General features: G+C 66.5%; 49 protein-coding genes and 2 tRNA genes. 25 read left to right on the top strand and 26 right to left on the bottom strand.

Features of this window, described 5'->3' with window-relative positions:
• Positions 1-238 precede the first annotated feature (238 nt).
• Positions 239-508: a DksA/TraR family C4-type zinc finger protein gene (locus tag OB2597_RS07945; protein ID WP_009805025.1), complete on the top strand. Its 270-nt coding sequence runs from the start codon at positions 239-241 to the stop codon at positions 506-508.
• 69 nt (positions 509-577) lie between these two features.
• Here the strand turns inward: OB2597_RS07945 and OB2597_RS07940 are convergent, their stop codons facing one another.
• Together OB2597_RS07940 and OB2597_RS07935 are read right to left on the bottom strand one after the other, a co-directional pair.
• Entirely contained in the window at positions 578-1,162 is a 585-nt protein-coding gene (locus tag OB2597_RS07940; protein ID WP_009805024.1) for a nucleotidyltransferase family protein, read from the bottom strand.
• A gap of 9 nt (positions 1,163-1,171) precedes the next feature.
• A complete protein-coding gene (locus OB2597_RS07935; protein ID WP_009805023.1) occupies positions 1,172-3,580 on the bottom strand; it encodes a GcvT family protein in 2,409 nt (802 codons plus the stop codon).
• Positions 3,581-3,741: 161 nt separating this feature from the next.
• Here OB2597_RS07935 and OB2597_RS07930 point away from each other — a divergent pair, with 161 nt between their 5' ends.
• On the top strand, positions 3,742-4,935 hold the full coding sequence (locus OB2597_RS07930) for a DUF2254 domain-containing protein (RefSeq protein ID WP_161601034.1): 1,194 nt from the start codon (positions 3,742-3,744) through the stop codon (positions 4,933-4,935).
• On the opposite strand, the gene OB2597_RS07925 is transcribed toward OB2597_RS07930, so the two are convergent.
• Entirely contained in the window at positions 4,932-6,149 is a 1,218-nt protein-coding gene (locus OB2597_RS07925; RefSeq protein ID WP_009805021.1) for a bifunctional alpha/beta hydrolase/OsmC family protein, read from the bottom strand. The genes OB2597_RS07930 and OB2597_RS07925 overlap by 4 nt on opposite strands.
• Before the next feature lie 134 nt (positions 6,150-6,283).
• Here OB2597_RS07925 and OB2597_RS07920 point away from each other — a divergent pair, with 134 nt between their 5' ends.
• On the top strand, positions 6,284-7,036 hold the full coding sequence (locus OB2597_RS07920; RefSeq protein ID WP_009805020.1) for a heme-dependent oxidative N-demethylase family protein: 753 nt from the start codon (positions 6,284-6,286) through the stop codon (positions 7,034-7,036).
• On the opposite strand, the gene OB2597_RS07915 is transcribed toward OB2597_RS07920, so the two are convergent.
• From OB2597_RS07915 to OB2597_RS07905, 3 genes are all read right to left on the bottom strand, one after another.
• On the bottom strand, positions 7,018-7,767 hold the full coding sequence (locus tag OB2597_RS07915) for a hypothetical protein (RefSeq protein ID WP_148234695.1): 750 nt from the start codon (positions 7,765-7,767) through the stop codon (positions 7,018-7,020). The genes OB2597_RS07920 and OB2597_RS07915 overlap by 19 nt on opposite strands.
• 284 nt (positions 7,768-8,051) lie before the next feature.
• Positions 8,052-9,455, bottom strand: a complete 1,404-nt coding sequence (glnA, locus tag OB2597_RS07910) for a type I glutamate--ammonia ligase (RefSeq protein ID WP_009805018.1) — start codon at positions 9,453-9,455, stop codon at positions 8,052-8,054.
• 28 nt (positions 9,456-9,483) lie between these two features.
• Positions 9,484-9,822 (bottom strand): P-II family nitrogen regulator, encoded by a 339-nt coding sequence (locus OB2597_RS07905; RefSeq protein WP_009805017.1) that lies wholly within the window; start codon positions 9,820-9,822, stop codon positions 9,484-9,486.
• A gap of 160 nt (positions 9,823-9,982) precedes the next feature.
• Between OB2597_RS07905 and OB2597_RS07900 the strand changes: the two genes are divergently transcribed.
• Positions 9,983-11,680: a bifunctional ADP-dependent NAD(P)H-hydrate dehydratase/NAD(P)H-hydrate epimerase gene (locus OB2597_RS07900; protein ID WP_009805016.1), complete on the top strand. Its 1,698-nt coding sequence runs from the start codon at positions 9,983-9,985 to the stop codon at positions 11,678-11,680.
• A gap of 58 nt (positions 11,681-11,738) precedes the next feature.
• Here OB2597_RS07900 and OB2597_RS07895 read toward each other — a convergent pair whose 3' ends face one another.
• Positions 11,739-12,227: a Hint domain-containing protein gene (locus OB2597_RS07895; RefSeq protein ID WP_009805015.1), complete on the bottom strand. Its 489-nt coding sequence runs from the start codon at positions 12,225-12,227 to the stop codon at positions 11,739-11,741.
• A 248-nt stretch (positions 12,228-12,475) separates the two neighbouring features.
• On the opposite strand from OB2597_RS07895, the gene OB2597_RS07890 reads away from it, so the two are divergent.
• The 3 genes from OB2597_RS07890 (at position 12,476) to OB2597_RS07880 (ending at position 14,575) form a co-directional block, all read left to right on the top strand.
• A tRNA-Leu gene (locus OB2597_RS07890) sits at positions 12,476-12,559 on the top strand.
• A gap of 204 nt (positions 12,560-12,763) precedes the next feature.
• Entirely contained in the window at positions 12,764-14,092 is a 1,329-nt protein-coding gene (gene tig / locus OB2597_RS07885) for a trigger factor (RefSeq protein ID WP_009805014.1), read from the top strand.
• A gap of 132 nt (positions 14,093-14,224) precedes the next feature.
• Positions 14,225-14,575 (top strand): hypothetical protein, encoded by a 351-nt coding sequence (locus OB2597_RS07880; protein ID WP_009805013.1) that lies wholly within the window; start codon positions 14,225-14,227, stop codon positions 14,573-14,575.
• 3 nt (positions 14,576-14,578) lie between these two features.
• On the opposite strand, the gene OB2597_RS07875 is transcribed toward OB2597_RS07880, so the two are convergent.
• A complete protein-coding gene (locus OB2597_RS07875) occupies positions 14,579-15,259 on the bottom strand; it encodes a tyrosine-protein phosphatase (protein ID WP_040609200.1) in 681 nt (226 codons plus the stop codon).
• A 114-nt stretch (positions 15,260-15,373) separates the two neighbouring features.
• Between OB2597_RS07875 and OB2597_RS07870 the strand changes: the two genes are divergently transcribed.
• Together OB2597_RS07870 and OB2597_RS07865 are read left to right on the top strand one after the other, a co-directional pair.
• Positions 15,374-15,790 (top strand): DUF1330 domain-containing protein, encoded by a 417-nt coding sequence (locus OB2597_RS07870; RefSeq protein ID WP_040609609.1) that lies wholly within the window; start codon positions 15,374-15,376, stop codon positions 15,788-15,790.
• 99 nt (positions 15,791-15,889) lie between these two features.
• Positions 15,890-16,702, top strand: a complete 813-nt coding sequence (locus tag OB2597_RS07865; RefSeq protein ID WP_009805010.1) for a glycosyltransferase — start codon at positions 15,890-15,892, stop codon at positions 16,700-16,702.
• A gap of 59 nt (positions 16,703-16,761) precedes the next feature.
• Here the strand turns inward: OB2597_RS07865 and rplI are convergent, their stop codons facing one another.
• From rplI to rpsF, 3 genes are read right to left on the bottom strand one after another with little or no spacing between them, the layout of a single operon-like run.
• A complete protein-coding gene (gene rplI, locus OB2597_RS07860; RefSeq protein ID WP_009805009.1) occupies positions 16,762-17,388 on the bottom strand; it encodes a 50S ribosomal protein L9 in 627 nt (208 codons plus the stop codon).
• 12 nt (positions 17,389-17,400) lie between these two features.
• Positions 17,401-17,628, bottom strand: a complete 228-nt coding sequence (gene rpsR / locus OB2597_RS07855; protein WP_009805008.1) for a 30S ribosomal protein S18 — start codon at positions 17,626-17,628, stop codon at positions 17,401-17,403.
• A gap of 29 nt (positions 17,629-17,657) precedes the next feature.
• Positions 17,658-18,014 carry a 30S ribosomal protein S6 gene (rpsF, locus tag OB2597_RS07850; protein WP_009805007.1) on the bottom strand — a complete coding sequence of 119 codons (357 nt, stop codon included), beginning with the start codon at positions 18,012-18,014 and terminating at the stop codon, positions 17,658-17,660.
• A gap of 738 nt (positions 18,015-18,752) precedes the next feature.
• Between rpsF and fabD the strand changes: the two genes are divergently transcribed.
• The 3 genes from fabD to OB2597_RS07830 all read left to right on the top strand — a co-directional run bounded on the left by fabD (position 18,753) and on the right by OB2597_RS07830 (position 21,383).
• Positions 18,753-19,694, top strand: a complete 942-nt coding sequence (gene fabD, locus OB2597_RS07840) for an ACP S-malonyltransferase (protein WP_009805005.1) — start codon at positions 18,753-18,755, stop codon at positions 19,692-19,694.
• An 88-nt stretch (positions 19,695-19,782) separates the two neighbouring features.
• On the top strand, positions 19,783-20,520 hold the full coding sequence (gene fabG, locus OB2597_RS07835; RefSeq protein ID WP_009805004.1) for a 3-oxoacyl-[acyl-carrier-protein] reductase: 738 nt from the start codon (positions 19,783-19,785) through the stop codon (positions 20,518-20,520).
• A complete protein-coding gene (locus tag OB2597_RS07830; protein ID WP_009805003.1) occupies positions 20,520-21,383 on the top strand; it encodes a DMT family transporter in 864 nt (287 codons plus the stop codon). The genes fabG and OB2597_RS07830 overlap by 1 nt, the downstream gene beginning before the upstream one ends.
• A 60-nt stretch (positions 21,384-21,443) precedes the next feature.
• On the opposite strand, the gene OB2597_RS07825 is transcribed toward OB2597_RS07830, so the two are convergent.
• Both OB2597_RS07825 and OB2597_RS07820 read right to left on the bottom strand, forming a co-directional pair.
• Entirely contained in the window at positions 21,444-25,019 is a 3,576-nt protein-coding gene (locus OB2597_RS07825) for an efflux RND transporter permease subunit (protein WP_009805002.1), read from the bottom strand.
• Complete coding sequence (locus tag OB2597_RS07820) at positions 25,016-26,338, bottom strand: efflux RND transporter periplasmic adaptor subunit (RefSeq protein ID WP_009805001.1); 1,323 nt, start codon at positions 26,336-26,338, stop codon at positions 25,016-25,018. Before OB2597_RS07820 ends, OB2597_RS07825 begins: the two co-directional genes overlap by 4 nt.
• 229 nt (positions 26,339-26,567) lie before the next feature.
• On the opposite strand from OB2597_RS07820, the gene OB2597_RS07815 reads away from it, so the two are divergent.
• From OB2597_RS07815 to der, 3 genes are read left to right on the top strand one after another with little or no spacing between them, the layout of a single operon-like run.
• The gene (locus OB2597_RS07815) at positions 26,568-27,242 is read left to right on the top strand and encodes a hypothetical protein (protein WP_040609196.1); all 675 of its coding nucleotides are present in this window, start codon (positions 26,568-26,570) and stop codon (positions 27,240-27,242) included.
• Positions 27,243-27,282: 40 nt separating this feature from the next.
• Complete coding sequence (locus tag OB2597_RS07810) at positions 27,283-28,647, top strand: PQQ-like beta-propeller repeat protein (RefSeq protein ID WP_009804999.1); 1,365 nt, start codon at positions 27,283-27,285, stop codon at positions 28,645-28,647.
• Between the two features lie 54 nt (positions 28,648-28,701).
• Positions 28,702-30,186 (top strand): ribosome biogenesis GTPase Der, encoded by a 1,485-nt coding sequence (der, locus tag OB2597_RS07805; RefSeq protein ID WP_009804998.1) that lies wholly within the window; start codon positions 28,702-28,704, stop codon positions 30,184-30,186.
• Between the two features lie 57 nt (positions 30,187-30,243).
• Here der and OB2597_RS07800 read toward each other — a convergent pair whose 3' ends face one another.
• Positions 30,244-30,960, bottom strand: coding sequence for a tryptophan-rich sensory protein (locus tag OB2597_RS07800; protein WP_009804997.1), 717 nt, complete (start codon positions 30,958-30,960; stop codon positions 30,244-30,246).
• A gap of 366 nt (positions 30,961-31,326) precedes the next feature.
• Here OB2597_RS07800 and OB2597_RS07795 point away from each other — a divergent pair, with 366 nt between their 5' ends.
• Positions 31,327-31,566 (top strand): EF-hand domain-containing protein, encoded by a 240-nt coding sequence (locus OB2597_RS07795; protein WP_009804996.1) that lies wholly within the window; start codon positions 31,327-31,329, stop codon positions 31,564-31,566.
• A 91-nt stretch (positions 31,567-31,657) separates the two neighbouring features.
• Here OB2597_RS07795 and serS read toward each other — a convergent pair whose 3' ends face one another.
• From serS to OB2597_RS20895, 4 genes are all read right to left on the bottom strand, one after another.
• On the bottom strand, positions 31,658-32,947 hold the full coding sequence (gene serS, locus OB2597_RS07790) for a serine--tRNA ligase (RefSeq protein WP_009804995.1): 1,290 nt from the start codon (positions 32,945-32,947) through the stop codon (positions 31,658-31,660).
• A gap of 69 nt (positions 32,948-33,016) precedes the next feature.
• A complete protein-coding gene (locus OB2597_RS07785) occupies positions 33,017-33,853 on the bottom strand; it encodes a metallophosphoesterase family protein (RefSeq protein ID WP_009804994.1) in 837 nt (278 codons plus the stop codon).
• The gene (locus OB2597_RS07780) at positions 33,850-34,833 is read right to left on the bottom strand and encodes a diacylglycerol/lipid kinase family protein (protein ID WP_009804993.1); all 984 of its coding nucleotides are present in this window, start codon (positions 34,831-34,833) and stop codon (positions 33,850-33,852) included. The genes OB2597_RS07785 and OB2597_RS07780 overlap by 4 nt, the downstream gene beginning before the upstream one ends.
• Before the next feature lie 115 nt (positions 34,834-34,948).
• A complete protein-coding gene (locus OB2597_RS20895; protein WP_009804992.1) occupies positions 34,949-36,298 on the bottom strand; it encodes a PRC-barrel domain-containing protein in 1,350 nt (449 codons plus the stop codon).
• Between the two features lie 157 nt (positions 36,299-36,455).
• On the opposite strand from OB2597_RS20895, the gene pdxA reads away from it, so the two are divergent.
• Positions 36,456-37,460 (top strand): 4-hydroxythreonine-4-phosphate dehydrogenase PdxA, encoded by a 1,005-nt coding sequence (pdxA, locus tag OB2597_RS07765; protein WP_040609194.1) that lies wholly within the window; start codon positions 36,456-36,458, stop codon positions 37,458-37,460.
• Between the two features lie 145 nt (positions 37,461-37,605).
• On the opposite strand, the gene OB2597_RS07760 is transcribed toward pdxA, so the two are convergent.
• The 4 genes from OB2597_RS07760 to OB2597_RS07745 are packed head-to-tail and all read right to left on the bottom strand — an operon-like array spanning position 37,606 to position 41,852.
• Positions 37,606-38,814, bottom strand: coding sequence for a beta-ketoacyl-[acyl-carrier-protein] synthase family protein (locus OB2597_RS07760; RefSeq protein WP_009804990.1), 1,209 nt, complete (start codon positions 38,812-38,814; stop codon positions 37,606-37,608).
• Positions 38,811-39,071, bottom strand: coding sequence for an acyl carrier protein (locus tag OB2597_RS07755; protein WP_009804989.1), 261 nt, complete (start codon positions 39,069-39,071; stop codon positions 38,811-38,813). The genes OB2597_RS07760 and OB2597_RS07755 overlap by 4 nt, the downstream gene beginning before the upstream one ends.
• A 35-nt stretch (positions 39,072-39,106) precedes the next feature.
• A complete protein-coding gene (gene lpxD / locus OB2597_RS07750; RefSeq protein WP_009804988.1) occupies positions 39,107-40,198 on the bottom strand; it encodes a UDP-3-O-(3-hydroxymyristoyl)glucosamine N-acyltransferase in 1,092 nt (363 codons plus the stop codon).
• 34 nt (positions 40,199-40,232) lie between these two features.
• The gene (locus OB2597_RS07745) at positions 40,233-41,852 is read right to left on the bottom strand and encodes a L,D-transpeptidase family protein (protein ID WP_009804987.1); all 1,620 of its coding nucleotides are present in this window, start codon (positions 41,850-41,852) and stop codon (positions 40,233-40,235) included.
• Positions 41,853-42,163: 311 nt separating this feature from the next.
• On the opposite strand from OB2597_RS07745, the gene OB2597_RS07740 reads away from it, so the two are divergent.
• Complete coding sequence (locus tag OB2597_RS07740; protein ID WP_040609193.1) at positions 42,164-42,733, top strand: YcbK family protein; 570 nt, start codon at positions 42,164-42,166, stop codon at positions 42,731-42,733.
• A gap of 75 nt (positions 42,734-42,808) precedes the next feature.
• Here the strand turns inward: OB2597_RS07740 and OB2597_RS07735 are convergent, their stop codons facing one another.
• Positions 42,809-43,477, bottom strand: coding sequence for an invasion associated locus B family protein (locus OB2597_RS07735; protein WP_009804985.1), 669 nt, complete (start codon positions 43,475-43,477; stop codon positions 42,809-42,811).
• A 456-nt stretch (positions 43,478-43,933) separates the two neighbouring features.
• Between OB2597_RS07735 and OB2597_RS07730 the strand changes: the two genes are divergently transcribed.
• On the top strand, positions 43,934-45,475 hold the full coding sequence (locus tag OB2597_RS07730) for a helicase HerA-like domain-containing protein (RefSeq protein WP_009804984.1): 1,542 nt from the start codon (positions 43,934-43,936) through the stop codon (positions 45,473-45,475).
• Between the two features lie 9 nt (positions 45,476-45,484).
• On the opposite strand, the gene gpt is transcribed toward OB2597_RS07730, so the two are convergent.
• Positions 45,485-45,988, bottom strand: coding sequence for a xanthine phosphoribosyltransferase (gene gpt, locus OB2597_RS07725; protein ID WP_009804983.1), 504 nt, complete (start codon positions 45,986-45,988; stop codon positions 45,485-45,487).
• A 10-nt stretch (positions 45,989-45,998) separates the two neighbouring features.
• Positions 45,999-46,817: an enoyl-ACP reductase FabI gene (gene fabI, locus OB2597_RS07720; RefSeq protein ID WP_009804982.1), complete on the bottom strand. Its 819-nt coding sequence runs from the start codon at positions 46,815-46,817 to the stop codon at positions 45,999-46,001.
• Between the two features lie 103 nt (positions 46,818-46,920).
• On the opposite strand from fabI, the gene pdxH reads away from it, so the two are divergent.
• From pdxH to OB2597_RS07690, 6 genes are all read left to right on the top strand, one after another.
• Positions 46,921-47,526, top strand: a complete 606-nt coding sequence (pdxH, locus tag OB2597_RS07715; protein WP_009804981.1) for a pyridoxamine 5'-phosphate oxidase — start codon at positions 46,921-46,923, stop codon at positions 47,524-47,526.
• Positions 47,527-47,632: 106 nt separating this feature from the next.
• Positions 47,633-48,187, top strand: a complete 555-nt coding sequence (locus OB2597_RS07710; RefSeq protein WP_050759221.1) for a cold-shock protein — start codon at positions 47,633-47,635, stop codon at positions 48,185-48,187.
• Positions 48,151-48,645 carry a DUF192 domain-containing protein gene (locus tag OB2597_RS07705; RefSeq protein WP_009804979.1) on the top strand — a complete coding sequence of 165 codons (495 nt, stop codon included), beginning with the start codon at positions 48,151-48,153 and terminating at the stop codon, positions 48,643-48,645. Before OB2597_RS07710 ends, OB2597_RS07705 begins: the two co-directional genes overlap by 37 nt.
• 60 nt (positions 48,646-48,705) lie before the next feature.
• Positions 48,706-48,782: transfer RNA gene (locus OB2597_RS07700), tRNA-Pro, on the top strand.
• Between the two features lie 558 nt (positions 48,783-49,340).
• Positions 49,341-52,991, top strand: coding sequence for a vitamin B12-dependent ribonucleotide reductase (locus OB2597_RS07695; RefSeq protein WP_009804978.1), 3,651 nt, complete (start codon positions 49,341-49,343; stop codon positions 52,989-52,991).
• Positions 52,992-53,011: 20 nt separating this feature from the next.
• Positions 53,012-53,251, top strand: a complete 240-nt coding sequence (locus OB2597_RS07690; RefSeq protein WP_009804977.1) for a hypothetical protein — start codon at positions 53,012-53,014, stop codon at positions 53,249-53,251.
• A gap of 178 nt (positions 53,252-53,429) precedes the next feature.
• Here the strand turns inward: OB2597_RS07690 and OB2597_RS07685 are convergent, their stop codons facing one another.
• The gene (locus OB2597_RS07685; protein ID WP_238529707.1) at positions 53,430-54,686 is read right to left on the bottom strand and encodes an acetolactate synthase large subunit; all 1,257 of its coding nucleotides are present in this window, start codon (positions 54,684-54,686) and stop codon (positions 53,430-53,432) included.
• Positions 54,687-54,855: the final 169 nt, after the last annotated feature.

The raw sequence follows: 54,855 nt of genomic DNA, 5'->3' as shown, positions 1-54,855 counted from the left end.
AGGTCACTGCACCCCGCACGGCATCCCATGCCCCGAAATTGTTTCAGGCGGGCGTTCATTTTGCCCGGCAACATTTGAACCTGGGGGTTCGTGATGAACTTGTTTCTCGGCGTCTTCCGCTGGAGCATCCTGACATCCGCCGCGCTTGCCTGCGTGGCCGCGAGCGGGATCGGCATGGCCGGGTTTTGACGAGGCCGCCGCCCCGGGCTATCTTGAACCCCTCTGAAGGGGGTGGCCGATGGCCGGTGGCTGGGCGCGCGACGGCGCGGTAAGCGAACAGATCGAAGCCTCGATCAAGGACGAGCTGGACCGCATGCGGAGCCGATCCGTCCCGACAGGCGCGAGCCTGACCCATTGTGCCGAGTGCGAAGAGGAAATCCCCGAGGCGCGTCGGGCGGCCATCCCGGGGGTCAAGCTCTGCATCGACTGCCAGCAGGAGCGCGACGGCCGCGGCGTGACGCGGGGCGGGATCAACCGGCGCGGGTCCAAGGACAGCCAGCTGAAGTGACCCGTTGCGCGGGGGTGCGCCGCTGGCGCGGCGCTGCCTCCGGCGGGGATATTTTCCGGACCAAAGAAGTCAGGGGCGGGCGCGCCAGGCGGCCCAGTCCTCGGGCGTGTCGAGATCGGTGGTGGCGTTCCGGGCAGGCAGGCGCACCGGGACCACCGTCTCGGGACGCAGGAGGGTGCGGGGGCCGGTGTCGCCGGTGAGCCCTTTCAGCGCGGGCAGCAGGCGGGCTGGCAGGACCACCGGGTGGCCGGGGGTGCCGTCGGCGGCGGTGGCGCGGTGGATGCGGTCGGGGGCGCTGCGCCAGCGGGCGGCGACGGTGGCGAGGTCGTCGGCGGTGAGGTCGGGCATGTCGGCGGGCAGGATGAGAAGGCCGGGGATCTCGGCGGGCAGGGCCGCTGCGGCGGCGCGGAACGAGGCGCTCATGCCTGTGGCGGCGTCGGGAACGGAGAGAAGGCGCAGCGGCTGCCCCTCGAGCGCGCGGGCGCGCGGATGGGCGAGGTCGGGCAGGGTGACGACCACATGGGGCGTGACTGCCCGCGCCCGGCGGGCCATCGTCGCGACAAGGGGCGCGCCCTCGACCGGTTCCATGAGCTTGTCGCGGCCGCGCATCCGCGCGGAGGCGCCGGCGGCCAGCAGAAGAATGGCGAGTTCCATGGCCGGAGCCTAGCCGCGCATGCGGGCCCCGTCAGCATCGAAGAGCGGTGCATCGATCCGGTGCGCCCGGCGGCGCACGCCCAGCACCTCGATCTCGGCTTCGAGGCCGGGGGCGATCAGGGGCGTGGGCACGAAGGCATGGGCCATGGACCTGCCGAGATGGTGGGAATAGCCGCCCGAGGTGCAGAATCCCGCGACCTCGCCGTTGATCCAGAGCGGTTCGTCGCCCATCACATCGGCATCCTCGGCCTCGATGTCGAACATGCAGAGCCGGCGGGCCGGGCCTTGGGCGCGGGCCTTCTCCGCCGCGGCGCGGCCTATGAACTCGGTGGGTTTCTTCCAGGCGATGAAACGCTCCAGGCCCGTTTCGGCGGGTGTATAGTCGGGCGAATACTCCCGCAGCCAGGCGCCGAAATGCCGGTCGAGGCGCAGCGACATCATCGCCCGCATGCCGAAGGGTCTCATGCCGAAGGACTGGCCGGCGGACCAGAGCAGGTCCCAGAGGGTGCGCTGTTCCATCGGGTCGCAGTAGATCTCATACCCGAGATCGCCGGTGTAGCTGACGCGCTGGACGAGGCCGTCGATCATGCCGAGCGTCAGGGGGCGGACATCGAGGAACCTCATCTCCGAGACATCCGCTCGGGTGCAGGCCTGCAGGACCTCTCTCGCCCGCGGACCGGCGATCTGGAACCCGGTTAGTCTGTCCGAGATATTAGTCACTTGCACGCCGGGCTTCATGTTGTTCATGAACCATCTGAAATGGTAGGCCTGGGCGCCGTAGGAGGCGGTGAGGCGGAAGTTCTCCTCGCCGAGGCAGGCTATGGTGAAATCGCCGATGATGCGGCCCGAGGGCGAGAGCATCGGGCTCAGGCCGATCCGGCCGGGCGGCGGCACGCGGCCGGCCATGACGTGGTCGAGCCAGTCCCGGGCGCCGGGGCCGGTAACGCTGTATTTGCCGAAGTTGTGGATCTCGTTGATGCCGACCGCCTCGCGCACGGCGCGGCATTCCCGGCCCGTCGCCCCGAAGGCGTTGGAGCGGCGGAAGGAGGGGGTTTCGTGGCGCGGCTCGTCGCCTTCGGCGAAGTAGTTGACGACCTCGAGACCGTATTGATGGCCCCAGACCGCCCCCATGCCGTCGAAGACATCCCACATCGGGGTGCGGCGCAGGGGACGCGCGGCCGGTTTCTCTTCGTTCGGGTAGGCGACGGAAAAGCGGGTCATGTAGTTCTCGACCACCTTGGGCCGGGTGTAGCCCTTGCCGATCCAGTTGCCGTAGCGGGCGACGTCGAAGGCCGCGCTGTCGCGCTCGCATTCGCCGGTGGTCATCCATTGCGCCAGCATCAGCCCGACGCCGCCGCCCTGGCTGAAACCCGCCATCACGCCGCAGGCGGACCAGTAGTTGCGCAGGCCGGGCACGGGCCCGACCAGGGGATTGCCGTCGGGGGCGAAGGTGAAGGGGCCGTGGATCACGCGCTTGACCCCGGCGGTGGCGAGGACGGGGAAGCGACGATAGGAGAATTCGATGGAGTCGCCGATCTTGTCCAGATCGTCGGGCAGGAGTTCGGCTCCGAAGTCCCAGGGCGTGCCGTCGATGGCCCAGGCGCGCGGCTTCTTCTCGTAGTAGCCGATGCAGAGACCACGCCCCTCCTGCCGGAGATAGGATTCGCCGGCCGGATCCATGACATGGGGGTGCTCGGTATCGCGCTCGTAGATCTCGGGGATGTCGTCGGTGACGAGGTAGTGATGCTCCATCGGGTGGAGCGGCACGTAATGGCCCGCCATGGCCGCGACCTCGCGCGCCCAGAGGCCGCCGGCATTGACGACATGTTCGGCATGGATGGTGCCCTTGTCGGTCACCACGTCCCAGGTGCCGTCGGGGCGCGGGTTGGTCTCGCGCACCATGCAATGCGTCTCGATGGTGGCGCCGCCGATGCGGGCGGCGCGGGCATAGGCATGGGTGGTCCCCGAGGGGTCGAGATGTCCGTCGAGCGGGTCGTAGAGAGCGCCGATGATGCCTTCGGTGTTGGTGATGGGCGCGATCTGCCGGATCTCCTCGGGCGTGACGATATGCGTGTCGAGCCCCATGTGCCGGTGCTTCGCCCGTTCCGCCAGCAGCTGGTCGAACCGGTCGCGGCTGTCGGCCAGGGTGATGCCGCCGGAATGGTGGAGGCCGCAGGACAGGCCGGTGATCTCCTCCAGCTCCTTGTAGAGCCGGATCGTGTAGCCCTGCAGCGCCGCCATGTTCGTGTCGCCGTTGATCGTGTGGAAGCCGCCCGCCGCGTGCCAGGTGGAACCGGCCGTCAGTTCGGCCCGTTCCAGAAGCATCACATCGGACCAGCCGAGCTTCGTCAGGTGGTAGAGGACGGAACAGCCGACGACGCCGCCTCCGATCACGACGACACGGGTTGTGGTTTTCATGGCGACCTCCGTCTGTCTGGGCCGATCCTCGGGGCGCCGCCGCCACGCGGCAAGTATGTTCACGACACGACATGTCGTTTCCAGACCGGGCGGGCGGTCTCGGCTCTTGCGGAAATCGGGGGGCGGCCTACCGTTGCCGCGTCATATCGGGGACGTTTCCAATGCTGCCAGCCCTCTTGCGCCGTATGCACGAATTCTCGCGCCGCCTGATCGTGCGGATCCTGCTGATCGCGCTGTTTTCGGTGATCGCCATCGTCGCGGCAAAGCTGCTGGGGGGTCTCATTCCCTTCGGTCTGGGGGACAGGATCGGCGCGGATGCGGTCGATCATATCCTGTCGATCATCGCGAACTCGATGCTGACGGTGACCACGTTCTCGCTGACGGTGATGGTGGCCTCGCATCGCTCGGTCTCGTCGCTGTGGACGCCGCGGGCCCATCAGATCCTGCTCGAGGATACCACCACGCATACCGTCCTCGCGACGTTTGTGGGGGCCTACCTGTATGCGGTCATTACAATCATCCTGCGCGAAACCGAGGTCTTCAAGGGCGAGGAACTGGTGGTGCTGTTCTTCGTGACCCTGCTGATCGTGGCGCTGATCGTGCTGGCCATCATCCGCTGGATTTCACACCTCGAACTGCTGGGCAGCCTGATCGAGACGGCCAGCCGGACCGAGGAGAGGGCGCGCAACGCCTATGCGCTGCGCTGCGACTACCCCTCGCTGGGGGGGAAACCCTTCAATTCCGCGGCCATAGAGGACCTGACGCCGGTGATTGCCGACCGCACCGGCTATGTCCAGCAGATCTACCAGGATCTTCTGCAGGACGCGGCCGAGAAGGCCGATGGCGAAATCCATCTCGCCGTTCAGGTCGGGGGGTTCGTGCATCGGGGCGAGGTGCTGGGTTGGGTGCGAGGAGACTGTGCCGAGGGGCTGACGCGGAACGTCTCGATCGGGTCCTTGCGCAACTATGTGCAGGATCCGGGGTTCTCGATCCTGAACCTGACCGAGATCGCGCAGCGGGCCCTGTCGCCCGGCATCAACGATCCCGGCACCGCGGTGGACATGACACGGCGGATCGCCCGGGTCCTGCTGGGACACGAAGTCGCCAAGGGCCCGAGGGAAATTCTGCACGACCGGCTCTACGTTCCCGACCTGAACAGGGTGGACCTGATGCGCGAAAGCCTGGGGGCCATCGCGCGGGCGGGCACCGGGCATCCCGAGGTCGTGGTGGCGCTGAACGGATCGCTGGACGTCCTGTCGAAGCACCCGGATCGCCAGATCGTCGAAGGCGCGCGGATCCTGCGCGACGCCCTGGGCCGGGCCGAGACGCGGGATCCGCTTGATCTTTCGGGCTAATCCCCGACCAGCGTCGTGACGATCTGCGACGAGCGTTCCAGCGTGCGGTGCACCGGGCAGCGGTCCGCGATCTCGAGCAGGCGGGCGCGCTGATCCGCTTTCAGCGGCCCCTCGAGCCGAATGGCGCGGGTGAACCGGTCGGCCCGTTCGTCGCTGCCGGGCGCGGCGTCCTGCGCATGCACCTTGTCATGGCTCACATCGACCGAGACGTGTTCGAGAGGCCAGCCCTTGCGCCGCGCGTACATCCGGATGGTCATCGAGGTGCAGGCGCCGAGCCCCGCCGCCAGAAGCCCGTAGGGCGAGGGGCCGCGATTGGTGCCGCCATAGGCCTCGGGTTCGTCCGCGACGAGCTGGTGGCGTTCACCGACGGCGATGTCCTGCAGGAACCCGCCGGGATCGGCCTCGGAGACGCGGGTGATGCCCTCGGGGGCGCCGGGGGGCGGCGGTGCGGGCTTGAGATCGAGGTACCGGGCGGCCCAGGACGAGATGACGTCGGCGGCATATTCCGCGTCATCGGCCCGGCTGAGCAGGTGGTCGGCATCGTCGAGGGTGACAAAGCTCTTGGGGTGCAGGGCCGCCTCGAAGATGCGCGCGGCATTGTCGATGCCGACCACCTCGTCGCGCGGGGCATGCAGGATCAGCAGAGCCTTGCGGCTGTCACGGATCGCGGCGTCGATCTTCTGGCCGGCCACGTCCTCGACAAAGTCGCGACCGATCGGAACGGTGCGTTCGCCAAGCTTCACCATCGCCTGACCTTCGCTCTTTATCCTGCTGATTTCCGGCTTGAAATGCTGCGTCACGTGCCCCGGATCATGCGGCGCGCCGATGGTCACGACGGCGCGGGCAGCGGCGATATCGGGGGCGGCGGCGAGCATCGCGGCCCCGCCCAGGGAGTGGCCGATCAGCATGTCCGGGGCCATGTCCTGGCCCGCCATCCAGCGGGCCGCACGACGCAGATCCTCGACATTGCTGGTGAAGGTGGTGTTGGCGAACTCACCCTCGGAATGGCCCAGCCCGGTGAAGTCGAACCGCAGCACCGCGATGCCGCCGATGGAAAGTTGCTGGGCGATTCGGCGGGCGGCGGCGATGTCCTTGCCGCAGGTGAAGCAATGGGCAAAGAGGGCGTGGGCCTGGACGCTGCCGTCCGGCAGATCGAGGCGGGCCGCCAGCTGGTGGCCGTCATGGCCTTCGAATGTGATCTTGCGGCTTGGCATCGGTCCGTCCTCGTCGTTTCCTCCTGTTGTGTCGCGGCCCGCCTGTCCCGCGCAAGCCCGCACCGCCGATCTGACGCGAAGGTGAGGGGTGCGGCGCTCTGGTCTCGGCGCCGGGTTCCGGGTTAGCTGGCGGGATGAGCCCGATCCTGCACGACCGCATTCCCTATGACACGTCGGCCAGACGCCTGCCCGGTGTGTCGCCGCTGGACCCGGCGGACTGGATCCTGCGGGACGAGGTCTTTGCGGCGCAGATGGCGCTGCGGGACCGCTTGATCCTGACCCGCCGGAACGCGGTGCTGGCGATGACCGGCGCGGCGGAAGAGGCGGCGCAGGAACTGCTGGACGTCGTGCTGGCGCATGTCCGGGCGGATCCCGGCTATCGGTGCGGCGACGCCCGGATCCGGCGTCCCGACGGCGTCGAGGTCACGATCGACCGGACGGACCCGATGGGAACCGCGGGGCGGCTGGTTCAGGATGATCTCTGCGTGATGCAGAAGCCCGAGGGCGGGGCCGAACACGTTCTGACGGCGGCGGTCCTGTGTTTTCCCGCCGGCTGGACCCTGTCCGAGAAGATCGGCCGCCCCCTGAACCGCATTCATCGCCCGGTTCCGGAGTATGACGGGGACATCGCGAAACGGGTTCAGCGCCTCTTCGACGGTGTGCAAGCGGGCCGCCCCCTGTGGCGGTTCAACGCGCTCCGGTATGTCGATCCGTCGCTGTTCCAGCCCCGTCATGAAGGCGAGCAGAAGTACGGGGCCGAGAAGGACCAGGCCTATCTGCGCTCCGAACGCCAGACGATCCTGCGGCTGCCGCACAGCGCGGCGGTGGTCTTCGGCATCCACACGTTCGTTGTGCCGCTCGCCTCTGCTCAGAACATCGACAGGTAGGCCATCGCCGGAGAGCCGAGCCCGGAGAGAACGGCCGTCAGCGCGAAGGCATGGGTGGAGAGCCGCACATCGGCGCCGCGCATCGCGTTGTAGGCCGCCAGCGGAATGCCGAGCGCGGGGTTCATGATCCCGACCGAGGCCGTGGCCACCCAGCCGGCGGCGCGCGCGGCCGAGGTCGCGGTCGCCTCTGCGGCGGGATCCCCCGCCTCGTCCATCCGGAAGACGGCGCTCAGCGCCGCATCGCTGTCGCGCAGGCCGAGCGTTGCCCTTTCGGGAAGGGTGCGGATCAGCGCCTTGGTGGTCATCGGCTCGGACCGCGCCCAGCCCGGGCGGACGCGCCGCGGCATGACGCGCGGCATCTCGTCGGGACCGCGTTGACGCATCGGAGTGAAGGCGGCCTGGAACCGCGCGGCGCCGATCTCCAGCCCCGCCGGCTCCCAGTCGACGCAGACGCCGCCCAGGCGCTCGATGAACAGCGACAGGATCTCGGCCAGGATGGCAGTCTCGGCCTGGGGATGTGCGATCTCGCCCTCGCGCAGCGTCTCGACCTCGACCCGGAGGCGCAGCGTTTCCGAAGCGCACGCGCCGTCTTCGATACGCACCCGCAGGGAGATCGGGCCGGTGTAGATGCGGACCCAGTCGAAATGCATGTCGTCCGCGGCCACGGGGCTCAGGTCGAAGGCCGCCAGCGCCTCGAGGGCAAGGTCGCGCAGCGGGGCGATCTCGATCATGCAGTCGTCTTGGAAAACAAGGCTTGAGCGGGTCGCATCCTGCGGTGTCTCGGCTGTCATATTTTTCTTCCCTCTTGTTTTGTGTGATCTCAGCCTGAGACCGAATTGGGGAAGAAATGGGTCGAAGTGCCGGGAAAAATCCGCCCATTCGGAAAAGTTCGCGACGTCTTGTTCCGACCGTATGGGCGCGACACCGATCCTGGTCTTCGGCCGGCCGGCAGGTGCCGAACGGAAACGGGCGCCCCCTCTGGGGCGCCCGTCGGTTACCGGCATGTCCTGATGGATCAGCAGGAATAATACAGGAAGAACTCGGCCGGGTGCGGCGTCATCTCGTAGGTTTCGATCTCTTCCATCTTGAGATCGATGTAGCCGCCGATCTGGTCCTTGGTGAAGACATCGCCGGCCAGCAGGAAGTCCATGTCGGCCTCGAGTTCGGCCATCGCCTCGCGCAGCGATCCGCAGACGGTCGGGATGTCGGCCAGCTCTTCGGGCGGCAGGTCGTAGAGGTTCTTGTCCATGGCTTCGCCCGGATCGATCTTGTTCTTGATCCCGTCGAGACCGGCCATCAGCAGGGCCGAGAAGCAGAGGTACGGGTTTGCGGACGGATCGGGGAAACGGGCCTCGACGCGCTTGGCCTTGGGGGATTCGGTCCAGGGGATGCGCACGCAGCCCGAGCGGTTGCGGGCCGAATAGGCGCGCAGGACGGGGGCCTCGAAGCCCGGCACCAGGCGCTTGTACGAGTTGGTCGCCGGGTTGGTGAAGGCGTTCAGCGCCTTGGCGTGCTTGAGGATGCCGCCGATGTACCACAGCGCCTCCTGGCTGAGGTCGGCGTACTTGTCGCCGGCGAAGAGCGGCTTGCCGTCCTTCCAGATCGACATGTTCACGTGCATCCCCGAGCCGTTGTCGCCCTTGAGCGGCTTGGGCATGAAGGTGGCCGAACGGCCGTAGGCATGCGCCACGTTGTGGATGACGTACTTGTACTTCTGCAGCTCGTCGGCCTGTTTGGTCAGGCTGTCGAAGATCAGGCCCAGCTCGTGCTGCGAGGTCGCGACCTCGTGGTGGTGCTTGTCGACCTTCATGCCGAGGCGTTTCATGGTCGACAGCATCTCGGAGCGGATGTCCTGGCCGTCGTCCGAGGGGTTCACCGGGAAATAGCCGCCCTTGTAGGTCGGGCGATGGCCCAGGTTGCCCATTTCGAATTCGGCGTCTGTGTTCCAGGCGGCGTGATCGGCATCGACCTCGAAGGAGACCTTGTTCGGCGCCATGGAATATTTCACGTCGTCGAAAAGGAAGAATTCCGCTTCGGGGCCGAAGAAGGCCTGATCGCCGATCCCGGAGGACTTGAGGTAGGCCTCGGCCTTTTCGGCGGTGCCGCGCGGGTCGCGGTCATAGGCCTCGCCGGTGTCCGGCTCGACCACCGAACAATGCACGGCGACGGTCTTCTCGGCATAGAAGGGATCGATATACGCGCTGTCCAGATCCGGCATCAGCTTCATGTCGGAGGCTTCGATGGACTTCCAGCCCGCGATCGAGGAGCCGTCGAACATGAAGCCCTCTTCGAGGAAATCCTCGTCGACCTGGTCTTCCATCACCGTCACGTGCTGAAGCCTGCCGCGGGGATCGGTGAAGCGGATGTCAACGTAGGCCGCCTCCTCGTCCTTGATGAGTTTGAGAACCTTGTTGCTCATTCCCGTTTTCCTTCTTTCTGGAATGTCCTTAGAGCGCGTCCGAACCGGATTCACCGGTACGGATGCGGATCGCCTGTTCGATGGAGGAGACGAAGATCTTGCCGTCGCCGATCTTCTCGGTCTTGGCGGCGTCGACGATCGCCTCGATGGCGCCGTCAACCTGGTCGTCGTCCAGGACGACCTCGATCTTCACCTTGGGCAGGAAATCCACGACGTATTCGGCGCCACGGTAAAGTTCCGTATGGCCCTTCTGACGCCCGAACCCCTTCACTTCGATCACGGAAAGACCCTGGATACCGAATTCCTGCAGGGCTTCCTTGACCTCATCAAGCTTGAAGGGCTTGATGATCGCCTCGAGTTTCTTCATGTCGCGGAACTCCTCACTAATCCCTCGGGGGGTGTCAGACCATGATCGCCCGACACTCACAATTGACGAGGCCGAGGTTGGTCGAAATGCCGGGACAGGGAAAGGGGGAGGCGCCGTTTTTTGTGCAGTGCGATGAAATTATGGGCGGTTTGAAAACTTCATGACCGAATTGCTGACCTCGGCGCAGATGCGCGACATCGAAGGGCGGGCCATCGACAGCGGCGCGGTGACCGGACTGGAGCTGATGGAGCGGGCCGGGCGGGGCGTCGTTGATGCCGTTCTGTCGCACTGGCCGCAGCTGCTGCAACAGCGGGGGCCGGGCGCCGCGGGGTCGTCGCACGCCAAGGACGCAGGGTTCTTTGCCGGTCGGCGGGCGGTGGTGCTCTGCGGACCGGGTAACAACGGCGGCGACGGCTATGTCGTCGCGCGGCTGCTGCACGAGATGGGGTGGCAGGTGACGGTGCTGGGCCTGGGCGATCCCGAGCGGTTGCCGCCGGATGCGCGCGAGAATTGCGAGCGCTGGCGCCGGTCGGGCCAGGTGGCCGCGCTGACGCTGGACGCGCTCAGGGCGGCGACAGGCGGGCCGAGGCAGGCGGATCTGCTGATCGATGCGCTCTTCGGGACCGGGGCCACGCGGCCCGTGACCGGCGCGGCCCGCGCGGTGCTGGACCACCTCGGGGATGCGGGCGCGCCTTCTGCGCCGGTGGTCTGCATCGACGCGCCCTCGGGGATGTGCCTGGATTCCGGACGGATACTCGGCGCCCCCGGCGGATACGGGGCAGGCCGGGGATTCGCCGCGCTGACCGTCACCTTCGACAGCCCGAAGATCGGGCATATGATCGGCGACGGACCCCGGCTGTGCGGGGCGCTGCAGGTGATCGACATCGGGCTGGAGCCCTGGCGGACCACAGGAGCCCCGCAATCCGGCGAGGCGCGCCCGATCCGCTGCAAGCTGGTCGGGCCGCGCCTGGTCGCGGACCGCCGGGACACCTGGCAGCCGGCCCGGGTGCTGGGCAAGCGGGACCACGCGGCGCACAAGTTCGACCACGGGCATTGCGTCGTTCTCAGCGGCGGCGCGGCGCGGACCGGGGCCGCGCGCCTGGCGGCGCGGGCGGCGCTGCGCGCTGGGGCCGGGCTGGTGACGCTGGCGACGCCGCCGGATGCCGTGGCCGAGGTCGCGGCGCAGAGCACGGCGGTGATGGTGCGCGAAGTGCCGGATGCGGAAGCGTTGCGGCGGATGCTGGAGGACGACCGGATCGTCTCGGTCTGCCTCGGCCCCGGGCTGGGGGTCGGGGCGGCGACGCGCGATCTGGTCGCGGCGGCACTGGAGACGGACAAACGCGTGGTGCTGGACGCGGATGCGCTGACCGCCTTCGCCGAGGCGCCCGCGGCGCTCTACGATCTCGTGCGCGAGGATCGCGTGGTCCTGACGCCGCACGGGGGCGAGTTCAAGCGCCTGTTTCCCGATGTCGCGGAACGGTGGACGGCGTCGGAGGCCACAAGCGGTCCGGCCTTTTCCAAGGTGGACGCGGCGCGCGAGGCGGCCGCGCTCTCCCGGGCCGTGGTCCTGCTGAAAGGGGCCGACACGGTCATCGCAGCGGCCGGCGGAGAGGCGGCGGTCCATGCCGCGGTGCGCGACCGCTCGGCGCCCTGGCTGGCGACCGCCGGCGCGGGCGATGTGCTGTCGGGGATCATCGCGGGGCTGATGGCGCGGGGGATCGGCGCGATGCAGGCCGCCGAATGCGGCGCCTGGCTGCACGTCGAGGCGGCTTTGGACTTCGGGCCCGGGATGATAGCCGAGGATCTGCCCGAGTGTCTGCCGGCCGTCTTTCGGCGGCTGGATGACGGTGACCGGTAACGAGACAGGGCCCGCCGTGGCGAGCCCCGTTGCAATCAGTCCGAAGAGCGGTGGCGGATCAGGAGGCCTGCGCGAGATCCCGGTCGGCCTTGGCGGCGACCTCGAGGCCGCCAGCATAGATGATGTGGTCGGTGTCGAAGACGAGTTCGTGGACGGTCATCACGCCCTTGCCCATGGCGCGGACATATTCGCCGTCGACCAGTTTGTCGGCGGTGACGAGGGCGGTCTTCTTGCCGAAGAGCGCCTCGGCACGCCAGTCGCGGATCAGTACCTCCTGGCCGGAGGGCACGGCGACGTCGTTCTCGGGACGGTTATGGCCGAGCGAGCCACCGGCGATGTGCACCACATCGCAGGTCACCTTGCGGGTGCGGACGGTCTTGAGCACGGCCATGCCGGTGTCGCGGGTGATCACACGGTCACCTGCGGTCAGAAATTCGACGGGCATCTCGCCATCCAGGGTCATGACCTTGGTTCCGGCGGCGATGCCGGTCACCAGCTCGGCCTTGGCCTTGTTTTGCTTGGCGATCGATACTTCGATGGTTTTCACGGGACTGCTCCCCTTGTCTGACTGCCTCTATGTTTTTGCACCAGATTAGGGCGAAATTTCGCCCGGTTCCAGATTTCTGTGCGGCATTGGGGCAAGAGGCGTCCGGTTTTCGCCACATTTGCCACGGTTCGCCGGACGGGCAGGGGACGGGGGCATCGTGACCAGACGGATAAAGCGTGAATGCGGCAGGGGCATGGCGCGATTCCCTCTCGCATCGATCCGGGGCTTTTGCTATTCAGCGCGTCACTGCGGGTGTGGCGGAATTGGTAGACGCACCAGATTTAGGTTCTGGCGCCTTTGGCGTGGGGGTTCGAGTCCCTTCACCCGCACCACCACTCTTTCCCAGATCGGCGGTCCCGTTCCCTCTCGCGGGGCGGCGCGGCCGCGGTTTCGCGCCGGCGCCGGTACAAATCGCGCGCGCAGGCGGGGCAAATGCCCCGAACCGCCTTGCGCCGCGGCGTTGCGCCCCATAGAAGGGCGCCTGATTTGGCCCCCGCGCGCGGGCGGCCCGTGGACGTTATGGAAGGACGCAACAGATGCAGGTCACCGAGACCCTGAACGAAGGCCTCAAGCGCGGATATCAGATCACCCTCCCTGCGAGCGAACTGGACGCCAAGGTGAACGAGAAGCTGGCCGAGGCGCAGCCGCAGGTCGAGATGAAGGGCTTTCGCAAGGGCAAGGTGCCGATGGCGCTGCTCAAGAAGCAGTTCGGCCCCCGGATCCTGGGCGAGGCCATGCAGGAAGCCGTCGACGGCGCCATGTCCGAGCATTTCGAACAGACCGGCGACAAGCCCGCCACGCAGCCCGACGTGCAGATGGTCGATGGCGAGAACTGGAAGGAAGGCGACGATGTCGTCGTCAACATGAACTACGAGGCCCTGCCAGAGATCCCCGAGGTCGAGCTCAAGGGCATCACGCTTGAAAAGCTGGTCGTCAAGGCCGAGGAGTCGGACGTCGACGAGGCCCTGCAGAACCTGGCCGAGAACGCGCAGGATTTCGACGCCAAGGACGGTGCGGCGGAAGACGGCGATCAAGTCGTCATGGATTTCGTCGGCAAGGTCGACGGCGAGGCTTTCGAGGGCGGCTCGGCCGAGGATTATCCTCTGGTGCTGGGGTCGAACTCGTTCATCCCGGGCTTCGAAGAGCAGCTGGTCGGCGCGACGGCCGGTGAGGAAAAGTCCGTGACGGTGACCTTCCCCGCCGAATACGGTGCCGAGCATCTGGCCGGCAAGGAGGCCACCTTCGATTGCACGATCAAGGAGGTGAAAGCCCCGGTCGCCGCCAAGATCGACGACGAACTGGCCAAGAAGTACGGCTCGGACGATCTCGCGGCGCTGCGCCAGCAGGTGGTGGAACGGCTCGAGGCGGAATATTCCGGCGCCGCGCGCGCGGTCATGAAGCGGCAGCTTCTGGACGAGCTGGACAAGGCCGTCAGCTTCGACCTGCCGCCGAGCCTGGTCGAGGCCGAGGCCAAGCAGATCGCGCATCAGCTGTGGCACGAGGAAAACCCGGACGTTCAGGGCCACGATCACCCCGAGATCGAGACCACCGAGGAACACACCAAGCTGGCCGAGCGCCGCGTGCGCCTGGGCCTGCTTCTGGCGGAACTCGGCCAGCGCGCCGAGGTCGAGGTGACCGATGCCGAGATGACCCAAGCGATCATGAACCAGGCGCGGCAGTATCCCGGCCAGGAACGCCAGTTCTTCGAATTCGTCCAGCAGAACGAACAGATGCGCCAGCAGCTGCGCGCGCCGATTTTCGAGGACAAGGTCGTCGACTATGTCTTCGAACTGGCGGATGTCTCCGAAAAGGAAGTCTCGAAGGACGATCTTCAGAAGGCCGTGGAAAAGCTCGAGGAAGAGTGATCGGCCTATCCGGTGCCGATTTTGGGGGCCGTCCTTCGGGGCGGCCCTTTTTCGTTCCGCCGCTCCGATGGCCTGCGGGCTGGTCACCCGCAGCGGCGCACTGCTAGGATCGCCGAAACCGGAGAGCCCCGCGTGAGACTGCCTGCCTGTCTGCTGATGCTGCTGATCGCCCTGGCGTCGCCGCTCGATGCCGAGGGGCGGCGCGCGGCGGTGAGCGGCGACACGATCATGCTGGACGGTGTCACCGTGCGGCTCAAGGGCATCGAATGCCCGCCGATGACCACCGACGAGGGCCGGGAGGCGCAGCGGATCGTGCAGATGATGCTGCATGCCCGGGTCCTGCACTGCGCCTACGAGCAGCTGCCGGATGGAACACACGAAGGCGACTGTCTCTATCGCGCCTCCCGCTCGACGCCGGTTTCGCGCTCCATGGTGGTCGAGCTGGAAAAGCGCAACCTCTGCCTGAGATACGGCCGGACCTGACGCTCAGCGCCGGGTCGCGTCGAATTCGGCCTGGAGGGCGGCGGGATCGTATTCGGTGACCAGCCACTCCTCGAAACCGATGCCCGAGCGGCTGTGTGCCCGGGCGTAGCTTTCCAGAAAATGGTCCAGCACACCGGTCATCGAACTGCGGAAATGCAGGAACCGACGCGACAGCATCTTCCGCGCGATATCCGCCGGCTGCCCCTCGATCACCAGGAGGTAGAGCGCCGAGACGAGGCCCGCCCGGTCGGCGCCGGACTTGCAGTGAAACAGCAGGGGCCGTTCGGCCTGCCGCAGCACGGCCAGCACCTGCTGGATCGGTTCGACCTGGGGCGCGCGCCGGGCATCGAGGCGGACGGCGTGCAGTCGGATGCCGTGCTCGGCGCAAAGCCGTTCCTCCCACCTGTAGGTCACGTTGTCCTCGGCGCCGCGCAGGTTGAGGATCGTCCGGATCCCCATGTCGCGATATCGGGTGAACCGCCGCTCGTTGGGGTGGTTCGACCGCCAGACCCCCGGCGCCACCTCGTGAAGATTGGTCCAGAGCTCGCGAAAGATGCCGTGATCGTTCCAGCGCACGAACCGTTCGACCGCCGGCCGGTCGGTCAGGTCGAGCAGGCGGCGGCTGATCCGCTGGTTCCGCATGCTGTACCAGTGCTGAATTCGGGGCCAGAGCCGTTCTGCCATATGCGCCTTTCCGGGATTTTCGGCCCCCTCATGTCGCCACGGGGCGGGCGCGTCAAGGGCGGTTGCCTGGCCTTCCGTTCCGGGCCACAGTCCGGGAAAGCCACGGAGGATATGATGACGCACACCGCATTCAGCAAGGAGAGCTTCAAGGAATTCCGCGAGAAAGAGCGCCCGGGGCCGATCCACATGCTGAACCTCGTCCGGCTGCGCGACAGGGCGGAGTACGAGGACGGCCGCGACGCCACGGGGGCCGAGGCCTATGCCGCCTACGGACGCGAGAGCCAGCCGGTGCTCGACCGGCTGGGCGGGCGCATCGTCTGGCGCGGACGAATGGAACACATGCTGATCGGCCCCTCGGACGAGCAATGGGATCTGTGCTTCATCGCCGAGTACCCCAGCGTGCAGGCCTTCGTGGACATGATCTTCGACCCCGAGTACCGCGAGGCGATGAAGCACCGCCAGGCGGGCTGTTCCGACAGCCGGCTGATCCGGATGGAACCGCTGGATACCGGCGCCAATTTCGCCGAGTGACCGGGCGGCCACGGGCGCCGACGTCTGCAACCGCAGGGTGCTGACAGGGCGGCGGTTCCGTGGCAGGTTCCGGCGCAGACGACCGACAGGCAGGTTCCCGTGATCCCGATCGTGCAGATGCGCTATTCCTATTTCGGCGAATCCGGCTGGCGGTCGGATGCGTCGAAAGCCAAGGAGATGCTGTTCGCGCCGGAGCGATTGGAAAAGCGCTTCGACCTGTTCCAAAAATTCGCCGGACAGTCCCTGAGATTGCAGGAGGATACCGGCTTTCACCTGGCGATCCTGACAGCCGAGGACCTGCCCCGGAACCATCTGAAGACGCTTGCCGACTATGTCGGCGACCATTTCGGGGATCGGGGCGCGGTATTGGCGCGGCCGCCGGGCAAGGCGTTCCGGCATTTCATCCAGCACAACCGGAGCCACTTTCCCGCCGGTTCGACGATGATGCAGATCGTGCTCGACGACGACGATGCGCTCTCGACCGACTTCATAGCGCGCTTGCGGGACGAGGCCGCGCACTTCCGCACCCGGCTTCCGAACGAGGCGCGGCGCTTCTTCGTCTCGTTCTCCAAGGGGGTGAGCGTCGTCTATCGGGATGACGAGGAGACGCCCCGCCTGTTCCGGCGCGATATGCCCTACACCAACCTCGGGCTCACGCTGGTCTCGCCCATCGAGGATCGGGCCAATCCCTATTCCGTGGCGCACAAGAAGGTCGCCCGGCGGTTCCCCAGCCTCGTTTACAACGACCTCAGGGCCTATTACCTGAGGGTCGTGCATGGCGGAAACGATAGCCGGGCGATGTTCGACGAGGAACAGCCCGTGAATGCCGATGATCTTCCCAGGCTGGCGGCGCGATTTCCCATGCTCCGCGACGTGCTGGGCGATACGGCGGCGGGGGTGGCCGCGCAATAGGGCGCAAAAAAGGCCGCGCAGCGGAACTGCGCGGCCCTGTCCGGGGATACCTCGAGGGATTACCGGTCGTTTTCGTCCGGCGTGTCCTGCGGCTCGACGATCGGCGCGGGCTGATCCTCGTCGTCCGAGGCGGCCGAGCCGATGTCGTCGAAGAGTTCCGAGATCTCGAATTCGGCCGCGGCTTCTTCTTCGGCTGCGGCGTCCTGGATGGACTTGCCGGAGGCCTGGATCTCGGCTTCCTCGGGCGACCGTGCGACGTTCAGGGTGATCTGAACCTCGACCTCGGGGTGCAGGTAGATGTCCACCGTGTGCAGGCCCAGTTCCTTGATCGGCAGCGGGATGATGACCTGCTTGCGCTCGACCGAGTAGCCGGCCTCGGTGGTCACGGCGGCGACGTCGCGCGGCGTGACCGAGCCGTAGAGATTGCCGCCGTCCGATGCGGAGCGAATCACCACGAAGGTCTCGCCGTCGAGACGGGAGGCCAGCGCTTCGGCTTCTTTCTTGGTCTCGAGGTTCCGGGCCTCGAGCTGCGACTTCTGGTCTTCGAAGCGGGCGATGTTCTCTTTCGAGGCGGTCAGCGCCTTGCCCTGCAGCAGAAGGTAGTTGCGGGCATAGCCGGGCTTGACGGTGACGACGTCACCCATTTGGCCGAGCTTGGCGACGCGTTCGAGAAGAATGACTTCCATTGCTCTGGCTCCTTACTTGACGGCGTAGGGCAGCAGGGCGAGGAAGCGGGCGCGCTTGATCGCGCGTGCCAGTTCACGCTGCTTCTTCGCCGAGACGGCGGTGATGCGGGAGGGCACGATCTTGCCACGCTCGGAGATGTAGCGCTGCAGCAGCTTCGTGTCCTTGTAGTCGATCTTGGGCGCGTTCTCGCCGGAGAACGGGCAGACCTTGCGGCGGCGGAAAAACGGTTTTGCGGCCATGTGTTAGGTTCCTTTCCTCAGGCTTTCGATCAACGACGCTCGCGACGGCGGTCGTCGCGGTCTTCTTTCTTCTGCATCTGGATCGACGGGCCTTCGGCGTGTTCCTCGACCCGGATGGTCAGGACGCGCATCACGTCGTCGTGCAGCCGCATCAGGCGCTCCATCTCCTGGACGGCCGGCGCGGGCGCGTCGGACTTCAGGAAGGCATAGTGCCCCTTGCGGTTCTTGTTGATCTTGTAGGCCATCGTCTTGACGCCCCAGTACTCCTGCTCGACGAGCTTGCCGCCGTTGTCGGAGAGGACGGTGCCGAAATGTTCAATGAGGCCCTCGGCCTGCGCGTTGGAAAGATCCTGGCGCGCGATGAATACATGCTCATAGAGCGGCATGTGCGTTCCACTTCTGTCAGGGCGCGTTTCAAAGGCGGGCCAGATCCTTCCGCGGCCCGTCCACGAGAGTCCGCGCGGTTCATAACCTGTGCGGAAGGACGCGTCCCGATACAGCGGATCGCGCCCCGAGGCAAGGGGAACGGGCCCGTTTGCATCTCTGCAAGGGTGGGCTTGTCCCGCGCAGCCTCTCCCGGAAGAGGGATCGCCTTAATCGCGCCACATTTCACCCTATGATTGCATTCCAAGGCGCAAAGCCAAAGACCCCGCCAGGCTCCGGAGAGGGCTGGACGGTCGAACTCAGAAGGCGAGCAGGTGACTCACTCACACCAGTCGGTTCCGATCTCTTCGGGACGTATCTATTCTCCGGTCCATGCTGTCGAGACAGACCTGGACCGGTCTGTTATCGGTGACCGTTACGGGTTTCGTCTGCTCGCCGTTTTTCTCGTTGTCCTTTGCGTTCCCGCTGTTCTCCTGGTGTCCGAAACCGCCGGGATCGTGCTGGTTCTGGTGCTGGTTCCGCTGGTTCCCTTCGCGCTCGGGCGTACGATGCGGCAGCATCCGCCAGCGCCCGGTCCGCACCGCGATCCTTTCTGACCCGGCTCCACGCGGCACCGTACCTTCCGATCGCTGCACAGGCCCGGATCCGGGGCGTTCGGGACGCCCTGCGCCCCTTGCCGATGCATTGCCTTGCCGCCGTCGACGGGCTATGCCCGCGCGCAGACAGCAAGGGAGACCGCGATGAGCCGCGCATTCGTATTTCCGGGGCAGGGCGCCCAGACCATCGGCATGGGAAAAGCGCTGGCCGAGGCCTATCCCGCGGCCCGGGCGGTGTTCGACGAGGTGGATGACGCACTCGGAGAAAAGCTCTCGTCTCTGATCTGGGAGGGCGATCAGGAGACCTTGACGCTCACCCGGAACGCGCAGCCCGCCCTGATGGCGACCTCGCTGGCCGCGATCCGTGCGCTCGAGGCCGAAGGGGTCGAGATCACCGATGCGGCCTTCGTCGCGGGGCACTCGCTGGGGGAATATTCCGCGCTGGCTGCCGCCGGGTCGCTCAGCATCGCCGATGCGGCGCGCCTGTTGAGAACACGTGGCGCGGCCATGCAAGAGGCGGTGCCGGTCGGCGAAGGTGCCATGGCCGCGCTTCTGGGACTGGATTTCGACACTGCGCAGGCCGTGGCAGAGGAGGCGGCGCAGGGCGATGTCTGCCAGGCGGCGAACGACAACGACCCCTCGCAGGTGGTCGTCTCGGGCCACAGGGCTGCCGTGGAACGGGCGGTCGACATCGCCAAGGAGAAGGGCGCAAAGCGGGCGATGCTGCTGCCGGTCTCGGCCCCCTTCCACTGTGCGCTGATGGCCCCCGCCGCCGATGTGATGGCCCAGGCGCTGGACGAGGTGCCGATCGCCGCGCCGGCGGTGCCGCTGGTGGCGAACGTGCGGGCCGAGGCCGTCGATGATCCGGCAACGATCCGGGCGCTGCTGGTCGACCAGGTCACCGGCTCGGTGCGCTGGCGCGAGAGCGTGCTGTGGATGGCCGGGCAGGGCGTGTCCGAGGTCTGGGAGATCGGCGCCGGCAAGGCTCTGTCGGGCATGATCCGGCGGATCGACAAGACCCTGGCCTGCCGGGCGGTCGGCACGCCGGAGGACGTGGCCGCGGCGGCCGAAAGCCGCGCGGTCTGAACGGGCGGAGAGGTGGGATGGGGGGCGCTGCCCCCCATCCTGCGGACTCCCCCCGGGATATTTGGAGCAAGAAGAAAGGGATGGGCGGATGTTCGATCTGACGGGAAAGTCGGCGCTGGTGACCGGAGCGTCGGGAGGCATCGGGGGCGCGATCGCCCGGGCTCTTCATGATGCGGGGGCCACGGTCGGGCTGTCGGGAACGCGGGTCGAGCCGCTGGAGGCGCTTGCGGCCGAGCTGGGCGAGCGGGCGCATGTGCTGCCCTGCAACCTGGGCGATGCGGAGGCGGTCGAGGCGCTGCCGAAACAGGCGGTCGAGGCCATGGGAGGACTGGACATCCTGGTGAACAACGCCGGGATCACCAAGGACCAGATCTTCATGCGCATGTCCGACGAGGACTGGGCGCAGGTGATCGAGGTGAACCTGACCTCGACCATGCGGCTGTGCCGTGCGGTAATGCGGCCGATGATGAAGGCGAGATGGGGGCGGATCGTCAACATCTCGTCCATCGTCGGGGCCACGGGCAATCCCGGGCAGGTGAACTATGCCGCCTCGAAGGCCGGGATGGTCGGGATGACCAAGTCGATCGCCTACGAGGTCGCCTCGCGCGGGATCACGGCGAACTGCGTGGCGCCCGGCTTCATCGCGACGGCGATGACCGGGAAGCTGAACGACGACCAGAAGGCCAAGATCGACGCGCAGATCCCCGCCGGCCGCATGGGCGCGCCCGAGGAAATCGCGGCCGCGGTGCTGTATCTCGCCTCGCCCGAGGCGGGATACGTGACGGGATCGACCCTGCATGTGAACGGCGGCATGGCGATGCTCTGATGCGCCCGGAATGGGTGCTGATCGGTGTCACGTTCCTCTGGGGCGGGACATTCCTGGCGGTGCAGACGGCGCTTACCTGGTCGGGGCCCCTGTTCTTCGTCGGGTTGCGCTTTGCGCTCGCCGCCATCTGCCTCGGCGTGATCGCCGGGCGGCGGATGCTGCGGCTGACCCTGACCGAGATCCGGGCCGGCAGCTGGATCGGCCTGGCCATTGCGCTCGGCTACGGGATGCAGACCGTGGGGCTGCAATCCATCGCCTCGTCCAAATCCGCCTTCATCACCGCGCTCTACGTGCCGTTGGTGCCGATCCTGCAATGGATATTCCTGGGCCGTCCTCCGGGACCGCTGACATGGCTCGGCGTCGGGTTCGCGACCCTCGGACTGATGCTGATCGCAGGGCCCGAAGCCGGCGGGGTCGGTTTTTCGCCGGGCGAGCTGATCACGATCCTTTCGGTCTTCGCCATCGCGGGCGAGGTCATCCTGATCTCGCGTTTCGCGCAGCAGGTGGACGCGGCGCGGGTGACGGTGGTGCAGCTGGCCGTCGCCTCGCTTTTGGCGTTCACGGCCATGGGAGCCTCGGGCGAGGCGGTGCCGGCCTGGGACTGGCGGATCCTGGCCTTCGCCGGAGCGCTCGGCCTGGCAAGCGCGGCGATCCAGCTGGCGATGAACTGGGCGCAACGCAGCGTCACCGCCACGCGCTCGACCCTGATCTACGCGGGAGAGCCGGTCTGGGCGGCGATCATCGGCCGCCTTGCCGGAGAGGTGCTGGCCCTGAGCGCGGTGATCGGCGGCGGGCTGATCGTGCTGGGCATGGTGCTGGGAGAATGGCCGGCCCGAAGGCGGCCCGGCCGATTGGTGGAATGAGGGGCGGGGACATTCTCCCGTCAGGCCCGAGAATGACGATGGCGCAGGATGACTGGAAGGCTACTCCGCCGCGCGGAGGGGGGAGGTCTGGGGCCGGAGCGGATCCGCGTCCTCTTCAAGCGGCCAGATCAGTTCGGCATGGCGCGTGCGGCGAGCCTGGCGCCGCAGGGCCCAGTCCCGCGCCGCGCGCGACCCGCGGCCGAAGGACAGACGCGCGAGCAACTGCGCGAACCAGTGGACATAGGTCCAGAACCAGACGCGCACCGCCAGCAGCGACGGCGTCACCACCAGCGTCAGGACGGTTGCGACGCCCAGACCGAAGACCACGGCGGTGGCCAGCTGCTTCCACCAGAGCGCCGTCGGGCTGTCGATGGAATAGCCGCCGTTGAAGAAGTCGAGCGAGAGGCCGAACATCATCGGGGCAAGCCCCGCCATCGTGGTGATCGTGGTCAGCAGCACCGGGCGGATGCGGTCTTCGGCCGTGCGGATGATCGCTTCGATCCGGGGCATGTAGCGGGAATATTCCTGGAAGGTGTCGATCAGCACGATGTTGTTGTTCACCACGATCCCGGCCAGGGCCACGATCCCGGTGCCGGTCATGATGATCGAGAAGGTCTGGTCCATGACGAGCATCCCGATCAGCACGCCCGTCGTCGACAGCACCACGGCGAGCAGCACCAGCATCGAGTTGTAGACCGAGTTGAACTGCGCCAGCAGGATGATGAACATCAGCCCGAGCGCGCCGGCGAAGGCCTGGCCGAGGAAGGCCGAGGATTCCTCCTGGTCCGCCTGGTCGCCGGTCCATTCATAGGTGATGCCCGGCGGAAGGACGCCGCTGTCGAGCCAGTCGGTCAGACGCTCGATCCGTTCGTTGGCGGTGACGGGCACTTCGGTTTCCGATCCGTTCGGGCCGGGGACGGTCGTGCTCAATCCGTCGGTGATCGCCGCCTTGACGTCGTAGAAGCGCTTCTGGTCGACACGATCGATCTGGGCCAGTTTCGGCACCGGCTGCCAGGTGATGAAATTCGACAGCGGAACCAGCCCGTCCGTGGTCCTGACCTTCAGGGTCTCGAGGGTGGTGAGCACGCGGTCGCGTTCGGGCAGACGCACGCGGATCTCGATCTCCTCGTCCGAGCTGTCGACGCGCATCGTGTCGAGCAGCAGGCCGCGGGTGACGAGCTGGACCATGGCGCCGACGGTGGCGACATCGGCGCCGAAGCGTCCGGCCTTCTCGACATCCACGTCGATCTCCATGTCGTAGCCGGGCAGGGGCAGCGTATCCTCGATCAGGCGCAGTCCTTCGGTCTCTTCGAATTTCTGACGGGCCATACGGGTGGCGTCACGCAGCGGCCCGAAATCGTCGCCCTTGAGACGCAGATGCACCGGCTTGGCCGAGGCCGGCCCCATGTTGGGCGCGATGACCTCGACCTTGATCCCGGGGACGTCCTTGATGGCTTCGGTCAGCTCGGCGATGACGCGATCGCCGTCCAGCTCGGGCCGGTCCTTGCGGTCCTCCCACGGCACAATCTCGAGCTGGACCTGCCCGATCGTGTCGAGAGGGGGCTGCGCGCCGCCTGTGTTCGAGTTCAGGCCGCCGTCCCCGGCAAAGGCGAAGGCATTGAGCACGCCCGGGTGCTGCAGGACGATCTCCTCGACCTCGCGGACCAGCTCATCCTTCTGCTCGAGGCTGAGGTTGCCACGGGCGCGGACATAGACGATGGCCTGTTCGGGTTCGGATTCGACGAAGAACTCGGTCCCGTTGTTGTTCTCGCCGTAAGTCTGGAAGGTGACGGCGACAAAGCCGATGACCACCGCGACCACCACGAGCGGCATGACGGGATTGCCGGTCAGGGCCCTGATGAACCAGCCGAAGGCCGTGCGGCGGTGGCCCGAGCGAATGCGGTCGCGGCGCCAGGTGATCTTGGCCGCGCCGATGGCGACCGAGGCGGCGAAGGCCGAGAGGCAGAAGATCAGCGCACCGGGAATCAGGCCGAAGACGCCGGGGGCGACCGGATCGCCGCCGAAGAGATAGCCGGGGTTGATGGCCTGCATCGCGCCCACGAAGACACCGTAGAGCGTGACCGGCACGAGGGCGGCCCGGACCAGCCAGGGGCTGGCGCGGGTCAGTGCGGCGGACAGGCGCGTCAGCATCCGCGAAAAGCGGCCCGTGACGCCCCCCATGACCGGCAGATAGATCAGGGCGACGATCAGCGAGGCCGAGAGCACGAAGATCAGCGTGACCGGCAGCATCCCCATGAACTCGCCCGGTACGCCCGGCCAGAAGAGCATGGGCAGGAAGGCGCAGAGCGTCGTTGCGGTCGACGAGACGACGGGCCAGAACATCCGCTGCGCCGCCTCGACATAGGCGTGCATCGGGCCGGTGCCTTCCGAGATCCGCTTGTCGGCGTATTCCACCACCACGATCGCCCCGTCGACGAGCATGCCGACGGCAAGGATCAGGCCGAACATGACGATGTTCGAGATCGTGACACCCATCAGCCCCAGCAGGACGAAGCAGAGCAGGAAGGAGGTCGGGATGGCGAAACCGACCAGCAGCGCCGGCCGTGGACCGAGCGCGGCGAGCACCACGATCATCACCAGCGCGATGGCGGTCAGGACCGAGCCTTCGAGCTGGCTGACCATCGACCCGACCACGCGGCTCTGGTCGTTCGAGGTGCCGACATTGACCGCCGCCCGCAGTTCGTCCGGCCAGTTCTCCTGTTCCTCGGCGACCACGCGCTTCACCTCGGCCGCCGTGTCGATGAGGTTGAAGCCCTTGCGCTTGACCACCTGAAGCGCGGTGGTGCGTTCGCCGTTGAAGCGCGCAGTGCCCTCGCGGTCCTCGAAGGTCAGCCGGATCTGCGCCAGGTCGCCAAGCGTCACGACCCGGTCGCCATTGCGTTTGACGGGCAGGGAATAGATGTCCTGCGGCCCGTCGAAAGAGCCGGGTATCTTGATGGCGAAGGCGCCGTTCGGGTTCTCGATCTCGCCCGCCGCGATCAGCTGGTTGTTGTTGACCACGACATTGATCAGTTCGGCCGCGGTGACGTTGTAGCTTTCCAGCCGCAGCGGATCGATCACCACCTCGACCATCTCGTCGCGGTTGCCGGCAATCCCGGCCTCGAGCACGGAATCGATGCCTTCGACCGCCTCCTGCAGGTCCTTGATGACCCGCGCCATGGTGCGTTCCGGCACCTGGCCGGTCAGGTTGACGATGATGATCGGGAACTCGGAAAAGTTGATCTCGTTGATCGTGTATTTCTCGGCCCCTTCGGGAAAATTGCTTTCCGCCGTCGACATGGCGTCGCGCACATCGGCCATGATCTTGGTCTTGTCCCAGCCGAACTCGAACTCGAGCGCGACGCCCGCATAGCCTTCGGCCGCGGTCGAGGTCATCTTCTTGAGCCCGTCGAGGTCCTGAAGCTCGGTCTCCATCGGCTTGATCAGCAGCGTCTCGCTGTCGGCGGCCGAAATGCCGGGGAACTGGAGCGACACGAAGAGCGCCGGGATCTCGATATCCGGCTCGCCCTCCTTCGGCAGGGTCGCATAGGCCAGCGTTCCCGCCGTCAGCGACAGGACGATGAAGGCCAGCACCATGCGCGCGCGTGAGGCGGCCCAGTCGACGATGCCGGTCATTGCGTCTGGTCCCTCACGCTGGGATTCACCGGGACGCCGTCGATCACGTAATCCTGGCCGATGATGATGATCTGCGCCTCGTCCGGCGGGCCGTTGATCCAGGCGCCCTGGGTCGTGTCGCGCAGGATCGTCACCGGCTCGAACCCGGCGATGTTTCCGGGGCCGACCACCCGCACGCCGAGCGCGCCGTCATCGTTGAGGGTGAGGGCGGATTGCGGCACCAGGTGCGCCTTCGTGCCCGGGGCCGAAATGGCGATCTCGGCGGTCTGTCCGTCCCGGATCGCCAGATCGGGGTTCGGCACCTGGATCTCGACACGGAAGGTGCGGGTCTGCGGGTCGGCAGAGCGCGAGAGGAAAGTGACCTTGCCGGCAAGCTGCCCGCCTCCGGCGGCGAGACGCGCGCCGGCCTGCGCGCCGGTCTCGACCCGGTCGACCTCGGTCTCGGGAATGAATCCGACCAGTTTGATCGGGTCGAGCTGGATGATCGTGGCGCAGAGCCCGCCGTTCTGGAGCAGGGAGCCTATTTCGGCCGTGTCATGTTCCAGAAGCCCGCCGAAGGGGGCGTGGATCTTCGTGCGTTCGAGTTCGCGGCGGGTCGAGGCGACAGCGGCCTCGGCCGACCGGATGGCCGCCTGGGCCGTCGCCAGCCCGCTTTCGGCCTGGGCGAGCGCGGCCTCGGCCGACCGCTTGGCCGCCGCGGAGGACGCGACGCGCGTGTCCGAGGCAAAGCCGCCCTGCGAAAGTTTCTGGGCCGCGTTCTCGTTGATCTCGGCCTCGGCGACGCGGGCCTTGGCCTCTTCGACCCGGGCTTCGGCCGAGGGGACGGTGGCGCGGGCCTCTGCCAGCCGCGCCTCGGCCTCGGTCAGGCTGTCCTGGCGGGTGCCGGGGTCGAGTTCGCAGATCAGGTCGCCCTCGCTGACGCGGGCGCCCTTGCGGATCGGGTCGGAAACGACCGTGCCGGAGGTTTCCGCGCGCAGCTCGACGCTGCGGTCGGCTTCGGTCTGGCCACGCAGGACGACCGCGCCGTCGATCTCGCGCGCCTGCGACAGGATCGTCACGACGCGGACCGCCTCGGGTTCGGACGGCTCTCCGACCGTTGCGGCTTCGGCGGCGGGCCGGGCGTCGGTCACGGTCTCGTTGGCCACCGCCGCGGTCTGCACCGGCGCGTCGTCCCCCTCGGCCTCTTCTCCCCGCGCGATGGCGATCGCGGTGTCGAGACCCTCGCCCTGTGCGAAGGCCATGATCGCATCGCGCTGGATGACGATCGCGTAGAGGAATGCCGTCACGAGGATCGCGCTGAGTATGGGGATGATACGCATGGAACCCGTGTCCCTCGGCCGGATGTAAACCTGTTGACCCGACGTAGCGATCCTGCCCGTCGATACAAGAGGCTTCCAGGATGTTTCTGAACTGTACAGTTCAGATCGCCTTTTCTGCAACGCCGCATTTGGACGCGGCCCGCATTCCGAGGGCGGCGCGCGGCCGGGCACCCTTGGCACGTCCCGAGGGACGGGTTAAGACGGGCCGACCCGGACCAAGGAGCCTGTGTTGAGCCAATCGGATTCATTTATCGACGAAGTCAGCGAAGAAGTCCGTCGGGACAGATTGTTCGCGACTTTCAAGCGCTATGGCTGGATCGCGGTCCTCGTTATCCTGCTGATCGTCGGCGGCGCGGCGTGGTACGAATACGACCGGTCCCGCGAGACGGCGCAGGCCCGCGCCTTCGGCGACGCCATCCTGGCGGCGCTGGAGCAGGGCGAGCCGCTGGAACGCGCAACCGCGCTCAGCGCGATCGAGGCCGGAACGCCCGATGCACGGGCCGTCCGGGACATGCTCGAGGCCGGCGAACGCAGCACGGCGGGGGATCGCGAGGGGGCGCTGACCCTGCTGACGGGCGTGGCCGAGAACCCGGAGCTTCAGTTGATCTACCGGTCGCTGGCCAAGTTCCGCGCCCTGGCCCTGAGCACCGATGACATGGGTCCGGCCGAACGCCGTGCCGAATACGAGGATCTGGCCGGCGCGGGGTCGCCCCTGCGTCTGCTGGCCAAGGAACAGATCGCGGTGACCCATATCGAAGAGGGAAACCGGGACGAGGCCCTGCGCCAGCTGAACGCGATGCTGGACGAGGCGGGGATGACGCAGGACTTGCTTCGGCGGGTTTCTCAGTTGATTGTGTCGCTCGGGGGAACTCCGGGCGAAAATGGCGGCGCGGACACCGAATAGACCGCCGGATCACAAGGACAAGTTTTTGGGGGCGCAGCGCATGGAACTGCTTGCAGAGGCAACCGGACGCAGGTTCGGACTGGGAACGGCGCTGCGGGCGACGCTGGTCCTTTCGCTCGTGGCGCTGGCCGCCTGCAACGAGCCGGACAACATCCTGCCCGGCAAGCGCGAAAGCGTCGACGCCATCCTGAGCGACGTGCCGGGCGATGTACCGGAGGAAGAGTTCGAGAACCGCAGCGCACCGGTTGCGGTCCCGCCGGCGCGCACCAACGCCTCCTGGCCGCAACGCCACGGAACGCCGGCCACGCGGGTCGGGAACGCGGCCCTGTCGGCCAGGCCGTCGCTGATCTGGTCGGCGAACATCGGCGCGGGCGACAGCCGCAAGGCGCGCATCACCGCCGACCCGGTGGTGGCCGGGGGCCGGGTCTTCGCGCTCGACAGCGCCGCCAGGGTGACGGCCGTGACGACCGCCGGCGCGACCGTCTGGAACCGCGACCTGACACCGCCGAACGACCGCAGCGGCGACGCGACCGGGGGCGGGCTGGCCTATGGCGACGGCAAGCTGTTCGTGACCACCGGATTCGGTCTGCTGACCGCGCTGGACCCCGCCACGGGTCAGATCCTCTGGGAACAGGACCTCGACGCCAGCGGCACCGGCTCTCCGACCGTGGCGGGCGATCTGGTCTACGTCGTCTCGGGCGACGCGACGGCCTGGGCCATCGACACGGCGAACGGCCGGGTCCGCTGGCAGATGTCGGCAACGCCCAGCCGGAACAACCTGCTGGGCGGCCCCGCACCGGCGGTGACTGACGACCTGGTCATCTTCGCGCATTCCTCGGGCGAGGTTCAGGCGGTCACGGGCACGGGCGGCGTCCAGACCTGGGGCGCGCTCGTGGCCGGGCGCCGGCCGAACTTTGCCAAGTCGGTGGTGGGCGACATCTCCGGCGATCCGGTGGTCGCGGGCGGACGGGTCTATGTCGGGGTCCAGTCGGGCGTGACCGTGGCGCTGGATGCCGAGACCGGAGAACGCCTCTGGTCGGTGCAGGAGGGTGCGATGTCGCCGGTCTGGGCGGTCGGGGACGGGGTCTTCCTGATGTCCGACCTCAACGAGATCGTGCGCGTCTCGGCAGAAACCGGCGAACGTGTCTGGGCGCATGAACTGCCGCTCTTCGTCAAGGACCGGCCGCGGCGCCAACGCGAGGTGCATGCCCATTACGGCCCCATCCTTGCAGGCGGACGGCTGGTCGTCGCATCGAGCGACGGGCTCTTGCGGATCTTCGACCCGGCCTCGGGCGAGGTCGCCGGGCAGGTCGAGATTCCCGGCGGAGCGACCTCGAACCCGGTGGTCGCGGGCGGAACGCTTTATGTCGTGTCGCAGCGGGGGCAATTGCTGGCTTTCCGTTGATGCCGGAATGGGGTATCGGGGCGGCTTTCGCCCCAGAATGTCGGATCGAAGCGGATGTCCTTTACCCTCGCCATTGTCGGACGGCCCAATGTCGGCAAGTCCACGCTGTTCAACCGGCTCGTCGGAAAGAAGCTCGCGCTGGTCGACAACCAGCCCGGCGTGACCCGTGACCTGCGCGAAGGCGATGCCCGGCTGGGCCACCTGAAGTTCACCGTGATCGACACGGCCGGGCTGGAAGAGGCGACGGACGAGAGCCTTCAGGGCCGTATGCGCAAGCTGACCGAGCGCGCGGTCGGCATGGCCGATGTCTGCCTCTTCGTCATCGACGCCCGAGTCGGGGTGACCCCGGCGGATCACGTCTTTGCCGACATCCTCCGCAAACGCTCGGCCCATGTGATCCTGGCCGCGAACAAGGCCGAGGGCCGCGCCGGAGAGGCCGGGCTTTTCGAGGCCTACGAACTGGGGCTGGGCGAGCCGCTGCGCCTCTCGGCCGAACATGGCGAGGGCATGGGCGAGCTGATCGAGGTGCTGGACCCGTTGGCCGAGGCCTACGCCGCGCGGGAACGCGAAGCGGCCGCGCGCATTGCGGATGCGGGGCTGACGCCCGAGACCGATACCGATGTGGACGAGGAACCCGAAGAGGACGAAAGCTGGCGGCCGTCGGACGCCCGGCCGCTTCAGGTCGCGGTGGTGGGACGGCCGAACGCGGGCAAGTCCACGCTTATCAACCGGATCCTGGGCGAGGAACGGCTGCTGACCGGGCCCGAGGCAGGCATCACCCGCGACTCGATCTCGCTGCGGCTGGATTGGGAGGGGCTGCCCGTCCGGTTGTTCGACACGGCCGGGATGCGCAAGCGGGCCAAGGTGCAGGACAAGCTGGAAAAGCTGTCTGTCTCGGACGGGTTGCGGGCCGTCAAGTTCGCCGAAGTGGTCGTGGTGCTGCTGGACGCCGCCATCCCCTTCGAACAGCAGGATCTGCGGATCGCCGATCTGGCCGAGCGCGAGGGGCGGGCCGTCGTGGTCGCCGTGAACAAGTGGGATCTCGAGGACGACAAGCAGGGCAAGCTGCGCGACCTGCGCGAGTCCTTCGAGCGGCTTCTGCCGCAGCTTCGGGGCGCGCCGCTGGTAACGGTCTCGGCACGGACGGGGCGGGGGCTGGACCGGCTGCGGACGGCCATCGTTTCGGCGCACGAGACCTGGAACCGCCGGATCTCCACCGCCAAGCTGAACCGGTGGCTGACGGGAATGCTGGAACAGCATCCGCCGCCGGCGCCGGGGGGCAAGCGGATCCGCCTGCGCTACATGACGCAGGCCAAGACCCGGCCGCCCGGCTTCGTGGTCATGTGCTCGCACCCGCAGGACGTGCCGGACAGCTATTCGCGATACCTGGTGAACGGGCTGCGGACCGATTTCGACATGCCGGGCACGCCGATCCGGCTCTACATGCGGTCGCAATCCGACCAGAACCCCTACAAGGGCCGCAAGAAATCGACGCCGTCGCGGCTGCGCAAGCACCTCGGCAAAGGCAAGCCCGGCTGAGGCGCTGCACGCGGCACTGGAGGCTCGAACAGCCTGGCCTGACCGGGCATGAGCCGGTCAGGAGGCGACCGAGGACCGGCGCATCCGGGCCAGCACGGGGATGGCCAGCAGGATGGCCCCGACCACCGGCAGCAGGACCATGATCGTCACCAGCGGCTCGAGGTTCGCCACGGCTATGCCGGCCAACGCCCAGAGGATCGCGAGGACATAGACCGGCTCTCCGGTCAGGCGCAGGACCATCGAGGCCAGCGCGAGGGCAAGCAGCAGGAACCCGGCATGGGTGGTCACCACCGGCTCGATCCCGTAGCCGGTGGCGAGAAGGCCAGAGGCCACGCTGGCCGCAGCGGTCAGCCACCCGGCATAGAGCGCGACCGGCGCGCGCAGCCACCACCGGTCGCGGCCCGGGCTGCGCAGCAACGTCAGCACCGCCGTCGCCCACATGATCCAGATGAGCGCCGTGGCCCATTCCGGAGAAATGTTCGCCACCGGGATCCAGGCCGCGCCGACCGCCAGCGAAACGATCAGCGGCCAGCGCGTGCGGCCCCAGTCCGGGTCGTTGTCCCGCCGCAGAAGACCGTAACCGCCGGACGCCACGAGCCAGGCGTAGATCGGCAGCCAGATCGAGAACGCCCAGCCGGCCGGCTGAATCGGCGGATCGGTCTGGGGCACCGGGAACTGGTCGGGCGAGAACCCGTTGAAGCCGGTCGAGATGAGGGGCGACACGGCGAATGCGACGGCGGCGGTGAGCACGAGGATGGCTTTGATGCGTTCCATACCGGGTCTACGCAAAGCGCCCGGGTTCGGTTCACCCCCTTCGTCCTCGCGCGTCGGATTCGGTGCCTGCGTGTCGGGCGGAAACCTGCCGCCGCGATGTCTGCGGACGCCTCGGCGCGGTTCCGGCGGGAACCGGCCCGGCCTTCGGCAAAGACCGGCCGGAACCGGGGGTGCGGGTCCTGACGGCACGGGGCGCGAGCGGCAGGTTACGGCCAGGGTCGCGACCGGATCCGGCAATCGTCTGCTCAAACGGCGCCGGGCTTTTCCCACGCCACCTCAGCACCTTGTTCGACATTATCGCAGGCGACACCTTGTCCGTGACGGAGCAGAAACCCCGTCGGACAACTCGCAAGAAGGAGTGAAGACATGACCAAGACCTTTGCCACCGCCGCCGCGATCCTCGGTTTTGCAGCAGCCCCCGCGCTGGCCGAAACCATGGTCGAGGACACCGATGCGAACGGCACCTACTCCATGGAAGAGCTGGTGACAGCCTATCCGGGCCTGACCGAAGAGGTCTTCATCGAGATCGACACCGACGACAGCGGCGACGTGAGCGAGGATGAGCTGACCGCGGCCGTCGACGAAGGGCTCGTCACATCGGGCTGACCGGTCCGCCCGTCGGCTCCGGCCGACACCGGCGACCAAAAAGGGGACCGCATCCCGGAAGGGGTGCGGTTCTTTCGTGCGGGCAGGGCGGTCAGACCAGCTGACCCTCTGCCGTCAGGGTCGTCTTGCCCCCCAGCCAGGGATGCAGCGCCTCGGGCAGGGCGACCGACCCGTCCTCGCACTGGCCGTTCTCGAGGACCGCGATCAGACAGCGGCCGACGGCGAGCCCGGAGCCGTTGAGGGTGTGGACATAGTCCGGCTTGCCGCCCTCGGGCCGGTAGCGCGCGTTCATGCGCCGGGCCTGGAAATCGCCGCAGACCGAGACCGAGGAGATCTCGCGATAGGCGTTCTGGCCAGGCAGCCAGACCTCGATGTCATGCGTGCGGCGCGCGCCGAACCCCATATCACCGGTGCAGAGAACGACCGTGCGGAAGGCCAGGCCAAGCCGGCGCAGGATGCCCTCGGCGCAGTCGGTCATGCGATCGAGTTCCGCGCGGCTCTCCTCCGGGCGGGTGATCGAAACCATCTCGACCTTCTCGAACTGGTGCTGGCGCAGCATGCCGGCGGTGTCGCGGCCCGCGGACCCGGCCTCGGAGCGGAAGCACTGGGTATGGGCCACGTAGCGGCGGGGCAGATAACTGTCGGCGATCATCACGTCGTTGACGATATTGGTCAGCGTGACCTCGGCCGTCGGGACGAGCCACCAGCCCTCGCGGGTCCGATAGCTGTCCTCGCCGAACTTGGGCAGCTGGCCGGTGCCGTACATCATCTCTTCCTTGACCAGGACCGGCGTCCAGGTCTCTGTCAGGCCGTTCTCGGACACATGCGTGTCGAGCATGAACTGGGCCAGCGCGCGATGGATGCGGGCGACCGCACCGGAGAGGACCACGAACCGCGAGCCGGAGAGCTTGGCCGCGGTCTCGAAATCCATGCCCTCCTGCACGCCGGGAAGCTCGTAGTGTTCCAGCGGCTTGAAGGCGAACTCGGGCGGCGTGCCGTGGCGGCGCAGTTCGGCGTTGTCGTCCTCGTCCGCCCCGTCGGGGACGTCGTCATGGGGCAGGTTGGGAATGCCCATCAGCATGTCGGTCAGCTTGCGGTCCCAGTCCTTGGCCTCGGCCTGCATGCGGGCGACCTCGTCCTTCTTGGCGGCGACCAGGGCGCGCAGGCGTTCGAATTCGGCCTCGTCTCCGCTGGCCTTGGCCTTGCCGATCTCCTTGGACGAGGCGTTCTGGTCGGCCTGCGCGCTCTCGGCCGCGTGAATGCAGGCGCGGCGCTTTTCATCGAGCGCGAGGATCTCGGACGAGAGGGGAGAGACTCCGCGGCGTGCCAGGGCTGCGTCGAATGCGTCGGGGTTGTCGCGGATGGCGCGGATGTCGTGCATGTCTCTGATCCGGAATCGGTTGATCGGTGCCGCCGCTTATGGCGGATTTTTTCCGACAGCAAAACCGGTTCAGGACGAGGTGCCGGCGCGGACCTCGGTCGGGCGGGCCTGCCAGCGGTCCTGCTTCCGCTCGAAGTGGTGCTGCTCACGCGGGGAGAAGCGGTTCTCAGGGCCGGCGATCCAGCGGGTGACGGTCAGCGCGCTGTCGGGACGGTTGCCCTCGATCTCGAGCACCGCGAAGTCGTTCGGCTCGCCCCGCTGGCGGGTGGAGAGGCCGGTGCCGCAATGGATCTGGATGATGCCCGGGCCCTCGGCCTTGTCGGTGCCGATCACGCGCCAGCGGTGCAGGTGACCCGACAGCACGACATGGGCGCCGGCCTCGGCCAGGCACGCCAGGCCCCACTCCGCGTTGAACATCGGTCTCTTGTGGCTCTCTTCGGGCATCTCGAACGGGTGGTGGGCGACGACGACGTTCAGCCGGTGCTCGGGGCCGGACCGGCACAGTTCGGCAGCCTTGCGAATGCCGCGACGACTGGCCCAGCCCGACTGCCAGCGAAAGGGCGAATTGGTATTGATGCCGATGACCGCCAGATCCGGGCACAACAGCGACGGCGCGAGATCGGGCGAGATGTGCCGCTTGTAGTTCGCGAAGGAGTTCAGGAAGCGCCGGATCGGGCGGTGCGCCGGAAGGTCGTGGTTGCCGGGCACGCAGAGGACCGGGGCCTCGATGTGGTCGATGAAGGTCCGGGCGGCCCGGAACTGGCTGGACCTGGCCCTTTGCGTCAGATCGCCCGAGATCGCCACGATATCGGGCCCCAGGTCGTTGACGGCCGTGAGGAGGGGGCGCATCAACTCGGGCCGGTCGCGACCGAAGTGAAGGTCGGACAGGTGGATCAGCCGCGTCATAGGGGCAGGTCCTCGGGGCCCACGACGGTCAACGCGTCGCGGTGAAAGCGGAAGCAGAAGGGGCTTGCCATCTCGTCCTTTTCGCCGTCCCGCGCGACGAGGCGGCGTTTCTGGCGGGTCTCGATGGTGACATGGCGGCCGGCGAACATCTCCATGTCGCGGCCCAGCCTGGCGGTGCGCCCGGCGAGGCGCAGGGCGCGCAGGATCAGGCCATAGCGCCCGGTGTCGGGCGCCACGAAGACGGCGAACTTGCCCGCGCGCACGGCATCCGCGCCGGGCAGGTCGAACTGTTCGATCTGGTAGATTGAGCTTGCCACGAAGGCGAGCGGGGATTTCTTGCGGATTTCCTGGCCATCGATGTCGATCTTCATCGAGAGCGGCTTGCCCAGTGTCGAGAGGGCCCGCACCACAGACCAGTAGGCGGCGAGGCGCGAACGGCCCCATTTCCGATAGATCCCCTCGCGCTGGTCGAGGATCGCGGGATAGGCACCGAGGGAGGCGTTGTTCAGAAAGACGCGCCCGTTGATCTCGCCGACCATCAGCGGGCGGGGGGCGGCCGTGAACAGAAGCCGCGAGGCGGCTTCGGGATCGTCCAGCGGAAGGCCGATGGCCCGCGCGACGTAATTGAAAGTGCCGAGGGGTATCACCCCGAGGTGGGGGACCCTCTCGCCCGCGCGGCGGGCATTGAACATGGCCGAGGCAACGGCGGCTATGGTCCCGTCGCCGCCGGCTGCCGCGATGACATCGAAGCCGTCCGCCACAGCCTTGCGGGCCAGATCCTCGAGCGAGGTGCCCTTGTCGGCCAGGCGCAACTCGTGCCGTCCGCCCTCGGCCCGCATGGCGGCGTCGATCCTGTCGAAAAGCCCGGGATCCCGGCGTCCGGAGCCGGGATTGGCGATCACGCAGACGGACCGGTCAGTCGCGGAGGCGTGGCGGACGGCGGGGCTGGACCGTTTGGCCTCGGGGACTTCGAACATCATGTACCGGTGCCGCCTTTCGCTTGGGGACTTTCGGGGAAACGTCCCTATTGCGGGGAGGGTTCCAATAGAAGGGGGGCCGCCGAAGCGACCCCCGCAACTCACTGCCGAAGCAGGATCAGTCTTGTTGGAACTCCGGCATGGATTCCAGTTCTTCCTCGGCCATCGCGGTGTAGATGCGCACGTCGTCGCTACCGTCCTGGCGCAGGATCTGGAGATCCGAGAGCTTCAGGGCGACCGGCTTTTCGCCGATCCCGAGGAAGCCGCCCACGTCGATGATCGCGTCGGTGATCTCGCCTTCTTCGGTCACGATCAGCTCGGAGATCTCGCCGACCCACTCGTCGTTGGCGTCATAGACACGCGCGCCGTCCAGATTGTCGGCGGTGAGGTAGGTGTTCTCGACCGGCGTACCGGGGAAAGTCCCGTCGGCGGTGCCGGCAAAGCCACCGTCCATGTTGCCTGCCGTCTGGTCACCGTCCATGGTGCCCGCGGTCTGGTCAGCTTCGGTGCCCGCCATCTCGGTGTCGGTGGCGGTCAGTCGCGCGTCGGACTGCCCGTCCGTGGCGGCATCTTCCGAGGCCATCTGCTCGGCTTCGGCTTCTGCAGCATCGCCGGCTTCGGCAAGTTCCTGACCGGCTTCGTCGGCGGCGTTTTCAGCCGACTGTGCCATGTCCTCGGCGCCTTCCTCGACGGATTCGCCAGCGTTCTCGGTGGCGACGGCGACGTCTTCGGCACCTTCTTCCATCGTCTCGCCGGCGTTCTCGCCAGCTTGGGCCATCTCTTCGGCGCCGTCTTCGATCGACTCTTCGGCCGAATCCGTGGCCTGAGCGACGTCTTCACCGGTGTCCTCGGCCATGTCTTCGGCGTCGTTCGCGGCCATGTCGCTGTCCTGCGACGCGGTCTGCGAGGTGGCGCCGGTGTCGGCCGTGGCCATCTGATCGCCGGACTGGTTCTCGTCCATGTTACCGGCTTCGGCGGTCTGTTCCGTGCGCTCGGCTTCTGCACCGGTGTTCATGCCGGCACCTGCGGACTGGTTGTCCATCCCGTAGGCCGGGGCCTCTTCCAGCGTGGCCGGATCGGCGTTCAGAACCAGGAAGAAGTCCTGTCCGTCTTCGGTCGAATTGTCCGAAACGAACTGCACTTCGTCCAGCGTCACGGCAACCTGGCGTTCGCCGATGCCGAGAAAGCCGCCGATGTCGACCAGAACCGACTGGACCTGGCCGTCGCGGTCCATGATCACGTCATTGACCTCGCCGACGTCTTCCCAGTTCTCGCGGGCTCCTTCGGCTTCGGTGGTTTCGCCGGCGTCGGCCGCGGCGTAGATGCGCATGCCGATGAAGTCCGATGCGCGAATCTGGCCTTCGGTCCGTTCGGAAACAAAGGGCGATGCGGTGTTCTGTTCCTGAGCGATGGCCGTGCCGGCGGCGCCGGCGGCGATCATTGCAGTCGTGAGCAGAAGATGTTTCATCGTTACTCTCTCTCGTTGACAGTGTGGGGCGGCGTCTGCCGCTTCATGACCGGTCAACACAGTTTTACGTGAGGCGGTTCCCGCCTGTGTTGCGAGAAAAGTTTAACTGGCTGACAAATTTCCTTTTTCAGACCTTTCGCTGCGGTAGTGTGTCCGCATGAGAAACGAGTCGCAAAGGCCGCCCCTGGCGGTGACATTGGGAGACCCCGCCGGGATCGGCCCGGAAATCGCGCTGCGTGCCGTCACACAGCCCGACGCGCCCTTCTGCATGCTTGTCGGACCTCCGGCCGCCGCCGCCCGGGCGCGCGACCTGGTGTGCCCCAGCACGAAGCTCAAGGTGCTGGATTCGCCCGAAGAAGCCGCGCAGGAGCCGGGCGTCATCCCGCTGATCGCCAGCAGCCGCAGCGAACCGCATCCCTATGGCCGCATCTCGGCCGAGGCCGGGCGCCTGGCGCACGAGGCGGTCATGGCTGCGGTGTCCTATGCCAAGGCCGGGCGCGTCTCGGGTCTGGTGACCGCGCCCATCCACAAGGAGGCGCTGGCCCTTGCCGGTGTGCCCTTTCCGGGGCACACCGAGATGCTGGAACGCTACAGCGGCGTGCTCGAGTCGGGCGGGCGTGTGGCGATGATGCTCGCCAACGAAGAGCTGCGCACCGTTCTCGTCACCATTCACGTGTCACTGCGGGAAGCCGTGGAACAGGCGGATTTTGCGGCGCAGATGCGCGCGATCCGGCTGGCGCACCGGGGATGTCAGGCCTTCGGGATCGGCGCACCGCGCGTGGCCGTCGCCGGGCTGAACCCGCATGCGGGAGAGGGCGGGCTCTTCGGCCGGGAAGAGATCGACATCATCGCGCCAGCCATCGCCCAGGCAAAATCCGAGGGCATCGACGTCAGCGGTCCGTGGCCCGGGGACACCGTCTTCATGCAGGCGCGCAAGGGGCAGTTCGACGTGGTCGTCGCCCAGTACCACGATCAGGGGCTGATCCCCGTCAAGTACATGGGGCTGGAGAAGGGCGTGAACATCACCCTCGGCCTGCCGTTCGTGCGAACCTCGCCGGATCACGGCACGGCATTCGATCTCGCGGGGCAGGGCGTGGCCGACCCTTCGTCGATGGTCATGGCAATCAAGATGGCCGACCGGATGAGCCGCGCGCGCCGCTGATCCGACCGCGTGCGCAGGCCGCGGATCCTCGATCCGGTAGATTCTGGCGCGTCGGCAAGTGCTGCACCGGGCCGGCCTGTCGGCGCGTCGCGTGCCCTCGGATGCAGCAGGTGTGTCGATGGATGGCCGGCTCTCGCCGGTGCCCTCAGACCTTTCGCAGTGCCATCACCGCGTTCAGGCCGCCGAAGGCGAAGGCGTTCGACAGGGCGACCTCGACGCTCGCCTCGCGCGCCTCGTTGGGGACGACGTCCAGGGCGCATTCAGGGTCGGGTTCTTCGTAGCCGATGGTCGGGGCGACGATGCCGTCGCGCAGAGCCATGATGCAGGCCAGCAGTTCAACCGCGCCGGTGCCGCCGATCAGGTGGCCGTGCATCGACTTGGTCGAGGAAATCATCACCCGGTCGGCATGGGGGCCGAGCGCATCGGCGACGGCCGAGCATTCGGTCTTGTCGTTGGCAGCCGTGCCGGTGCCATGGGCGTTGATATAGCCCACCTCCTCGGGATTGATCCGGGCGTCGGCGATCGCGCCCGAGATTGCCCGCGCCGCGCCCTGTTTCGAGGGCATGACGATATCCGCCGCGTCCGAGGACATGGCGAAGCCGATCACCTCGGCCAGGATCTCGGCGCCGCGCTTCTTCGCGTGTTCCATCTCCTCGAAGACGAAAATGCCCGCGCCCTCGCCCTGGACCATGCCGTTGCGATTGGCGCTGAACGGGCGGCAGGCGTCCTTGGACATGACCCGCAGGCCTTCCCAGGCCTTGACCCCGCCGAAGCAGAGCATGGATTCCGACCCGCCCGTGACCATGGCCGGGGTCATGCCGGACCGGACCATCTGGAACGCCTGGGCCATGGCGTGATTGGACGAGGCGCAGGCGGTCGAGACGGTAAAGCTCGGCCCCTTGAGGTTGTATTCCATGCTGACATGCGAGGCGGCCGCATTGTTCATCAGCTTGGGCACCACGAAGGGATGCACGCGGTTCTTGCCCTCTTCGTAGACGGCCCGGTAATTGTCGTCCCAGGTCGAGACCCCGCCGCCGGCGGTGCCCAGCACGACGCCAGCCTTGGCCGCCAGCTCGCCGATGAATTCGAGGCCAGACTGGGTGATCGCCTCGCGCGCTGCGAATAGGGTGAACTGGGTGAACCTGTCGTAAAGCGCCATCTGCTGGCGGTTGAACTGCGCCTCGGCCTCGAACCCCTTGACCTGCCCGCCAATGCTGATCGAGAGCCGTTCGACATCGCGGAATTCGAGCGCGCCGATGCCGCAGCGCCCCTCGCGCATGGCCTCGAGCGTTTCGGATACCGAATGGCCGAGCGCGTTGATCGTGCCCGCGCCCGTGATGACGACCCGTTTCACGCGTGCTGTTCCGCCACCAGTTTCTCGATCCCCCGGACGATCGCGGCGACCGAGGAGATGTCGAATTCGCTCTTCTCGGGCTCGTTGGCGTTGAAGGGAACCTGGATGTCGAAGGCCTCTTCGATGGCGAAGATGCTCTCCACCAGCCCGAGGCTGTCGATGCCGATCTCCTCGAGCGTGGACTCCATGGTCACGTCAGAGGGCTCGATCATGGCCTGATCGGCGATGATTTCGATGACCTTGTTCTTGATATCCATGACGCCGCCTCCCTCAAGGCTGATTTAGGCGTGATCTAATGGTTCTCGTCTGACTTGAAAACCGCTTTCTGCAGGCGGGCGACCTGCTCGGCGAGGCGCGGCAGACGCCTCAGCGCCTTGTATGTATCGATATGCGTGTCCATCTTCATCGCCGGATAGCCCAGCACCACCCGGCCCGCGGGAACCCGCGACAGGATCTTGGTCCCGCCGCCGGCGACCACGTTGTCGCCGATGGTGATGTTGTCGGACACGCCGACCTGACCGCCCAGGATGACATTGTTGCCGATGTCCGTCGATCCGGCGACGGCCGCGCAGGCCGCAAAGAGGCAATCGCGCCCGATGCGCACGTTATGGGCGACATGGCAGAGGTTGTCGATCTTGCAGCCGTTCGCGATCTCGGTCGGGCGGATGGTGCCGCTGTCGACGCAGGCATTGGCCCCCAGTTCGACGTCGTCGCCGACGATCACCGCACCGAGCGAATGGATCCGCACCCAGCTCTGCGGGGCGGCGGTGACATTCGTGCCGAGCGAGGCACGGGCCTGTTCGACGGTCGACTGTTCGGGCGTCACGAAACTGTGGCCGTCCGATCCGACCACCGCGCCGGCCTGGGCGATGAACCGGTCTCCGATGCGCACGCGGGCCATGAGGCGCACGCCGGCATGGAGACGCGCGTCGCGCCCCAGCACGGCCTCGGCGCCGATGTAGCACTGCGGCCCGACCACGCTGCCCGCGCCGATGCTGGCGCCGGGGCCAATGCAGGCCATCGGGCCGACCGAGACGTCGGGGCCGAGTTTCGCCGATGGATCGATCACAGCGGAGGGGTGGATGCCCTCAGGATAGCGCTGCCCCGGATCCAGAAGACCCGTCAGCCCGGCCATCGCCAGGCGCGGGCGCGGCACGAGGATCGCCGCCTCGAGGCCGAGCGCCTTCCAGTCCGCATCCGCCCAGAGCATGGCCGCGCGGGCCGAGCCGGCACCGAGCGCCTTGGCATAGGTCGAACTCATGGCAAGCGCGATCTGGTCGGGGCCTGCGTCGGCGGGTTCGGCGGCGCCGGTGACGACGGTGTCCACCGCCCCCTCGGCGCGGGCGCCGATCGCCTCGGCGATCTGCCTGATGGTCGGTGTCATTCGCATCCCCCGGATCATCGCGTCCGGTGGGGGATTACCCCTGAACGCCGCGCAGTTCCACCCCCTCGCGGGCCAGAGCCTCCCAGATGCGGCCATCCCGCCCATAGACGTCGCGTCGATAGGACATCTGTCCCTTGGGCTGGCTCATCGCCGTCCGGTAGATGAGGTGGACGGGCAGGGGGCTCGCCAGGTCGATCTTGGTTTCGCGCCCGGTGTTGAGGGTCGAGCGGAACAGTCCCTCGGGATCGTCCGATTGCCAGGCCAGCAGCGCATGGGCGAATTCGAAGGGTTCGTTAAGACGGATGCAGCCATGGCTGAACGCCCGCACATCGCGCGAGAACAGACTCTTGGCGGGGGTGTCGTGCAGATAGATGTTGTGCACGTTGGGGAACATGAACTTGACCAGCCCCAGGGCGTTGCGGGACGACGGCGGCTGCTTGAGATCGAAGGGGAAGTTGCGCTTGCTGTAGGCGGCGAAGTTGACCGAGCCGCGATCCACCACGCGGCCCCGCGCGTCGATCAACTTGAGATGACTGTTAGAATAGGGGTTCCGCTTGAAGGCGGGCAGATATTCCGAGACCGCGATCGAGCGGGGCACGTTCCACGTCGGGTTGACGATCATGTGCTCCATCACGTCCGAGAATTCCGGCGTGCGGTGCGTCGAAAGGTTCTTGCCGATGACCGAGCGCGTCTTGAAGTAGATCTTGCCGTTTTCCATGATCCGGGCGTGGAAATCGGTCAGGTTCACCAGGACGTGGCGGTCGCCGAGGTCGCGGTTGATCCAGCGCTCGCGTTCCATCGCGACGATCACCGATTTCAGCCGCTCCTCGACGGGGACATTGATCTCGGCAATCGTGGCGGTGCCGGCGACGCCGTCCTCGCTCAGCCCGTGGTCGGCCTGGAAGCGCAGCACGGCGCTTTCCATGTCGCGGTCGTAGGTGACGCCGACGCGGCGGGGCAGGTAGCCCATGGTCATCAGCCGGTTGCGCAGGGCGACGACCGCCTCGCCGGTATCGCCGGGCTCCAGGCTCTGGGCCTGGACCGTGGCACCGAAACCGCCGGACGCGATCAGCCGCTCGAGGCGCAGCTTTTCGCGCATCAGGCGGGTGTATTCCAGCCGTTGCGGGGGCAGCGAGGCGACGAAGGCGGCGGGATCGGCCGAGGTGATCCCCTCGAGATAGCCGCGACGGTCGCGCAGCGGGACCTTGCGCACGATGCCGCTGTCCACATCCGAGGGCTTGAGCACGCCGGTCTGCACATCGACCGCATAGCGAAGGAACAGCGTCGAGATCCGCACGTCCAGTTCGCCGCGTTCGGCCCCGGTGCGGGCGCGGCGCATGCTCTCGATCAGGCCGGGCAGATCGTAGGAGGCGCCGGGGAGGCCATGATCCTCGGCATGGGACAGCGCCTCGAAAAGGGCACGGCGGCGCGAGACATAGGGCTCGCCCTCTCCGGTCCAGATCGGCGCGAACTCCGTGGCGCGATAAAAGGCGGCAAGGTCGCGGTCGCGCGCCGCATGCTCGGCGATGGTCTGCTGGAACTGGGTTACCCTGATCTCAGGGGTCGCGACCTGGGCGCCGGCCGATCCGGCGGACATCGCCAGGGCCACGGTCGCGGAGAGGGTCAGGTGTCGCGCATAGGCAGCGAGGATCATGCAGATGTCCTTTCCGGATTTCCCGTTACTGTTCAGCGTGGCGACTTCTCGCCGAAACTGTCCACTCACAAAAGGTTCAAAAAACCCGTGGCTTCAGAGGTGATGCACGCAGGTTACGCCTTGGCCGACAATTCGGGTTTTCCCTACCTTTTGGCAATTTTCTGCCGAAAAACTGTTTCTCATAAAATGCTTGATAATCGCGCCTTGGTCTGAAGCGGTGGCTATGGCATAAAAACCGTGCATCTGGGGATGAGGTGCACGAACGACCGCGTAACATCGCGGTACAGGTAGCGACGGGACAGGCGCGAAACATGGCAATCGAAAGCTCTCCGAGCATTTCGCGGCGTGCTCTATTGAGTGCGTTCGCCGCGACAGCAATAGTATCAGCACCAACTTTCACGAAGGCGGCCGGGTTCCTCAAAAACTCCGGCGATATCCGACGTATCCGCATGTATTCCGCCCGGACGGGCGAGCGGATCGACATGATCTACTGGGTCGACGGGCACTACATCAAGGATGCCGTGACCGAGGTGAGCCATTTCATGCGGGACTGGCGGAACGACATCGTCAAGCCGATCGACCTGCGCACCATCGACATCATGGCGGCCTCGCACAACCTGCTCGAGGTGAACGAGCCCTACATGCTGCTCTCCGGCTACCGCTCGCCCGAGACCAACGCGATGCTGCGGTCGAGGTCGCGGAACGTTGCGCGCAACTCGCTCCACCTCAAGGGGCAGGCGGCGGATCTCCGGCTGTCGTCCCGCTCGGTCAATCAGATGGCGCGTGCGGCCTCGGCCTGTCGCGCGGGCGGCGTCGGGCGCTACAGCGGATCGAATTTCGTGCATATGGACTGCGGACCGGTCCGCAGCTGGGGCGGCTGACCGCCCGCCGACCGGACACGCAACGAAAAACGCCCGCCAATCGGCGGGCGTTTTCTTTTGACGTTCAGAACCGCGTCACTGCGGCGGCGTCACCGGCTGAAGCGTTTCGAAACCGGCGGTGAACCCGGAGAGCGAGAGGGTCAACTCGACCGGTTCGTCCAGCCGCTCATAGGCGAAGATGGTCACGTTCGCCGTATTCCCGGCCTTGAACGCGGCGATGTCGGCCGGAAGCAGGCCGATGCGCGCGTAGCAGGCGTTGCTGTTGCAGAAGGCATAGCGATAGACCTTGCCCTGGCTGCCGTCGACGGCGATCCGCAGATCCTTGGCGAGTGCGGTGCCGAAGGGCACGAGGATCGTGGCGCCGGCCGCGACATTGCCGCCCTCGGGCAGTTTCTCGATGATGACCTCGGCCACCGGATTGTCCTCGGCGCCGCGCAGAAGCTGGTACAGCTGGCACGGTTCGCTTTCGGTGTCTTCCTGGCGGACGCACTGTAGCTGCCAGTCGCCGAAGGTCTCGCGCACATAGCCCTGGCCCACGCCGCCCGACTCCGGCTGACCGGTATCGAGATCGGCGGCCGGATCCTGTGCCGCGTTTTCGGTGGTTTCAGGGGTTTCACCGTCGGCCGGCGCTGCGGTCTCGCTCGTGGCGGTATCGGCCGGGGCGGTGTCGTCGGACTGTGCCAGCGCCGCGCCGGAGAAGGCTGCGATCGCCAGAACGGAAAGCAAGGATTTGGTCTTGAGCATTTCGGTCCCGTTGCAAGTTGATGTTTGCACCGGACCTAACATCTTGCTCCGGCCTTGTCAGGCGGTTTCCTCGGCGCGACCGGTCACGTCGTCACGAGCGGCCGGAAAGGCCGGACGGGCACAAAAAGAAAGAGGGCCTGATTGGCCCTCTTCCGCGTTCTCCCTGTCGGACTGGCCGACTTATGTTTCCATGAACGCTAGGCGCTTTGGGTGAGACCGTCAACAGGCAATTTGGTGAAAAATCGGAGTGGTTTCACCTCACTAGGGGCAGACCCACCCATGCCGCCCCTCATCCTGCGCGGGGGCGCGAAAAAATGCCGTGCCACGAGGGCACGGCCAGTCTGACAGGGAGGAAGTATGCCGCCGCAAGAGGACATGAGCGGCGACGGATTTGATACTGGCAGGCAAAGGTTAAGATATTATGCTGCCCCGTGACGATGGTTTGCGAGGGCGGGGATGGACGGCAGGATCTTCATCGGGGGCGGCGGCGAGGCCTATGGCGAAAAGCAGGGTCTGGCGCTGAAATACGCGAACCGGCACGGGCTTGTCGCCGGCGCCACGGGGACCGGAAAGACGGTGACGCTGCAGATCATGGCCGAGGGTTTCTCGGCCGCCGGGGTTCCGGTCTTCCTGTCGGACGTCAAGGGCGACCTCTCGGGCCTGGCCGAGCCGGGATCCGAGACGTTCAAGCTTCATGAGGCATTCATGGAACGTGCCGGCAAGATCGGCTTCGACGGCTATTCCTACGACAAGTTCCCGGTGCTCTTCTGGGACCTTTTCGGCGAGCAGGGGCACCCCGTGCGCACCACGGTTTCCGAGATGGGGCCGCTTCTGCTGTCGCGGCTGATGGAGTTGTCCGAGGCGCAGGAGGGGATCCTGAACATCGCCTTCCGCGTGGCCGACGACGAGGGCATGGCGCTGCTCGACCTCAAGGATCTGCAGGCGCTGCTGGTCTGGGTGGGCGAGAACCGTGCCGACCTCGGCCTGCGCTACGGCAACATCTCTCCGGCCTCGATCGGCGCGATCCAGCGGCGGCTTCTGGTGCTCGAGAATCAGGGCGGGGCCAAGCTCTTCGGCGAACCGGCGCTGGAGCTTGCAGATCTGATGCGGTCCGATACCGACGGGCGCGGCATGATCTCGATCCTGGCCGCCGACAAGCTGATGGGGTCGCCGCGCCTTTACGCGACCTTCCTGTTGTGGCTGCTGTCCGAGCTATTCGAAGAGCTGCCCGAAGTGGGCGACCCCGACAAACCCCGGCTGGTCTTCTTCTTCGACGAGGCGCATCTTCTGTTCGACGACGCGCCCAAGGCACTGGTGGACAAGGTGGAACAGGTGGCGCGGCTGATCCGGTCCAAAGGCGTCGGCGTCTATTTCATCACCCAGAACCCCGCCGATGTGCCCGAGGATATCCTGGGCCAGCTGGGCAACCGCGTGCAGCACGCGCTGCGGGCCTTTACCGCGCGCGACCGCAAGGAGCTGAGGCTCGCCGCCGAGACCTATCGCGACAATCCGCGGTTCGATACCGAAGAGGCCATCCGCGAAGTCGGCGTGGGCGAGGCGGTCACCTCGTTCCTGGAACCGAAGGGCGTGCCCGGGGTGGTCGAACGCACCCTGATCCGGCCACCATCCTCGCGCCTGGGGCCAATCGACGGCGCCGCGCGCACCGGGATCATCGACGCCTCTCCGATCGCCGGGAAATACGAGACGCTCAAGGACCGGGAGAGCGCCTACGAGATCCTGACCCGTCGCGCGGCGGACGCCGCCCGCGCGGCCGAAGAGGCGGAGCGGGAAGAGGAGGAGCAGCCCGCACCGGAACGCGAATACCGATCGGCGCGACGGTATTCGGGCAACCGAGTGTCGCGTTCGACCTCGCGGTCGCGCCGGTCGCCCGAAACGATCGGCTCGGCGCTCGGCAAGGCGGTGATCAAGGAGCTGGGCGGCACCACCGGGCGCCGCATCGTGCGCGGCATCCTGGGCGGGCTTTTCAAGGCGCGCTGACAGGCGCCGTCAGTCGGATCCGCGGTAGGGTTTGACGTATTGCATCGCCATGTCCCAGGGAAAGAAGATCCAGGTGTCCTGAGAGACTTCGGTGATGAAGGTATCCACCTGTTCGCGGCCCTTCGGCTTGGCATAGACCGTCGCGAAATGCGCCTTGGGATACATCTGGCGCACCAGTTCCAGCGTCTTGCCGCTGTCGACGAGGTCGTCGACGACCAGAACGCCCGTTCCATCGCCCATCATCCCGGCGTCGGGCGTGTTGAGGATCTCGGCCTCGCCCTGCGCCTGATGGTGATAGGAGCGGACCGAGATCGTGTCGACCATCCGGATGTCGAGCTCGCGCGCGACGATCATCGCGGGGGCCATGCCGCCGCGCGTGATCGCCACGACCGCCTTCCAGTTGCCGTCATCGGGCCCGTGCCCGTCCAGCCGCCAGGCCAGCGCGCGGCTGTCGCGGTGGATCTGGTCCCAGCTGACGTGAAAGCCCTTCTCGTGGGGGAGGCGGTCGTTCATGGCGCTGTCCTCAGTCCTCTTTGCCACCCTTGTGGATGTCCGGCGCGTCGACGGCCTTCATGCCGACGATGTGATAGCCGCTGTCGACGTGCAGCGTCTCGCCCGTCACGCCGCTGCCCAGATCGGACAGCAGGTAGAGCGCCGATTTCCCCACGTCTTCGGTGGTGACGTTGCGGCGCAGCGGCGAGTTCAGCTCGTTCCACTTGAGGATATAGCGGAAGTCGCCGATGCCCGAGGCGGCCAGCGTCTTGATCGGGCCGGCCGAGATCGCGTTGACCCGGATGCCGTCCTTGCCGAGATCCTCGGCGAGATACATGACCGAGGCTTCCAGCGCGGCCTTGGCGACGCCCATCACGTTGTAATGCGGCATCACCTGTTCCGCACCGTAGTAGGTGAGCGTCAGCATCGACCCGCCCTCGGGCATCAGCTTCTCCGCCCGCTGCGCGACGGCGGTGAAGGAATAGACCGAGACATCCATGGTCAGCTTGAAATTGGCGCGCGACGTGTCGACGTAGCGGCCGCGCAGTTCGCTCTTGTCGGAAAAGCCGATGGCGTGGACCAGGAAGTCGAGCTTGCCCCATTTCTCCTCGATCTCGGCAAAGGCCCGGTCGATCGATTCCTCGTCGGCCACGTCGCAGTCGATCAGGGTCTCGACGCCAAGCTGGTCCGCCAGCGGGACGACACGTTTCTTGAACTGATCGCCGAGATAGGTGAAGGCGAGTTCGGCCCCCGCCTCTGCACAGGCCCTTGCAATTCCCCAGGCGATGGATTTGTCGTTGGCCAGGCCCATGATGAGGCCGCGCTTGCCTGCAAGCAGCTGATTTGACATCTTGCCAATCCCGCCCTTTGGTTTCCTTCAGGTTCCTTTAGGCGATAGGCACAGGCGCATCAAGCCCGGGCGCTCACCCCGGGGCGGTTCCGAAGGAGGGGGCATGACGGATCGTACAGGCATTTTCGCGGGCGAGGACCCGTTTCAGATCGTGCGGGACTGGCTGGCCGAGGCCGAAGAGTCCGAGGTCAACGACCCGAACGCCATGGCGCTGTCCACGGTGGATGCGACCGGCATGCCGAATTCCCGCATCGTTCTGCTGAAGGCCGTCGAGGATGACGGGTTCGTCTTCTACACGAACTACGGCAGCGCCAAGGCACAGGAGCTGGAAGCGGCGGGCAAGGCCGCGTTCGTGATGCACTGGAAATCGCTGCGGCGGCAGGTCCGGGTGCGGGGCCATGTGAGCCGGGAGGCGGGCGAGAAGGCCGACGCCTATTACCGCTCCCGATCCCTGAAATCACGGCTCGGGGCCTGGGCGTCGCGGCAGTCGCAGCCTCTGGCATCGCGCAACGCGCTCATGGCCGAGGTGGCAAAGGTGACGGCGCGGCACGGGACGGATCCCGCGCGGCCGCCCTTCTGGGGCGGTTTCCGCATCGCTCCGGTCGAAATCGAATTCTGGGCCGACGGCGCGTTCCGCCTGCACGATCGCTTCCGATGGACGCGGAACGGCGTCGGAAACGCGTGGTCCGTGACACGCCTCAACCCCTGAGACTGCCGCGAAGGTTAATTGTCAACTGGTTGGAAACACTGCCCATTCTATACGCAAGAGGGAGTGTTTTTCGGTTCGAGTGGATGTAATCCATTCGCAAGAATTGATGTGGGGTAGGAAATTGGACGCCAACGGAAACGTCACCCTTAGGATTGACGGCACGGTCAAGTGGTTCGACCCGGGACGGGGCTTCGGCTTCGTGGTCTCAGAGGACGGTGGACCCGATATCCTGTTACATGCCAATGTCTTGAGGAACTTCGGACAAAGTTCGGTCGCGGATGGCGCGAAGATCTCGATACTGGCGCAGACCACGCAGCGCGGCGTTCAGGCGGTCGAGGTCGTGGCGGTCGAATCGGTCATCAGCACCGATTCGCCCGGGCTCGACGACTTCAAGTCGCTGTCGGCAGAAGACCTCCGGTCCACTCCGCTCGAGCCCGCAAGGGTCAAGTGGTTCAACAAGGACAAGGGTTTCGGATTTGCAAATGTCTTCGGCGGGACCGATGATGTCTTTATCCATGTCGAGGTGCTGCGCGCCTCGGGCCTCGCGGATCTGCAACCCGGCGAGGCGGTCGCGCTGCGCGTGATCGATGGACGACGGGGGAAGATGGCATCGGAAGTCAGCACATGGGAAACCGCGCTCAACGACAGGACCGGCGGCTGAGAACCGGCCTGGCAACGGTCACGTTCGCTCTCTGGGCGGCGGGGGGCATCGCGGCCGACTGCCGGACCGACCGCGTCGAGCTGCGCGGGGACTGGGGGCGTGCGGCCTTCAACGTCGAGATTGCCGACGATCCCGGCGAACGGGCGCAGGGCCTGATGTACCGGGACGAGATGGCGCGGAGCGCGGGGATGCTCTTTGTCTATCCCCGGCCGCAGCCGGCGGTCGCCTTCTGGATGAAGAACACGCGCATACCGCTCGACATCATCTATGCGGATGAAACCGGAACCGTCCGCCGCATTGCGCATGAGGCCGTTCCCTTCGACGAGACCGCGCTGCCGGGCGGCAGCGGTATCCAGTACGTGCTCGAGATCAACGCGGGTCTGGCCGGATCGCTGGGGATCGCCCCCGGGACGCAGCTGCGCCATCCCGCGATCGAGGCGGCGGCCTGGCCCTGCTGAAGGCCCCGCCTTTAGTGCTTTTCATTGCGGGAGGCGCGGGGTAGAGACGCAGCCACGGTCCGGGGCGTAGCGCAGTCTGGTAGCGCACCTGTTTTGGGTACAGGGGGTCGTGAGTTCGAATCTCGCCGCCCCGACCATTTTTCCCACTCGGTGTTCCGCATATTCCAGGGCCGGGTGCCGGTCCGTGGCTTCCGCCCGCATCACACCCCACAAGTTGTAGTGGTTACCCCGCAGGCACCCCCACATGTTGCGTCCGATTTCCGGGCGATTCTCTGATTCCCACGCCTTCAAATCCCCAAGCGCGGCCAGGGTTAAGGATCATTAAGATGTATACGCCTGTGGGCAATTTTCCCCCACGTCATGCCAGAGCGGTGAAAACAACGCCTTTCCGCCGCGTTCCGCGCGGCGGCCTGTCCCGATGATTCTGTGCAGAACCCCGTCAAGGGAAAATCGCCTCAAAATGCCGTTGACGATGTCGTGCGATTTACCGCAGATTGTGGAGGCCGGCCGGGTCACCCACCACATATTGAGGGACGGCAAGCAAGGGACTGAGACGAACCACAGCCATGGAATTGGCACTTGGCAGGGCCCTCCGGGCGCTGACTGGCACTCCCTTGCTTTGCACGATCCGCCGGCACGAAATCGCCCCGCACGGGGCTCTGCGTGAAGCAATAAAGCGATCAGGGGCTGTTTCTATGAAGATCGAGCGCAAATTCACCAAGGCCGGGCAGGATGCCTATGCGGATGTCGAGTTCGTCACGACCTCGTCCGAGATCCGTAATCCCGACGGGACCATCGTGTTCAAGCTGGACGATTGCGAAGTCCCGGCAAGCTGGAGCCAGGTGGCCAGCGACGTGATCGCGCAGAAGTATTTCCGCAAGGCGGGCGTTCCGGCCAGCCTCAAGAAAGTCCGTGAAAAGAACGTTCCCGAATTCCTGTGGCGCAGCGTTGCCGATGGTGAAGAAGTCGAGACCGGCGGTGAAACCTCCGCCCGCCAGGTCTTTGACCGTCTGGCCGGCGCCTGGACCTACTGGGGCTGGAAGGGCGGCTATTTCTCCTCCGAAGAAGACGCACGCGCCTATTTCGACGAGATGCGTTACATGCTCGCCACCCAGCGGGCTGCGCCGAACTCGCCCCAGTGGTTCAACACCGGCCTGCATTGGGCCTATGGCATCGACGGGCCCTCCCAGGGCCATTACTACGTCGATCACGTCACCGGCAAGCTGACGAAGTCCAAGTCGGCCTACGAGCATCCGCAGCCCCATGCCTGCTTCATCCAGTCCGTGGGCGACGACCTTGTCGGCGACGGCGGCATCATGGACCTCTGGGTCCGCGAGGCGCGGCTCTTCAAGTACGGTTCGGGCACCGGCACCAACTTCTCCTCGCTTCGGGCAGAGGGTGAAAAGCTGTCCGGCGGCGGCAAGTCCTCGGGCCTCATGGGTTTCCTCAAGATCGGCGACCGGGCGGCCGGCGCGATCAAGTCGGGCGGCACCACGCGACGGGCGGCCAAGATGGTCATCGTCGACGCCGACCACCCGGATATCGAGGAATACATCAACTGGAAGGTGAAAGAGGAGCAGAAGGTCGCTTCGATCGTCGCCGGCTCCAAGATGCACGAGCGTTGCCTGAACGCGATCTTCAAGGCGATCCGCACCTGGGACGGCACCGAAGAGGGCGCCTATGACCCGAACGAGAACGACGCGCTGAAGACCGCCGTGCGCGAGGCCAAGAAGTCGGCCATCCCCGAGACCTACATCAAGCGCGTGCTGGATTACGCCAAGCAGGGCTATGCCAGCATCGAGTTTCCGACATACGATACCGACTGGGACAGCGAAGCATACGCCTCCGTATCCGGCCAGAACTCCAACAACTCCGTCCGCGTGACCGACGCCTTCCTGAAGGCCGTCGAGAATGACGGCGACTGGGAACTGATCCGCCGCACCGACGGCAGCGTCGCCAAGACCATCAAGGCGCGCGACCTGTGGGAGACCATCGGCCACGCCGCCTGGGCCTGTGCCGATCCGGGCATCCAGTACCACGACACCGTCAACGCCTGGCACACCTGCCCCGAAGACGGCGCGATCCGCGGGTCGAACCCCTGTTCGGAATACATGTTCCTCGACGACACGGCCTGCAACCTGGCCTCGATGAACCTGCTGACCTTCCTCGAGGATGGCGTGTTCCAGGCCGAGGACTATGTCCACGCCACCCGCCTCTGGACCATCACGCTGGAAATCTCGGTCCTGATGGCGCAGTTCCCGTCGCAAGAGATCGCGCAGCGCTCCTACGACTTCCGGACCCTCGGACTGGGCTATGCCAACATCGGCGGCCTGCTGATGAACATGGGCCTAGGGTACGACAGCGACGAAGGCCGCGCGATGGCCGGGGCGCTGACCGCGATCATGACCGGCGTCTCCTACGCCACTTCGGCCGAGATGGCCGGCGAACTGGGGACCTTCCCGGGCTACAAGCGCAACGCCGAGCACATGCTGCGCGTCATCCGCAATCACCGCAACGCGGCCTACGGCAGGACCGACGGCTACGAACAACTCGCCGTCAAGCCGGTTGCGCTGGATCACGCCAACTGCCCCGATGGCAAACTGGTCGATCTGGCAAAAACCAGCTGGGACGAAGCGCTGCGCCTCGGTGAAAAACACGGCTATCGCAACGCACAGGCGACCGTCATTGCTCCAACCGGAACGATCGGTCTGGTCATGGATTGCGACACCACCGGGATCGAGCCCGATTTCGCGCTCGTCAAGTTCAAGAAGCTTGCGGGGGGCGGCTACTTCAAGATCATCAACCGTTCCGTTCCCGCCGCGCTGGAAAAACTCGGCTACGGGTCGGCCCAGATCGAGGAGATCATCTCTTACGCGGTCGGCCACGGCTCCATCGGCAATGCGCCCGCGATCAACCACACTTCGTTGATCGGTCACGGCTTCGGGCAGAAGGAACTGGACAAGATCGACGCGGCGCTGGCCTCGGCCTTCGACATCCGCTTCGTCTTCAACCAGTGGACCCTGGGCGAGGATTTCTGTAAGAAGACCCTCGGCATCCCGGCCGAAAAGCTGAACGATCCCGGTTTCGACCTGCTGCGTCACCTGGGCTATACCCGCAAGGAGATCGAGGCCGCCAACGATCATGTCTGCGGCACCATGACCCTTGAAGGCGCGCCCTATCTGAACCCCGAGCACCTGGTCGTCTTTGACTGCGCCAACCCCTGCGGCAAGAAGGGCAAGCGCTTCCTTTCGACCGAATCGCACATCACCATGATGGCGGCGGCCCAGTCGTTCATCTCGGGCGCGATCTCGAAGACGATCAACATGCCCAACGATGCGACGATCGAGGATTGCCAGAAGGCCTATGAACTGTCCTGGTCCCTCGGCATCAAGGCCAACGCACTCTATCGCGACGGGTCCAAGCTGTCGCAGCCGCTGGCCTCTGCCCTGGTCGAGGATGACGACGACGCCGCCGAGGTGCTGGAGTCGGGCTCGTCCCACGAGAAGGCCGCCGTGCTGGCCGAGAAGATCGTCGAGAAGGTGGTCATCAAGGAAGTGGCCCGCGCCGGCCGCGAAAAGATGCCGGACCGCCGCAAGGGTTATACCCAGAAGGCGATGGTCGGCGGCCACAAGGTCTATCTGCGGACGGGCGAATACGAAGACGGCAACCTGGGCGAGATCTTCATCGACATGCACAAGGAAGGCGCCGGCTTCCGTGCGATGATGAACAACTTTGCCATCGCCGTCTCCGTGGGCCTGCAATACGGCGTGCCGCTGGAAGAGTTCGTCGATGCCTTCACATTCACCAAGTTCGAACCCGCGGGCATGGTCCAGGGCAACGACTCGATCAAGAACGCGACCTCGATCCTCGACTACATCTTCCGCGAGCTGGCCGTGTCCTATCTCGACCGGACCGACCTGGCGCATGTGAAACCCGAGGGCGCGACCTTTGACACGGTCGGCCAGGGCGTGGCCCAGGAAGGCGTCTCCAATGTCGAGGAGATCAGCGAAACCACGGCCTGCAGGTCGTTGGAAGTGCTGAAACAAATCTCGTCGACGGGCTATCTTCGCAAGCGGCTCCCCCAGGAACTGGTCGTTCTGCAAGGCGGGATGACCGGCACCGATCCGGTCGCGGCGCTGCAGACCCTCGTTCCGGAGACGGTCGTCTCGACCATGGAGAGCAGCACGGCCGTCAGCACCGGCACGGTCAGCATGGATGCGCGGACCAAGGCCAAGATGCAGGGCTACGAGGGCGAGGCCTGCGGCGACTGCGGAAACTACACGCTGGTGCGCAACGGCACCTGCATGAAATGCAACACCTGCGGCGCGACGAGCGGGTGTAGCTGAGGGGAAGGCTGGATCGGACCATGAAGACATTCATCAAAGCCAAAAACTCCACGAATATCACACTCGTTGATATCACAGCTACCGGCTTCGATTGCTTCGCTGATCTTGAGGACTGTCAAAACGTTACGACAGAGAACGTGAAGACTGAAGTTGGGAAGAAGAAGCACGCCATTCTATCGAAGCTTACCAATTCGACATCGCTCCTGGGCCTCACGCTAAAAGGGTACGATGTCGCAGAGAAATTGAATGGTAGCCCCTAAACGGAATAGCGCGGCGGGTGGTTCGTCCGCCGCGTTGCATGGATCAAGCCGCAGGCAGAAATTTCGGGCGGTAACTCAAGACCGAGCTTGATCCAGACCACTCAGGGGCCTCCACGGAGGCCCCTTTTTTCTGCTTTCAATCAACCGGATACCGACCGGGAACAAGGCGTTCTGCACCTTAGATGACGGCCTCGATCAGGAACGGCCCCTTGGTGTGGGTGGCGCGTTTGAAGAGATCGGTAAAACCTTCGGCCGTCTCGGTGCTCGCCGCCTCGACGCCCATGGACTGCGCCAGCTTGACCCAGTCGATGGCCGGGTCGTCGAAATCCAGCATCCGCCGCGCGTTGCGCCCGGCCTCGCCCGCGCCGACACCTTTCAGCTCACCATGCAGGATGGCGTAGCGGCGGTTCGAGAAGATGACGACACAGACATCCAGCCGCTCCCGCGCCATGGTCCAGAGCGCCTGGTTGGTGTACATGGCGCTGCCATCCGCCTGAAGATTGACGATTTTCCGGTCGGGGCAGGCAATGGCAGCGCCGACCGAGAGGGGCAGACCCACGCCGATCGCGCCGCCGGTCAGCTGCAGCCAGTCATGCGGCGCGGCGCCGAAGGTGAAGCGGAAGAAATCCCGCCCCGAGGTGACGCTCTCGTCGCAGACCACGGCATTCTCGGGCATGTGATGCCCCAGGGTGATCGCGATGGTCTCGGGGGTGAGCTTGCCGCTCGCGAGGTCGGGGATCGCCGGAGAGCGGCCGATCTCGGCAGGCGCGGCCGAGATCTCGTCGGACAGCGCCTGCAACGCGCCCGCCAGGTCCTCTCCCGGCTCGGCCAGGGTCGAGATCTCGCACCCGTCCGGCAGCGGGCTCCCGGGTTTGCCGGGATAGGCGAAGAAGGCGACCGGCGCCTTCGCCCCGACAAGGATGAGCTGCTCCGTGCCGTCGAGCACCGCCATCGCCTGGTCGACCGGATAGGGCACACGGTTGATCGGCACCCGCCCGGCGCCGCGTTCCATCCGCGCGTTCGCCTGCTGGGCAAGCAGCGTCGCGCCGCTGGCCGCGGCGATATCCTGCGCCGTCTTCAGCGCCTCCGCGCGCAGGGCCGAACCACTCAGCAGAATGACCGTTTTCGCACCGTTCTTCAGCGCCTTGCCGGCCGCTCTTACCCTGTCCGGATCGGCCGCGGGCGGCGATCGGCGCATGGCCTTGGGCAGGGACGCGCGGGGGGCCTGGCCCCAGGCGAAATTGGCAGGCAGGATGAGGGTCGAGACCGCGCCCGGCGCCTGCGTCGCCCGGCCCACGGCCTCGGCGGTGGCGGGCGCGACATCCTCGACGCTGCCGATTCGGCGCACATAGCCCGACATGGGCCGCGCCAGGCTCTCGATATCCGTGGTCAGCGCGGCATCATGCGGCAGGTGATAGCTGGCGTGGTCTCCCACGACATTCACCATGGGGGGAGTTGGCGCGCCGCGCGTTGTGCATGTTGGCCAGCGCGTTGGCCATCCCCGGGACCGGTGTGCAGCAGCGTCGCCGCCGGCTTGTCCGCCATCCGCGCATATCCGTCCGCCGCGCCGGTGACGACGCCCTCGAACAGGCCCAGCACGCAGC

It is taken from the genome of Pseudooceanicola batsensis HTCC2597, assembly GCF_000152725.1.
GTDB lineage: Bacteria > Pseudomonadota > Alphaproteobacteria > Rhodobacterales > Rhodobacteraceae > Pseudooceanicola > Pseudooceanicola batsensis.
The sequence above is the reverse complement of the archived record's forward strand: the minus strand, read 5'-3'. Positions and strand labels throughout refer to the sequence as shown.

What these genes read in the sequence shown, in the direction of transcription:
- OB2597_RS07920 (WP_009805020.1), top strand. Translation starts at nt 6,284, where the DNA reads ATGAGCCCGATCCTGCACGACCGCATTCCCTATGACACGTCGGCCAGA.
- rplI (WP_009805009.1), bottom strand. Translation starts at nt 17,388, where the DNA reads ATGGAAGTCATTCTTCTCGAACGCGTCGCCAAGCTCGGCCAAATGGGT.
- OB2597_RS07740 (WP_040609193.1), top strand. Translation starts at nt 42,164, where the DNA reads ATGGCAATCGAAAGCTCTCCGAGCATTTCGCGGCGTGCTCTATTGAGT.
- OB2597_RS07925 (WP_009805021.1), bottom strand. Translation starts at nt 6,149, where the DNA reads ATGCCAAGCCGCAAGATCACATTCGAAGGCCATGACGGCCACCAGCTG.
- OB2597_RS07810 (WP_009804999.1), top strand. Translation starts at nt 27,283, where the DNA reads ATGGAACTGCTTGCAGAGGCAACCGGACGCAGGTTCGGACTGGGAACG.
- rpsF (WP_009805007.1), bottom strand. Translation starts at nt 18,014, where the DNA reads ATGCCGCTCTATGAGCATGTATTCATCGCGCGCCAGGATCTTTCCAAC.
- pdxH (WP_009804981.1), top strand. Translation starts at nt 46,921, where the DNA reads ATGACGGATCGTACAGGCATTTTCGCGGGCGAGGACCCGTTTCAGATC.
- OB2597_RS07745 (WP_009804987.1), bottom strand. Translation starts at nt 41,852, where the DNA reads ATGATCCTCGCTGCCTATGCGCGACACCTGACCCTCTCCGCGACCGTG.
- OB2597_RS07690 (WP_009804977.1), top strand. Translation starts at nt 53,012, where the DNA reads ATGAAGACATTCATCAAAGCCAAAAACTCCACGAATATCACACTCGTT.
- glnA (WP_009805018.1), bottom strand. Translation starts at nt 9,455, where the DNA reads ATGAGCAACAAGGTTCTCAAACTCATCAAGGACGAGGAGGCGGCCTAC.
- OB2597_RS07735 (WP_009804985.1), bottom strand. Translation starts at nt 43,477, where the DNA reads ATGCTCAAGACCAAATCCTTGCTTTCCGTTCTGGCGATCGCAGCCTTC.
- der (WP_009804998.1), top strand. Translation starts at nt 28,702, where the DNA reads ATGTCCTTTACCCTCGCCATTGTCGGACGGCCCAATGTCGGCAAGTCC.
- OB2597_RS07705 (WP_009804979.1), top strand. Translation starts at nt 48,151, where the DNA reads ATGGGAAACCGCGCTCAACGACAGGACCGGCGGCTGAGAACCGGCCTG.
- fabG (WP_009805004.1), top strand. Translation starts at nt 19,783, where the DNA reads ATGTTCGATCTGACGGGAAAGTCGGCGCTGGTGACCGGAGCGTCGGGA.
- OB2597_RS07730 (WP_009804984.1), top strand. Translation starts at nt 43,934, where the DNA reads ATGGACGGCAGGATCTTCATCGGGGGCGGCGGCGAGGCCTATGGCGAA.
- OB2597_RS07820 (WP_009805001.1), bottom strand. Translation starts at nt 26,338, where the DNA reads ATGCGTATCATCCCCATACTCAGCGCGATCCTCGTGACGGCATTCCTC.
- tig (WP_009805014.1), top strand. Translation starts at nt 12,764, where the DNA reads ATGCAGGTCACCGAGACCCTGAACGAAGGCCTCAAGCGCGGATATCAG.
- OB2597_RS07900 (WP_009805016.1), top strand. Translation starts at nt 9,983, where the DNA reads ATGACCGAATTGCTGACCTCGGCGCAGATGCGCGACATCGAAGGGCGG.
- OB2597_RS07780 (WP_009804993.1), bottom strand. Translation starts at nt 34,833, where the DNA reads ATGATGTTCGAAGTCCCCGAGGCCAAACGGTCCAGCCCCGCCGTCCGC.
- OB2597_RS07830 (WP_009805003.1), top strand. Translation starts at nt 20,520, where the DNA reads ATGCGCCCGGAATGGGTGCTGATCGGTGTCACGTTCCTCTGGGGCGGG.
- pdxA (WP_040609194.1), top strand. Translation starts at nt 36,456, where the DNA reads ATGAGAAACGAGTCGCAAAGGCCGCCCCTGGCGGTGACATTGGGAGAC.
- OB2597_RS07825 (WP_009805002.1), bottom strand. Translation starts at nt 25,019, where the DNA reads ATGACCGGCATCGTCGACTGGGCCGCCTCACGCGCGCGCATGGTGCTG.
- OB2597_RS07795 (WP_009804996.1), top strand. Translation starts at nt 31,327, where the DNA reads ATGACCAAGACCTTTGCCACCGCCGCCGCGATCCTCGGTTTTGCAGCA.
- gpt (WP_009804983.1), bottom strand. Translation starts at nt 45,988, where the DNA reads ATGAACGACCGCCTCCCCCACGAGAAGGGCTTTCACGTCAGCTGGGAC.
- OB2597_RS07915 (WP_148234695.1), bottom strand. Translation starts at nt 7,767, where the DNA reads ATGATCGAGATCGCCCCGCTGCGCGACCTTGCCCTCGAGGCGCTGGCG.
- rpsR (WP_009805008.1), bottom strand. Translation starts at nt 17,628, where the DNA reads ATGGCCGCAAAACCGTTTTTCCGCCGCCGCAAGGTCTGCCCGTTCTCC.
- OB2597_RS07945 (WP_009805025.1), top strand. Translation starts at nt 239, where the DNA reads ATGGCCGGTGGCTGGGCGCGCGACGGCGCGGTAAGCGAACAGATCGAA.
- OB2597_RS07905 (WP_009805017.1), bottom strand. Translation starts at nt 9,822, where the DNA reads ATGAAGAAACTCGAGGCGATCATCAAGCCCTTCAAGCTTGATGAGGTC.
- lpxD (WP_009804988.1), bottom strand. Translation starts at nt 40,198, where the DNA reads ATGACACCGACCATCAGGCAGATCGCCGAGGCGATCGGCGCCCGCGCC.
- serS (WP_009804995.1), bottom strand. Translation starts at nt 32,947, where the DNA reads ATGCACGACATCCGCGCCATCCGCGACAACCCCGACGCATTCGACGCA.
- OB2597_RS07875 (WP_040609200.1), bottom strand. Translation starts at nt 15,259, where the DNA reads ATGGCAGAACGGCTCTGGCCCCGAATTCAGCACTGGTACAGCATGCGG.
- OB2597_RS07695 (WP_009804978.1), top strand. Translation starts at nt 49,341, where the DNA reads ATGAAGATCGAGCGCAAATTCACCAAGGCCGGGCAGGATGCCTATGCG.
- OB2597_RS20895 (WP_009804992.1), bottom strand. Translation starts at nt 36,298, where the DNA reads ATGAAACATCTTCTGCTCACGACTGCAATGATCGCCGCCGGCGCCGCC.
- OB2597_RS07755 (WP_009804989.1), bottom strand. Translation starts at nt 39,071, where the DNA reads ATGGATATCAAGAACAAGGTCATCGAAATCATCGCCGATCAGGCCATG.
- OB2597_RS07785 (WP_009804994.1), bottom strand. Translation starts at nt 33,853, where the DNA reads ATGACGCGGCTGATCCACCTGTCCGACCTTCACTTCGGTCGCGACCGG.
- OB2597_RS07710 (WP_050759221.1), top strand. Translation starts at nt 47,633, where the DNA reads ATGTGGGGTAGGAAATTGGACGCCAACGGAAACGTCACCCTTAGGATT.
- OB2597_RS07940 (WP_009805024.1), bottom strand. Translation starts at nt 1,162, where the DNA reads ATGGAACTCGCCATTCTTCTGCTGGCCGCCGGCGCCTCCGCGCGGATG.
- OB2597_RS07800 (WP_009804997.1), bottom strand. Translation starts at nt 30,960, where the DNA reads ATGGAACGCATCAAAGCCATCCTCGTGCTCACCGCCGCCGTCGCATTC.
- OB2597_RS07930 (WP_161601034.1), top strand. Translation starts at nt 3,742, where the DNA reads ATGCTGCCAGCCCTCTTGCGCCGTATGCACGAATTCTCGCGCCGCCTG.
- OB2597_RS07870 (WP_040609609.1), top strand. Translation starts at nt 15,374, where the DNA reads ATGACGCACACCGCATTCAGCAAGGAGAGCTTCAAGGAATTCCGCGAG.
- fabD (WP_009805005.1), top strand. Translation starts at nt 18,753, where the DNA reads ATGAGCCGCGCATTCGTATTTCCGGGGCAGGGCGCCCAGACCATCGGC.
- fabI (WP_009804982.1), bottom strand. Translation starts at nt 46,817, where the DNA reads ATGTCAAATCAGCTGCTTGCAGGCAAGCGCGGCCTCATCATGGGCCTG.
- OB2597_RS07935 (WP_009805023.1), bottom strand. Translation starts at nt 3,580, where the DNA reads ATGAAAACCACAACCCGTGTCGTCGTGATCGGAGGCGGCGTCGTCGGC.